We start from the raw sequence: 57671 nt of genomic DNA on the forward strand, positions 1-57671 counted from the left end.
ACCCGGCGCACACGGCGGTGCGTCTCGCGCGGCCGGAGCGGCGGCAGCTGGAGGGGTGGATCGAGCGGACGGAGGAGTCGACGACGCGGCGGGCGCGGATCCGCTCGGGCCGGTGGGCGACACGGACCCGCGGCCGGTGAGCGACGCGGACGTCGGGAGCCCTCGCACGATCACGGCGGGTGGCGCCAGGAGGACGAGGGAGCCGTCGTCGGGGGCGGACGTCGGCGCGAGCACCTCGGCGAGCCGGCCGCCGATCATCGGCGCGGCCCGGGTCAGGCGCGGCGAGGCGAGCTCGGCGCAGTCGGGGCACCAGGAGGAGCGGCGCCGCTCCCGGCCGGGACGGTGGCGCTGCTCCTCAGGGGTGGCGACGAAGACGTGCCCGGCGTCGCAGAGCCAGCACAGGTAGACGTCGGCCGCGGGCGGGATCTGGCTGAGCACGATGCCCTCGTTGTACTCGGGGCGGTACTGCCGAACCAGGACGGGGTAGGACGCCCAGGCCTCCCGGTAGGTGCCGACCGCGTAGGGGACGTCGGCGCCGCGCGAGAACCGCCGCCGCTGCCACCACCGCCCGATCGCCTCCGCCACCCTCCGCACGCTACGCGCGACCACCGACGCGGAAGCGGCGCCCGCGTGCGCAGGCGGGATCTCGAGACGCCCTGCGGGCTGCTCGATCAGCATGCGCGGCGGAAGGGACCCTCCACCCGCGATGCTGTGCTCCCGGCCGACTAGGTGACGGCGGAGCCGTCCCTCACCTAGTGAGCGGAGTCCTGCTCGTCGATGTCCGCGATCTCGGCCTCGTCGGGCTTGAACGTCAGCGAGAACATGGCGATCGCGACGAGCACGACGATGAAGGCGACGCCGAACGAGATGAGCGCGACGACCGGCTCGCGGGTCGAGAGCATGACGACGAGGCCGACGAAGGCCGCCATCACCGCGGAGAAGCCGATGAGCTCGAGCGGGCGCAGGCGGTCCTTGCGGGTCGGCTGGAACGTGCCGGGCGTGAACTCGCCGGGGTCGCGCGCCGGGGCGGAGTCGGCGGCCGAGGCGCGGTCGGCGGGAGAGGCGGGGTCGGGCTGCTGGCCTTCGGCGGTCATCGGTCTCCTCCGGAGGTCGGTGTCGTGGGGGCGACGGGATCGTGTCCGGTGGCTGCGTCGGCGCCGGCGGCCCATTTGAGCGAGAACGCCGCGATGGCGAGGAACACGGCGACCATCACGGCGTAGGCGCCGAGGAGGCCGACGGTGACGACGGGGTGGGGCGGGAGGAGTCCGAAGGCGGCGCCGAGGAGCATCGTGCCGATGCCGACGATCACGGAGTCGCGGGCGGCGAGGCCCTGACCGCGGCGGCCGCTCGAGAACTCGAGGAAGCCGGAGAGCAGCGCCCAGCCGGCGACGAGGGCGACGAAGGAGAGCAGGTTGGCGACCGGGAGCGCGACGAGCGCCGCGACTCCGGCGACCAGGGTGAGCACCGCGGAGCCGAGGGCGAGCGGGCGGGCCCGGCCGCTCCAGCTGCGGAGCCCGAGGGCGAGCGAGACGGCGCCGGTCGCGATCGCGAAGCCGCCGAAGACGGCGAGGCCGAAGGCGGGCCCGTGGTCGGGCGAGAAGGTGACGACGCAGCCGGCGACCGCCGCGATCACGGCGCGCGCGAGGGGCAGGGTCCACAGGCGGCGGTCGGAGTCGGCGGCGATGGCCACGGTCGAGCCTCTCTGGGATGGAGGGAGAAGGCGTCCGGGAGCGGACGGCTGGGCGCGCGACGGCACGGCGACGCGGACTCCAGCGATTTTACGCTCCCGCGGCTCCGCCCAGGCCCGGAGCGGGGCCCGGGGCGCGATCCGGGGCGAAGTCGCAGGCGGCTCAGCCGAGCCAGACCTCCTCGACCCGCGGGAACACGGCGTCGGCGGAGAAGCGCTCGCGGAAGCGCGCCCCGGCCTTCTCGACGACCTCGGCACGGGCGTCCTCGTCGGTGATGAGCTCGGTCAGCGCGGCGGCGAGGCCCTCCACGTCTCCGGGCGCGACCACGCGGCCGCAGCCGTCGCCGAGGACCTCGGGGATGCCGCCGACCGCGGTCGAGACGACGGCGGCGTCGCGGGCGAGGGCCTCGAGAATGAAGATCGGCATCGCCTCGTCGCGCGAGGGCAGGACGGCGATGGACGCCTCGTCGAGCAGGGCGAGCAGGCGGGCGTTCTCGAGCGAGCCGAGGAACTCGATCCCCGGGACGCCGCGATCGACGACCTCCGGCTCGCGGATCGGACCGGCGACCAGCAGGCGCCAGCCCTCCTTGCCCTCGACCTGCGCCCACGCCTTCTGCAGCACGTCGACGCCCTTGCGGTGGCTGACGACGCCGCCGAAGACGACGGTGCGGGTCTTCTCGCGCGGGGTGCCCTGCTCGAGCGCGTTCGGCACGAGGTGCACACGCTCGGCGGGGACGTAGCGGCGGCAGATCGCCGAGGTCTCCTCCGAGAGCGAGATGATCTCGTCCGCGCTGCGCAGCACGTCCTTCACCAGGCGCGGGTGCGCGGCGGTGAAGGCGGCGAACTCGCTGCCGTGCAGGTGGGCGACCGTGCGCAGGCCCAGGCGGTGCGCGAGGCGGAGGAGGGACCCCTCGCGGAGGAACGAGCCGCGCTCCGAGAGGTGGACGACGATCACGGCGCCGGGCTCCCGGCGCGCGATCGCGACGATGCGGGCGGCGGCGCCGGCGGCCAGGCGGGCCGCGGCGACGTGCTCGCCCGGAGCGGTGCGGGAGGAGATCACCCGGACGTCCGAGCGCTCGAACGGCCAGCGCAGGTACCCGTTGACGACCTGCGTCATGCCTCCGGGGACCTCTCCGCTGCGGCCGACGTGGTACACCCGCGTCTTCGGGCCGGCAGGGGCTGCCGCGGCGGCCGGGCGGCTGCGGGGCGGCACGGCGAGCAGCGCCTGGATGTCGTCGCGGACGCCGCGGAGGCGCCCGCGGGCGACGAGCAGCTTCTCGAGCAGCTCGCTCCGGCGGGCGACGACGGCGGAGAAGGTCTCGACGCCGGCGGCCGGGGTCGTCCGGGACATGTCGACCGTGACGTCGTGGATCCCGATGGTCTCGAAGTGGCGCGAGGCCTTCGTCGATCCGTCCATCTGCAGGCTCACCGGGGCCGCGCCCTCGGTGAACGCCATGATGATCACGTGCAGCCGGTCGCTCATCGCGACGCGGGCCGTGCGGTAGAGCTCGCGCAGCAGGATCTCGTGCTCGTCGTGGGTGTGCGCCGGATCCCAGTCGAGGATGTCCGCGTCGAGGTCGGCGGCGAGACGGCGGGAGCGCTCGGCGTCGACGGCGACCTGCGTGACGACGACGATGTCGAGGTCCTCGCGCTCGGCGAAGCCCTTGATCGCGGCCAGCCACTCCTGCTCGGGGTAGGGGCGGGCGTCCACCTCGTGGTCCTCGCGGAGGGAGAGGACCAGAACGCGCCGCTCCTCGTCGGGCTGCGCGGCGAACGCGGTCAGCTCCGCGTCGCTCGAGCCCTCGCCGTAGCCGAGGTCGGGCATGGCGGCGCCGACGCGCATGTAGCCGGCCGTCTTGTCGTCGCGCCAGCGGGTGTAGCTCGAGAGCGCCATCGAGGGCCACATGATCGCGCGGGGCAGCGGGGCGAAGTTGCGGGTGCCCACGCCGGCGCGGATCACGCGGCCGCCGCCGAGGCGCACGAGGGCGATGCCCGGGAGCATCACGAGGTGCTCCTTCATCCCGATCAGGGTCAGCTGGATCTCTCCCGGCTTGAACACCGAGTTCGCCCGGCCGGCGAGGGCCTCGCGGGCGAGCGCCGCGTACCAGCGCAGGAGCGAGCGGTACACCGTGTCGTCCGGGCCCAGGCGCAGGCCGTCGTCGTAGCCCCACGGCGAGTGGCCCACGTAGACGTGGAGCGGACCCGACTCGCGGAGCCAGTCGAGGAGCTGGCGGCGCAGGATGATGTCGCCGATGTTCTCGTACTGGCCGCGGCCGACGGCGAAGATCGATCGGGCAGGTGTCACGGGCGGGCCTTTCGGAGGGGTTCGCGTGGGGGTGACCGGTGCGGAGCGGGGAGCGTCGCGGGTCTCCCCGGTCGATCCTCCTGCCGCGCTGCCGTCGTGGGCCGGGCCGGCCGGGCTCCGCAGGAGCGGGCTCGGGGCCGATGGCGCCCCGGGCAGACTAGCGCAGGCGGGCTCGGCGGCTCGAGGAGGAGTGCTCGCGTCAACAGCCGTTGGTGACCAGGAAGGCCTTGAGGAAGGCGCCGGTCTGGTAGACGTACTGGTTCACCAGGTAGTCCAGGCCCATCGGCTCGCCCGAGGGCACCATCGAGAGCTCGCCGGAGTAGCAGCGCTCGATGATCATCTCGGCGCGCACGAGGTGGGAGGCGTTGGTGATCACGATGACGTGGTCCCAGCCGTACTGCTCGGCCATGTCGCGCAGCTGCCGGGCCTCTCCCTGGGTCGTGAGCGGGTCGGCGGAGTAGCAGAGGACGTCGCCGCCGGGCTCGTTGCACTTCTTGTACTTCTTGGCCTCGTAGGGAGCGTTCATCTCGCCGGGGCCGACCGAGAGCACCATCGTGTCCGTCGCTCCGGAGGTGATGATCCGGCGGGCGAACTCGACGCGCGCCCTCGTGGACGGGCCGAGCACGAAGACCGCGTCCGCCTGCTCGGGGATCGGGTCGATCGGGGGCGTGACGTAGAGCGGGATCCCGGCGCCGAAGAGGGCGAGCACCACGAGGGGGACGAGCAGGAGCCGTCCGATCATGGTGCGAGCGCGGACCCGGGGGCGTCTCGGGCGATCCCGGGACGGCGGGGCGGACGGGCGGTCGCCGGTCGCGGTCGTGGCCGTGTCCATCGCGTCCTCCCTCTCGTCGGGACCGCCGCTCGCCCGCGGCGGGTGATCCGCGACGCGGGTGCGACGGCGATCACCAGTGGACAGCCCATCATCGCAGTGTTTCGGCGCGGGGTCGGCCCGGTGAACGCCCGGTCAATTCTCTCGCCCAGCGGCCCGGCCCGGGGCCGTGTCCAGAGTCGCCGGATAGGGTCGCCGTTCCTCGACCGAGCAGCACTCCCCCTCGTCCATTCCGCGGACGGGCATCCCCGGAGTCTCCTCCCGATCCGACATCCGCCCTCCGATCCGTCGTCGACAGCGCGTGTGACCGTTCCGTGTACACGCATGCGCGGCGGTTCGCCAGTCCTTCAGCGGAATCGCTGATACAGGCCCGACCACCACGCCCGAATGGGGCACTACAACCTGAATCCGTCTCATCCAGCCATCAGTCGCAAGGCCCGTCTATAGCGTCGGGAGGACCAGCACCACCCCCTTGAGCAGCCCCCTCGAACCGCCCCCGACGCCCCCTCGAAGACCCGGAGCCGATCGTGAATCCTCAGACGACGCCAGACCCGACCCGCCCTCGCCGACGACGCGCACGCCTCTCCCTCACCACCGCTCTGATCGCCGCTCTCGGCATCCTGGTCGCCCCCCTCACGGCGCCCGCCGCCTCCGCGGCCACTCTCGACCCGGGCGCCGGGCAGAGCACGCGGATCCAGGAGACGAACTCCTCGCTGACCTACAGCGGCTCGTGGCGCACGATGACGGGCGGCGACAGCGGCGGCGGGATCAAGTTCCTCAACAGCACCGGCTCCGTCTCGTTCAGCTTCCGCGGCACCGGCTTCAGCTGGGTCAGCCGCACCACCGCCTCCGCCGGCATCGCCACCGTCACGGTCGACGGCGCGAGCACCTCGGTCGACCGGTACACGAAGACCACGGCGTACCAGGTCCCGGTGTTCACGAAGAAGGACCTCGCCGACACCGTCCACACGGTCAAGATCGCCTGGAGCGGCACGGCCAACAGCTCCGCGAGCGACAAGAACCTGGTCATCGACGCGTTCGACATCACCCGCGCGACTCCCGCCACCGAGGAGCCGACCGACGAGACCGGCGGCGGCGAGGACGACGGCCCCGTGCTCGACCCCTCCGGAGCGACCAGCCTCCTCGTGCAGGAGACCGACCCCGCGCTGCAGTACACCGGCTCGTGGAGATCGATGGCCGGCGGCGACAGCGGAGGCGGGATGAAGTACCTGACCTCAGCCGGATCGGTGAAGTTCACCTTCGTCGGCACGTCGTGGCGCTGGATCAGCCGGAAGACCTCCTCCTCCGGCATCGCCGCGGTCTCGGTCGACGGCGGACCCGTCACCAAGGTCGACCGCTACAGCTCGACCGCGCAGTACCAGGTGCCGGTCTACGAGACGACCGACCTCGCCGCGGGCACGCACACCGTGACCATCTCCTACACGGGGACGAAGAACTCCAAGTCGACCGACAAGAACCTGATCATCGACGCGTTCGTCCTCGCCGAGGACGGCCTCGCGACCGACGCCGTGGAGCTCTCCCCCCTGACCGACGGCTACACCGTCGCCTGGGACGCGCCCTTCAGCTCGCGGGTCGTCTCGTACGACGTGCACCGCTCGAACGAGGACGGCTCCGGCGACACCGTCGTCGGCACCGTCGCCGACCCGGTGCGCCAGTACCGCGACGAGACCGCCGAGGCGGGACGCGCCTACACGTACACCGTCACGGCGACCGACGACGCCGGCCGCGACTCGCGGCTGAAGGAGTCGGCCACCACCTCGGCCGACATCCTCGCCTCCCGCGCCTCGCTGCTCGCGGCCTTCGACTGCCCCGCCGCCACCAAGACGGTGTCGACCTCGGCGCAGCTCGTCACGGCCCTGACCAACCCCTCCTCCGGCGACGTCATCCGCCTGGCCGACGGCGTCTACACCGGCAAGTTCGCCCTCCGCGGCACCGCCGCCCAGCCCGGGTCGATCTGGATCTGCGGCTCGCCCAACGCGGTCCTCACCTCCGGATCCACCTCGAGCGGTACCGCGCTCATCCTGAACACGGTGAGCGACGTCCACCTCGTGGGCTTCTCGGTCCGCAGCTCCTTCCAGGGCATCCAGGTGCTCGCCAGCAAGGGCGTCCAGATGGCCGGCCTGACGGTGAGCGAGATCGGCTACGAGGCGGTCCACTTCCGCAACCAGACCACCGACTCCCTGATCGTCGGCAGCACCATCCGCCGCACCGGCATCGTCTCCGCCAAGTACGGCGAGGGCGTCTACGTCGGCACCTCCGACCGCAACTGGTGCGAGTACAACAGCTGCAACCCTGACCGCACGGCCCGCATCGCGGTCGTGGACAACGCGATCAGCGACACCGGCGCCGAGCCGATCGAGGCCAAGGAGGGCACCCTCGACGGCGACATCATCGGGAACACGGTCCTCGGCGGATCTCGGCTCGCCTCGGACGTCGTCTCGCTGATCCTGGTCTCGGGCAACAGCTGGCTGGCCGCGGGCAACTCCGCCGCGGGCACCACCACCTACGGCTACCAGGTGATCACCCGCGCCGACGGCTCGGGCAACGACAACACCATCAGCGGCAACCTCGCGCTGAAGACCAGCAACGCGGTGGTCTACCTCCACCAGCCGTCCAACTGGTCCACCAGCGGAAACACGCTGAGCTGCTCCAACTCCGGGAAGGACCTGATCGGGAACGTGGCCTGCACGCCGTGACCTGATCCGCTCCCCGCGCGCAGAACCGCCGCCGTCGTCCCCTCGACGGCGGCGGTTCTGCGTGTGCCCGCCTCCCGCGGACCACGCGGGAGTCGGCGGAGTCGCGCGCCAGTACGGCGACTTCTGCGGACTCGCGGGGTGAGCGGGCTCCCGGGAGCCGGTGAGGCACCTGGTCCGGCCACGGCGGGCGCTGGAGAGGGCTGGACGGGCCGGGCAGGTCCCGGGGAGTCGAGCGGGCCCGGACGGCGACGCCGCCTCCTGTCGAGTCCGCGGAAGTGGGCGGAGTCGCGCGCGAGTACTGCGACTTGTGGGGGGCTCGCGGGGTGAGCGGGCTCCCGGGAGCCGGTGAGGCACGTGATCAGGCCACGGCGGGCGCTGGAGACGCTGAGAAGGGACGGACCGGTCGGCCGGGCCCCGGAGAGCCCGCGGGCTCGGACGGTGACGCCGCCTCCTGCCGAGTCCGCGGAAGTGGGCGGAGTCGCGCGCGAGTACCGCGAGTTCTGCGGGCTCGCGGAGTGAGCGGGCTCGCGGAGGGGTGGAGGGGGCTGGAGTGCCGGCCAGGCGTCGGAGGGGCCGGCTGGGTCCGGACAGAGGGCAAGCCGGGCCCCCGCCGGGCACCGCGCAGTCCCCGGACGCAGAAGAGCGCACCGCGGCCGGGGCCGGGGTGCGCTCTTCCGCAGCGTGCGAGGACGCGATCAGACGATCGCGGGGGCCTTCTGCAGCTTGTGGCGGGCCAGGACGACCGCGCCGACCACGGGGGTGCCGGCGGTCTCGATCCAGTGGACATCGGCGGCGGCCTGGGGCGAGTCGACCTTGCCCTCGATCAGGACGAGGACGGCGCCGTCGGCCACGCCGCGGAAGGTCGGCGACTGCTCGGTCGCGCCGAGAGTGCCGGTGACGATCAGGACGATGTCGTAGACCTTCTCGAGCTCCTCGACCAGCGCGCGGAGGGCGTCGGTCGGCATCGGCGTGCCGGCCTGGGCGCCGCCCGCGGGGAGCAGGTCGACGCGGTCGGTCGAGCGCTTGATGATCGCGTCGTCGAGCGAGGCGGCTCCGGCGAGCACCTCGCGCAGGCCCGGGCGTCCGCCCGAGGCGGAAGCGAGAGCCGAGCCCTCGGCGGTGCCGTCCACGATCACGACGGACGAGCCGAGCACGGCCAGCGCCTTGGCGAGCAGCACCGCGCTGGCGGTGTGCGGGGTCTTCTCGGACGCCGGGGCGATCGCGAAGGAGGAGTACGAGCGGGTGCGCGCGATGGCGGAGAGCTCGAACGCGACGGCCGAGTAGCGGGCCGGGATCTCGGTCGAGTTCAGCATCTCGTCGAGCTTGGTGGCCTTGACCGGGACGATGCCCAGCAGCGGCCGGTCGATCGCGGAGCGGACGTCGTCGCCGCTGCGGAGGCGGCGGTCGAGGGCGGTCATCACGATCGCCACTCCCACGCCGACCACGGCGCCGCCGAGGATGCCGAGCGCGAGCAGGACGAGGATGCCACCGGTGACCGGCAGCTCCGGCGGGAGCGCCTGGCTGAGCACCTGGAGCTGGATCTGCGGGACGGCGACGCCGTTCGTGGTGGTCGTCGGGTCGGCGCCCTTCACGGCCGCGTCGAGCTGGGCGGCGACCGCGTTGGCGATGACCGCGGCCTGCTCGGGCGAGGGGTCGGTGGCCGAGATCGTGATGACCACGGACTCCGGCTCGGCGAGGACGGTCACGCGCTTGGCGAAGTCCTCGATGGGCTCGTCGATGCCGAGGCCGTCGATGACGCCCTGCAGGACGGTGTCCGAGGTGCCGAGGGCGACGGAGGTGACCGTGGCCTGGGAGGCGGCGCTGTTGGCCGCGACCCGGTCCGCGGTCGAGAGGACTCCGGACGAGGAGACCGCGACGTACACGCGTGCGTCCGCCTTGTACTGCGGGAGGAGGACGGCGTTGAGTACCAGGGCCGCCACGGCGCCGAGCAGAGCGAAGGCGACGATGTAGACCCACCTCCGGCCGATGCCGGCGAACAGTCCGTTCAAGGTCATGGTGTGTGGTGTCCCTTTCGTCGACTGCACCGGAGTGCAGGGGGTCTGACTGTAGCGTCGTGATGTGTCGTCCGCGTTGCGCGGAACCGGCCGCGAGGTTTCGCGCGGGAGCGGTGGATCAGAGGTGGGCCTGCAGGAAGGCGAGGATCGCCTTCTTGTTGTTCGGGGTGTTGTTCTGGAGCCCGTGGTGGCCGGAGCCGTCCACGCCGACCTCGGACGCCACTCCGGCGTCCTGCAGGGCGACCTGCATCGCGTCGGCCTGCTCGACCGGGACGAGCTCGTCCTCGGAGGTCAGCCAGATCTGCGGGGCGTCCGTGGAGTCGACCGAGGTGATCGGCGACGCGGGGATGCTCTGCGGGCAGGTCGTCGAGTCGATCTCGTCGCAGTCCAGGTAGGAGAGGATCTGCTCCTTCGCCTCGGGCACCGGCGTGCCCAGCGACATCCCGGTCTCGGTCATGTCGGCGACCGCCGAGAAGGCGACGACCGTCTTGACCCGCGAGCCCTCGGAGAGGGAGCCCTCGCCGAGCGTGCCCATGGTCGCTCCGATGATCGCTCCGGCGGAGCTGCCCATCACGCCGATGCGGGCGGGGTCGAGGCCGAAGCGCGTGACCTGCGCGGGCTCGCGCAGCCACTCCACGGCGGCCTGCGCGTCCTCGATCTGGCCGGGGTACCGGCTGTCCTGGAGGAGGCGGTAGTCGACGGAGACCGAGACGAAGCCGCGCTCGGCGTAGTACTCGCAGAGCTCGGTCATCCCGCCCTCGTCGCGGGCGCCGTCGACGAACCCTCCGCCGTGCAGCATCAGCAGCGCGGGGCGGTCGGTGCCGCCCGCGGTGGGGAGGCAGGCGTCGGCCTTCAGCGAGACGCCGTCGACCGAGCGGTACTCGATCGCCTTCTCCGTCGTGAAGCCGTCGGGCGTGCGGACGGGCTCGGGCTGCGAGGAGCAGCCGGCCAGCCCGAGGGCGACGGCCACGACGGCCGCCAGGACTCCGGCTCTGCGTGCTCGTGTCGTCTTCACTCGTGGGACTCCGCTCTCTTCTTCTCGTGACTGGGGGAGGTGCCGGGCTCATCGGCCGGGACCGCGGCGGGATCGGAGACGACTCCGGGGCCGCGCGCAGGGACGGGCACGGGCTTGCGCCGCTTGCCGGGGCCGCCGAGGGCGGCCGGGGGGACGTAGATCCACTTGACCTTCGAGAGGTAGCGGGTCACGAAGAGCGAGAGGACGACCGCGAGCACCATCACGACCAGCAGCAGCGGCACCTCGAAGCCGCCGATCTCGGAGCGGTCCTCGGGGAGGATCACCCGCAGGATCGTGATGGCGATCACGATGAAGTAGAGGTGCAGCAGGTAGATGTGCAGGCTGCGCTCGCCGCAGATCGTGAAGAAGTTCAGGAATCGCACTCGGGAGAGGGCCCGCGACACGAGGATGCCCATCGCGACGGCGGCCATCTGGCCGGCGAGGGCGAGGAACGGCACCCAGCGGATCGGGAAGAGGAAGAGCACCGCGCTCAGCACGACGAAGACCGGAGTGACGTAGAGGAACGCGCGGCTCCCCTTCTGCTCGACGAAGTCGATGATCCTCTTCGAGTAGAGCGTGCCCACCAGGAAGAAGACGAACAGGGCGCCGATGCGGTTCCAGCCCACGTTGGTCGTGTTGAGGAGACCGGTGGTGAACATCGTCCCCATCACCGCGGCGAGGGCGACCTGCACGCGGTGGTCGACCTTGCGCAGGAGCCACGCGCCGAGCGTGAAGAGGACGAGGCCGTAGATGAACCAGTAGCTGCTGCTGGGCCAGAAGAACAGCAGGAGCAGGTTGAGCGGGTCGGTCGCGGGGAGCTCGCCGAGTCCGCCGTTCGCGAGCGGCACGACCAGGTAGAAGGCCATGCGGATCACGGACCAGACCACGTAGAGCCAGAGCAGTGGGTACAGCCTGCGGCGCCAGAGGTCGCCGAAGCTCCAGGTGCGGATGCGCGAGCCGAAGAGACCGGACACCAGGAAGAAGAGGGGCATCGGGAACAGCTCGAACACGACCTTGATGCGGCCGAGAGTGTTCTCGACCCCGATGTCACCGAGGTACAACGACGTGTGGTAGTACACGACCATCAGGATGGCGGCACCCTTGGCGAAATCCACCCATTCGCGTCGGGCCCCGCCCGCAGGCTTCAGCAGCTTCATTCTCTCCCCCTTGTGCCCGGTCGTACCGCTCGTGAATTCCATCCGAGGTGAACAAGGCTCAGAGAAGGACGCAGGCTCGGTCGCAGAATGCGACCGAGGATCAAGACTAAGGGTGTATCGTCCGCGCCGCACATTCGACGGAATAGTGACGAGGACTCGATTGCCGGAAAGCGCACTCCGGCCTCTCCGCGCACCGGGGAGACGACGGTCACCGGCGTCCGTTCCCGGCGCTCATCGCCTCTCGGTAGAGCGCGGGCGCCGCGGCGGCGAGCGCGAAGAGGACGGAGCGCTTGAGGTCGCGCCGGCGCACGAGCGCGACCAGGTGCCGGAGTCCCGCCTCGTCGTGCGCGGCCCGCCAGAGCCGGTCCGCCTCCTCGGGAGTGTGCGCGCCCGAGGTGGCGTCCTTGAAGCGGGAGAGCAGGGAGAAGCGCGCGCGGTAGTAGGAGTAGTCCTGCGAGTCGAGGAGGCGCGGGTCGAGCCCGCGGGCCGTCCGCTCGATCACGGCGGCGAGCCCGGCGAGCGAGTCGGCGCGCTTCGCGCCCGAGCGGATGATCGAGCCCGAGCGGAGGCGGTACTCGTAGACGGAGTCGGGGACGACGACGACCTCGTCGGCCGCGGCGAGCAGCTGCGCGACCTGCGCCTGGTCCGAGTGCTGGCGGATCCGAGTGAAGTCGATGCCGTCGAAGAGCTCGCGGCGGAACAGCTTGTTCCAGAGGTGCCCGGTCAGCTCCCCGACCAGGAGCGCGGTGAAGGCGCCCCGGCCCGAGAGCGCGAGCGGGCCGCGCAGGGAGCCGACGGGCGTGGATCCGGTGGCGTCGACCGTGACCGCCTGGGCGACCACCACGTCGGCGCGGCCCGCCTCCCCCGCGGTGAGCATGGCCTCGACCGCGGTCTCCGGCCACTCGTCGTCGGCGTCGACCAGCCAGACCCACTCGCCGGCGGCCTCGCCGACAGCGCGCTCGCGAGCGGCCGCGACGCCCTGGTTCTCGTCCTGGCGGAGGTAGCGGATCCGCTCGTGCTCCTCGGCGAACGCGCGGCCGATCGCCTCGGTCCCGTCGGTCGAGGCGTCGTCGACCACGAGGATCTCGAGCTCGGCGTGGGTCTGCCGCAGCAGGCGCTCCAGGGCCGAGGCGAGGTGCGCCTCCTCCTGGTGCGCCGGGACCACCACCGAGACGAGGGTCACTTCTGCCCCACGACCCGGCGGAGCACCGTCTCGAGGTCGCGGCCGCTGGACTCCAGCGAGAAGCGGTCGAGCCAGCGGTCGATGCCGGTGATCTCGAGCTCGCTCGCGCGGATCAGCGCGTCGGCGAGGTCGGAGGCGGAGGGGGTGAGCGCGAGCTCGCCGGTGAGGCCGGGGACGATCGCGTCCGCGACTCCGAGCGCCCCGGACACGGCGACCGAGGGGACGCCGGCGGCGGCCGCCTCGACCAGCACGTTGCCGAAGCCCTCGCGCAGCGACGGGAGCAGCACGACGGCGTTCTCGTCGAAGTGGTGGAACCAGTCCTCGACCCAGCCCATGTCCTGGAAGTCCACGCCGCGCGCGGTCGCCTCCGCCTTCATGCTGCCGAGCAGCGGGCCGCCGCCGAAGGAGACGACCTTCGCGGGGATGCCGCGGCGCTCCAGCTCCTCGGCCGCGAGGATCGCGAGCTCGGGGCGCTTCTGGACGACGAGGCGGCAGGGCAGCACGATCTGCAGGCCCGCTGCAGTGCCGGGGGTGCGCGAGACCTGGCGGGAGCGGTCGACCTTGGCGGTCGCCGGGTTCGGCACGACGGTGCAGCGCTCGCCCGAGACGCCGAAGCCGGCGACGAGCTCGCCCGCGACGGGGTGCGAGATCGCGATGACGTGGTCGGCGCGTCGGTAGAGCGTCTTGGCGAGCCCGAGCTGCACCTTCTGCGTCCTCGAGAAGCCCGGGATGCCGAGCGAGACGAGGTTGCGCTCGCTCACGATGGTCTTCGGGCGGTCCGCTTTCGCGGTCATCTCGGCCGAGGCCAGGAGCACGATGTTCGGGTAGCCCTGCAGGGCGACCGCGACGTCGGGGGTGCGGCGGCGGAACAGCTCCTTGAGCATCCGCGCCTTGCCGACGTGGCCCTTGCCCTCGCCGATGCGGTGCAGCACCGCGCCCTCGGGGAGGTACTCGTCGGTGCCCTTCACCGAGGTGGTGACGACGTCGACGTGGTGGCCCTGCTCGAGGAGCCAGCCCATCCAGGTGCGGGCGACGAACTCGGCCCCGCCGCCGTGCAGCGACGTGACGACGAACATGATCCGCATGCGCGGTCCCTTCTCCTGCGCCGCGCTCATCGCACGACCTCCGCGCCGAGGCCGCGGGTGTTGAGCGCCGAGAGGCGGCGCACCTCGGGCATGGCCGCGTCGATGGTGGCGCGCACGCCGCCGTCGCCCGGCTCCGCGAGGATGCGGTCGATCACCGGGAGGACGCGGTCGGCGAAGCCGGGGACCGGCTCGACGCACAGCTGCGGCAGGCCGATGAGGCGCATGATGCCCTCGACCTTGCCCTGGGTGGCGAGGGTGATCGCGGGGACGCCGAGCGAGAGCGACATGATCGCGAGGTGCATGCGGCCGGTGACGGTCAGCAGGGCGTCCTCGGCGAGGCCGCGGATCTCGGCGGGCATGAGCACGCGGTCGACGACGGTGACGCCCTCGGATCCCACGCGCTCGGCGACCGCGCGGACGGCCACCTTGTCGTCGCCGATGGGGCGGGAGACGTGCGGGAGGAGCACGACGTGCACGCCGGCGGCGCGGAGGCGGTCGACGATGCGCTCGTACTCCGGCACCTGATCGACCATGCCGGCGACGAGGGCGCTCGCGTTCACGAGCGCGAAGGGGACGCCCTCGGGCAGTCCCAGCCCCTCGCGGAAGCTGCGGTCGCGGGTGCGCGCCGAGAAGACGATGTCCGTGACCTCCTCGACGCGCTGCACGCCGATGCTCCGGGCGCGCTCCGCCGAGAGCGGATCGCGGAGCATCGGGACGACGCCGGCGCGGGAGGCGGCGATCAGGGAGCGGCGGGCGGCGAGGCGGGCCGCCGCGTTCCAGGAGAAGCCGAGGATGCGCGTGGGCACCCCTGCCTCAGCGGCCGCCTGCGCGAGCAGGGAGCGGCGGACCGAGCCGCGGAGGCTGTACTTGCCGTCCATCATGTCGGCGCCGACGACCGAGACCGAGCGGGCGCGGCGGATCAGCGCGGCGTAGGCGCGGAGGTCGGCGGCGTGCGCGTCGCCCACTCCGTAGACCAGGTGCGGGAGCTCGACGACCTCGACCCGGTCGGCCTGCTCCTCGGGGATCACGACGTCGCCGGCGTAGCGCTGGACGACCACGACAGGACCGGTGGTGTTCTCGAGGAACGCCTCCAGCATCGCCTGGTCGCCGATGTTGCCGCTGCCGGGAGCGGCGATCACGAGGTGCGACTCGGGCTCGGGTCGGAGGTCCGCGAGGGCGGCGCGGAGCACCGCCGCGTCGCGGCGGGCGGGCAGGCGGGTCGTCGTGACGAAGTCCTTCTTCCAGGACTTGACGACGCCGAGCTTGAGTTTCATCGATCTCTTTCGGTGGGGGGGACGGCGGCGGGAGGCCGCTCGGAGTCGGGGGTGCCGGCCGTGACGGCTCCGTCGACCAGCGCGCTGTCACCGGTGGGGCTGGTGGCGTCGACCGTGGCCGGGGCGGGAGCGGCGGCCGGGCGGCTGCGGCGGAAGTGGCGGCGCAGGTCGGCGAGGCCGAGGATCTGGCGGCGGAACGCGGGGAGGATCAGCATCCAGAGCCCGACCCCGACCAGGACGGCGGCACCGCCCACGAGGAGGCGGAGGACGGGCTGGTCGGCGGCGATCCAGACGGTGGAGAAGAAGGAGCCGACCGTGATCGAGCCGAACGCGATGCCGCTGCGGAGGCCGTTGGTGAACATCTCGCGGGCGGGGGCGTCGGAGGTGCGGCCGATCCAGATCAGCGCGATCGGCCAGGTGAGGGCGAGCGAGCCGGCGTACGCGACCGCGACGCCCGTCACTCCCCAGTTGGAGCCGAGCAGGATCAGGACGACCATCAGCGGGCGGGTCGCCAGGCTGTACCAGACGCTCTGGCGCACGAGGCCCTTGGAGAGGAACACCCACCAGGAGCAGTACGCCGTGGCCTGGAAGAACCCGGCCACGAGCAGGATCTGGAAGATCGGGACCGAGGCGAGCCAGCGCTCCCCCAGCAGGATCCGGATGACCGAGTCGGACTGGGAGCCGAGGACGGCGAGCACGAGGCCCATCACCGTCAGCATCGCCGACTGGCCGAAGAGGATGAACGTGCGGAACCGCTCGCGCTCGTCCTGCAGCTTGGAGAGCACGGGCAGGGCGACGCGCTGCGCCGGGGCGTTCAGCTGCTGCAGCGGCAGCATCATCAGCTGGAACGCGCGGTTGTAGAGGCCCAGGTCGACCGGGCCGAAGCGCGCGCCGATGATGACGGAGTCGACGTTCTTGCTCGCGTAGGTCAGCGCCTGGGTCGCGAAGACGCCGCCTCCGTAGCGGAGGAAGTGGCCCATCGCCTCGCCGCGGCGGTAGCGGCCGGGACGCCAGCCCGTGATGAAGACCAGCATCAGCACGCCGATGAGCGGCTGCACGACCTGGCTCGCGGCCAGCGCCCAGTAGCCGGCGCCGCCGAGCGCCATCAGCACGCCGACCACGAGGCCCAGCACCTGGCCGACGATGTCGACCAGGGTGAGCTTCACGAAGCGGAGGTGCCGGGCGAGGTCGGCGCGGAACTGCGTCGAGATCCCGTTGATCAGGAACGTCGAGGAGAGCACGACGGTCAGCAGCTGGAGCCGGTCGTCGCCGTAGAGGGCGGCGATCGGCCACGAGGCCGCGATGACCAGCAGGGTGAGGGTGAGGCCGATGCCCGCGTTCATCCAGAACAGGTTGCTCTTCTGGCCCGGCGTGATCTCCTTCGCCTGGATGGCGGCGGAGGAGAGGCCGAAGTCGCGGAAGATCTCGCCGATGCCGATGATCGCCGTGACCATCGCGAGCAGGCCGTAGTCGGCCGGCGCGAGCAGGCGCGCGAGGACGACGATGCTGCCCAGCTGGACGGCGATGCGGATCGCCTGCCCGCCGATCGTGACGGCGGCGCCGCGGCTCGCGGAGCGGCCGAGGCTCGGAGACGGCTTCTGCGTGGTCCCGGTCATCGGGTCGAGCCCTTCTTGGTGGCGATCGCGCCCTCGTAGGCCTTCTTGAGCTGGAGTCCGAGCACGTCCCAGTCGCGACCGGAGAGGGCGGGGAGCCCCTCCGGCGGACGGGTGCGCGTGCGCTCGAGGGCGGAGGTGATCAGCTCGGGCGTGAGATCGCCGTCGTACTCGATCACCCAGTCGCTGCCGACCTCCTCGGCCAGGGCCGTGTTGGTGGGCGTGCGCGGCACCAGGATCGGCCGGCCGAGCGAGAGGGCGACCAGGATCGAGCCGGAGTTGTGCATCTCGCGGTAGGGCAGGACGATCAGCTCGGCCCGGCCGATCTCGTCGACCATCTCGGCGTCGTCGACCCGGCGGAGCGTGGTGCGCACCCGGGTGTCGCGGGCGGCCCGCTCCTCGACCAGCTCGCGCTGGCCCGTGCTGGGGCTGCCGACCACGTGCAGGGAGAGGGAGTCGTCCTCCACGCCGCGGAACACGTCCATCAGCTCGACGACGCCCTTGTACGGGCGGATGATGCCGAAGTAGAGGACGCGGCCGTGCTCGCGCTCGGGCAGCGGGTGCTGGGCGAACTGGTCGCGGTAGTGGCCGTGCAGCACGGTGACGGCGGGCGCCCGGCCGGGAGTGACGGTCGTGGGGTTCAGGCGGACGAACAGGTCGGTCGCGCGGTCGATCCGGGCCAGCGAGCGGCGCTCGGCGGCGGGACCGAGCTCGTGCGGGTGCAGGTTGTGCACCGTGCGCACGAGCGGGATGCGCTGGAGCGCGAGGCGCACCAGCAGCACGTCGAGGGCGCGGCGGCGCAGGAAGCGGTGCAGCGGGCTGCGGCCGCGGATCATCAGCTCGGGCCAGTGCACGTGCAGCACGTCGTAGTCGGCGAGCAGGGCGCTGCGCCAGGAGAAGAACAGCAGCTCGACGCCGGGCGCCAGGCCGTCGACGATCGAGTCGACGTACTGCGTGGTCGAGTCCGGCGGCGCGAGCGACTGCTGGACGACGAGCGCGGCCGGCGACGAGTCGTTCCTGCGGGAGCGGCGGCTCACCGGTCGCCCCGCATCCCGACGGCCATCGGCGCGTCGAAGATCCGCGCCCCGAGAGGCTGGCGCATCCGGATGCCCTTCGAGAAGTCGGGGACGTGCACCGGGTTCAGGCAGATGATGACGAGGAAGCCCAGGAGCAGGTGGCTGGGGCGGACCGCGTCGATGGCGTTGTAGCCGGCGAGGCAGACCATGAAGCCGAGCAGGCCGGCCGCGGGGCCGACGTCGCGACGGCTGAGCGTGGCGCCGAACATCGCGGCCACCATGATCACGAAGAACAGCAGGCCGGGGATGCCGACGCTGATCAGCAGCTGCAGGAACGAGTTCTCGATGACCACGTCCGAGAACCGCCTGCCGCTGATGCCGGACGTCGCCGCTCCGGAGCCGAGCCAGTGCGTGAGCTCGGCCGCCTTCAGCGACACGGTCACCGCGAGGTCGCGGGCGCCGGCCGAGATGGACGCATCGAGGTTGTTGTTGCGGGCGGTGACGGGCTCGAAGTTCAGGACTCCGACGCCCGCGATGAGGCCGGCGATCAGGATCGAGCCGGGCCGGAGCAGCGAGCGGTCCGGGTTGAGGAAGCCGACGGCGACGAGCGCGACGACGACCGCGACGGCGATGGCCGCCATCGGTCCGCGCGAGACGGTCGCGACGACACCGCCCGAGGCCAGGATGCCCAGCAGCAGGTCCGACTTGCGGGAGCCCTGGAGCCAGGAGCCGAAGGCGAGCCCGGCGCCCACGGTGAGGAAGGTGCCGGCGAGCAGCGGGTGTCCGAAGGTGATCTCGGCGCGGTAGAGCGACCAGTGCTGGTCCTGCTCGTAGCCGAGGGCGCCGTAGACGGCACCGAGGATCGGGGAGCTCTGCGCGACCAGCTCGAGGGCGGCGTAGAGGGCGAGCAGCCCGGAGAGGATCACCCACGTCTTGCGCAGCAGCACGGCCTCGCGCTGGGCGTCGAAGACGAGCATCGGCACGCCCACGCAGATCGCGAAGCTGAACAGCCACGAGACGCCCTCGCTCGCGAAGGAGCCGCGCACCGTCGCGACGGCCGACCAGAGCATGAGGGCGATGAACGCGAGGATCACCACGGCCCGCCACGGGGAGAGCACGAGCTCGCGGGTCCACGCCTTGACGGGGGCGCGCCACAGCTCGGGAGCGAGCCCGCGCCGGATCGCCCAGATCACGAGGATGACCGCCCAGAGCGTCATGCGGAACGTCAGGGTCGAGGGGGTGAGCGGCGTCGGGACGAGCGCGAAGAACGCGAGCGCCATCGCCGGCAGCCAGTGCGCGGGGACCCGCAGCAGAACGTAGGCGCCGACGATGCCGCCGACTCCGGCGGCGATCACCAGGAGGCCGGTGGCCGGCTCCCGGGTCGAGAAGATGTACCCCATCCCGAGGACGATCACCAGGGCGACCGAGAAGAGCGCGCCGACGAGGAGTCGTCGCGGGAGGATGTCGATCACGTCAGGGAGTCCTTCTGGCGTCGGAGCGGAGTGGTGGAGGAGGGGGCGGGCGGTGCGGCGCTCACGGGAGTGGTCCCGTCGGCCTCGATGAGGATCGCGATGCCCTCGCGAGCCGCCTCTCGGCGGCTGGGACGCCTGCGATGCCGTGCCCTCCTCCTCCACTGCTCGACCCTGGCGCCGACCCCCGGGGAGGAGGGGTCGCGTCGGTCCTGCCGCGGATCAGGCGGGGCCCTCCTGGAGCCAGCGGCGGAAGGTCTCGACCGAGTCCTTGTTGGTGGTGGTCGGGACGATGTGGCCGCCCTGGTAGCCGTCGCTGCTGTGGTACGCGATCGTCGCCTCCTTGGCGACGGGCAGCGCCAGGCGGCGGAGACGTCCGCCGTGGAGCTCGGCGGGAGCGAGCTGGTCGGCCGTGCCGGCGCTGACGCGCAGGCGGATGCCCTTCCACGCGTCCTGCGGCAGCCGGGCGGGGTTGGTCGCGCGCATCAGCGCCCGGTCTCCGCCGTACACCGCGAGGACGCGGTTCGGCTGGGTGTCGTCGCGCGCCGCGAGGTCCTCGACGTCGAAGACGCTGCTGGCGTGGTACGCCCCGTAGATGTTCGGCACCATCTTCTTCGCGTAGGCCCAGCACATCATCGCTCCGCCGCCGGAGTTCGAACGGAGGAAGCTCGCGCGGACGTTCCAGAGGCTCTGCACCCAGGCCGTGGCCGCCGTCTGCACGGCGAGCGCGGTGGGGTTGGTGTAGTTGCTCGGGCCGCCGAAGTCGGGGCTGATGCTGACGAAGCCCAGGTCGACGAGCGGATCCGCCGAGTAGCTGTACGCGTTGTCGAGAGCTTTGTAGCTGCTGCCGCTGGCGTGGTAGAACCAGGCGACCGGCACCGAGGAGCCTGAATTCGGCTTCGCCGAGTGCGGGACGAAGAGACGGGTGAAGTCGTTGCCGATCTTCACGTCGATGATCTCGTACGGCTTCCTGCCGTTCCTCGAGATCGCGGTGTCGAGGCGCGAGACCTCGCCCGGGAGCCTCGGGATCACGCTGTAGTTCGGCGCGGCGAGCGCCGGGGTCGCTACGAGAGCGGAGGCGGTCGCGGCGGCTCCGACAGCGGAGGCGGCGAGCAGGAGGCGGCGCGAGAGGCCGCGCGGGGTGTCAGTCATATCGAGAATCCTTCGGAGCTTTCGCCATCAGTGTCGAGTCGGCCGACCATTCCGAATTCGACGCACATGAAGTGACGTCCGGCCCCCCAACCCATTCGAGAGTGTACGGGCCGCGGATGACGCGTGGATGTCGTTCTCATCACGTCTGGTCGCTCGGGCGGGGATCAGCGGGAGGAGGGGAAGAGACGGCGGGAGAGGCCCGAGGACTTCTCGGGCGTCTCGTGCACCACGAAGGGCACGGCGGAATCGGCGGAGACGACCCGCCTCGCCGCGGCGAGTTCGAGCGTCTCGCGGGAGAGGCCCTCGATGTCGACGGTGACCGCGAGGCCGGAGTCGGCCAGGCGCGTGGCGATCTGCACCTGGTGGTCGTCGACGTGCTCGCCGAACGAGGCGCGGCGCGGGACCAGGATCGGCACCCGGCCCTGCTCGATGGCGCTGAGCGCGGTGCCCACTCCCCCGTGCGCGATGACGACGTCGGCCGCCTTCATCGCGGCGTTGAGCTCGTCGTGCGGCACGGAGTGGCGGCCGTCGATCCCGAGCCCGGAGACGTCGTTCGCTCCGGTCTGCCAGAGCACCTCCACGCCCTCGAGCAGCGGCGCGAGCGCGGCGAAGAAGCGGGGGAACGGGTAGCCGTCCTGCGTGCCGACCGAGACCACGGCGCGGCGGATCGGCTGCGGGACGACGTCCTCGACGCGGTAGGTGTCGAAGATCGAGCCGCCGAAGCTCCAGCGGTCGTCGGCCCAGGAGCGGTACTGGGTGTAGGTCGAGACGGCGGGGACCCGGGCGAGGATCCGACCGGTCATCGACGGGCCGAGCACGCGGGCGGCGCTCTCGATGTAGTGCGCGGGGATGCCGCGCGAGGCCGCGAGCGGCAGGAAGGAGAGGGCGGGGCTGGCGCCGGTGCTGAAGACGGCGTCGAAGGACCCGCGGGCCAGCAGGGAGCGGCCGATCATCGCGTTGCGGAGCACCGGCACCACGGCGCGGGGCGGCGGATCGGCGAGGTGGGTCACGCGCCGGTCGGCGAGGAGGGTGCGGCTGAGGGCGCTGTCGACGGTCGCCCAGTGCTGCTCCTCCGGGTCGACTCCGAGGAGCCCCGAGAGCGCGAACATCTCCTTGAGATGTCCGCCGCCGGAGCAGACGAAGAGATACGAAGCCATACGCGCCTTCACTGGTGATGATCGGGATAACAGGCGTGTGGATGATCGATCGTCCGCCGAGAACGACCCCCCGGTCCCTGGTGCAGAAGTCGCCCGATCATAGCAGGGAGGGTCTCCGAGGGGCACTTCTCTGAGAGAACTGTTCACCTCGCCGGAAAGCGATAGGGGCTCATTCGACAGGCGATATCCGCTCACTTCTCCGGAGGGTGGAAAGCGATATCCGCTCGATTCGGGGATGGCCGGGAACGTCGCTCGGCACCCCGATAGCGGACCGGCCGATTCCCGTCGATCACCTGCACCGCACGGGCCGCGCGCGTAGCGTCGGACCACCGGCGCAGAGGCCGGTCGACCCAGGAGGAGCGCCATGAGCGACAACGAGCAGAACAGCCCCGTGATGGACGGAGCCGAGGACGCCAGCAACGACGAGAAGCTCGGCGGCCTGATCGACCAGGTCGAGCACGACCACGGAGCCGAGGGCGCCGGCGCGATGGCCGACGCGCTCCGCGACCGCGCCGACGAGACCGACACCGAGATCACCGAGGAGTCGGACGCGTCCGGCCCGGTCGAGGACAGCGGCACCGCCCAGGTCTGAGCGACGGGGCCCGGAGGACGACTCCGGGCCCCGCTCCCTGATCGCTGGGGAGAGCGGTGGGCCCTCCGGATCGCTCGTCAGAGCGGCCCGGCGAGCGCCGCCCGATGTGCACCGGAGCGGCCCGGCGAGCGCCGCCCCACCCTCAAAGCCCTGTTTGACGGTGCGGGAGCCGCCGGACACCATGGCCGCATGTCCTCTCTCGACGAGCTGCGCGCCACCGCGCATCCGATCCGCCTCCGCCTGCTGTCCCTGGTCACGGGAGCGGCGATGAGCGCCGCGGAGGCCGCCCGCGAGCTGCAGCTGTCGCAGGCGACGGCGAGCTACCACTTCCGCGTGCTGGAGCGCGCCGGGCTCGTGGCCGTCGTCGAGACCGTGCGCCTGCGGGGCGGCGAGGCGAAGAGGTACCGGCACGAGGCCTCCGGAAGGCCCTTCGACGTGACCGCGTCAGTGGACGCCGGGCCGGAGGAGGAGCGGGACCTGCACCTCGAGGCCCTGATCGAGGAGCTCCGGCGGCGCTCGTCGAGCCGGGCGGACGGTCCTCAGCTCTCGACGGACGCGGAGCTCTGGGTCGACCCCGAGGTCTGGCGGCGGGTGGTGCGGCACGTCGGGGAGGCGTCCGCGCTGCTGCACGCGGCGGCCCGGCCGCCGAGGACGCCCGGTACCGCGCCGGTGTCGATGACGACCGCGATGTTCCCGCTCCGCCGGCCGTGACCCGCGACGGGCGCGGGCCGCTGGCGCACGGTCCTCTCGCGCACGGCCCCTTCCGCTGGCTCCTCGCCGCCCGCACGACCGGGGTCCTCGGCAACGCCGTCGTTCCGATCGCCCTGGCCTTCGCCGTGCTGGACCTGACGGGCTCGCCGACGGACCTCGGACTCGTCGTCGCCGCGCGCTCCCTCGCCAACGTCGCCGTCCTGCTGCTCGGCGGCGTCCTCGCCGACCGGCTCCCCCGCTCCGTGATCCTCGTCGGCACCTCGCTCGCGGCGGCGGCCACTCAGGCCGCGGTCGCCGTGACGGTGATCACGGGGACGGCGACCGTCCTGGCCCTGGTCGTGCTCAGCGTGCTCAACGGCGCCGTCGCGGCGATGAGCCTGCCCGCCGCGGCCGCCCTCGTCCCCGAGACGGTGCCGGTCGGCGAGCTCCGCCCGGCGAACGCCCTGCTCCGCCTGGGCCTGAACGGCGGGAGCATCGTCGGCGCCTCGGCCGGGGCCGCGCTCGTCGCACTGGTGGGTCCCGGGTGGGGGCTGGCGGTCGACGCCGCGGGCTTCGCCCTGGCCGCGGTCCTCTACTCCCGTGTGCGGCTGCCGCGGACGGTCCGCTCGGGACCGGGCGCCTCCGTCCTCGCCGACCTCCGCGAGGGGTGGCGGGAGTTCACGAGCCGGCGCTGGGTGTGGATCGTCGTGGCGCAGTTCACCGCCGTCAACGCCGCGTTCGTCGGCGCGACCACGGTCCTCGGCCCGGTCGTCGCCGACCGGTCCTTCGGCCGAGCGGCATGGGGACTCGTGATCGCCGCGCAGACCGTCGGCCTGGTGATCGGGGCCGTGATCGCGCTGCGCTGGCGGCCCCGCCGTGCGCTGGGGGCGGGCGTCGCCCTCATGGCGGTGACGGCCGTCCCGGTCGCCGCCCTCGGAGCCGTCCCGGCGCTCCCCGCCCTCCTCCTCGCCTTCGCCCTCGGCGGAGTCGCGCTCGAGATCTTCGCCATCGCCTGGGACCAGTCGCTGCAGACCCACGTCCCCCGCGAGGCGCTCGCCCGGGTCTACTCCTACGACATGGTCGGCTCCTTCCTCGCCGTGCCGCTCGGGGAGGCGCTCGTGGGCCCGCTCGCCGACCTCGTCGGGCTCGACCGCACCCTGCTCGGCTGCGCCGCGGTCGTCCTCGTCGCCTCGCTCCTCGCGGCCTCCAGCAGGAGCGTCCGCGGGGTGGGCACGGACCGTCCGCGGCCGGAGACGCTCTAGCGCGTCCCGGGAGGTGCGGGTGAGGGGGCGAGCGGTCGGAGGTGCCGGAGGATCGCGGCCGCGACCGCCCCGGGGGCCTCGCGCTGCACGAAGTGGCCGACGCCGTCGAGCTCGATCAGCTCCCGGCCTGCGGAGAAGTACCGGCCGTTCGCCCGTGCGAGGGCGGGCGTCTCGCAGCCGTCGGCCGTCCCGAGGACGAATGTCGTCGGCGCGTCGATGCGCGGCCAGGCGTCGAGGGCCTCCTGCGCGGCGCGGTACACGGCCCGGCCGGGCGCCTCCCCGGCGCCGTGCCGGTAGTAGTCGACGACCGTGTCGGCGAAGCCGCTGGTCGCCGTCGCCGCGAGGACCTCCTCCAGGGCCTCCGGCGGGAGGGAGCCCGGAGGCGACCACTCCCGCCAGGCCCAGCGGACGAGCTGCGCCGGGTCGCCCCGGAACGCCTCCGCTCCGGCTGCCGTGCAGAGCCAGTAGCGGTACCAGGCCGCGGCGGCGTCGTCGAGGACCTCGCCGCCGCTCAGCTCGCTCGACGGTCCGTACGCGGTGGCGAGGGTGACCAGTGCGCCGACCCGCTCGGGCGCGAGCGCCGCGACGGCGTGAGCGGTCCGCGCTCCCCAGTCGTGGCCGACGAGCACGACAGGCCCGAGGTCGAGCGCCTCGAGGAGATCGAGCAGGTCGGTGGCCAGCGCGGCCACCTGCCCGGACCGCGCCCCGGGGTCGACGACACGGGTCCGCCCGACCCCGCGCAGGAAGGGGCGCACCACCCGGAGCCCGGGGGGAAGCAGCTCCAGGACGCCGTCCCAGGTGGCGGGGACGTCGGGGAAGCCGTGCACGAGCACGAGCGGAGTGCCGTCCGCCGGTCCCTCGTCGAGGTAGTGGATGTCGGTGAAGCGCGTGGACAGGACGCGCGCACCCGTCCCCTCCTGCTCCGGCCCGTCCGAACGGGAGTGCCGCGGCCCGCTCACGGGCGGTAGAGGGAGTCGACGGGGACCTCGCGGCTCGAGCCGTCCCGGGTGGTGATCGTGACCTAGTCCCTTCCCGGAGGTGTGCGGACGGAGTGCGCTCCCGCGTCAGTCGGCGAAGATCGCGCCGACCGGCTCGCGCTTCTCGGCCTGGAAGCGGTCCTCGGCGCGGCCGAGAGCCCAGTAGGCCGAGAGCGAGAGCGCCCGGCGCTCCACGCCCCACTCGTCCTGCAGGAGGGCGCGCAGCTGCTTCATCGCGGTGCGCTCGCCGTGCGCGAAGACCTCGAGCACGCCCTCGGGCCTCGGCTCGGCCCGGACGGCCGCGACCAGCGCCCGGCCGGCCTCGAGACCGCCGCGGTGCAGCCAGCGCACCTCCACTCCGGCCGGAGCGGGAAGATCGAGCTCGTCGGCGGCCGAGTCGACCTCGATCAGGACCAGGCCGCGCGCGTGCGCGGACATCCCCTCGAGGGCGGAGGCGATCGCCGGCAGAGCGGAGTCGTCGCCGAGCAGCAGGTGCACGGCCTCGGGGTCGGCGCTCGGCGACCAGGCGCCGCCGGGCGCGGAGAGGGCGATCCGGTCGCCGGGAGCCGCGGCGAGCGCCCACGGTCCCGCCACTCCCTCGTCCCCGTGCACGACGAAGTCGACGGCGATCGAGCGCCGCTCGAGGTCGACCGAGCGGACGGTGTAGGTGCGGCGCACGGGCAGCTGCTCGGGGGCGACGCTCGCCCGGAGCGCGTCGAGGTCGAAGGGCGGCTGGAGGTCGGAGCCGCGCGGCGGGAGCAGGAGCTTCACGTAGCGGTCGGTCGCGGCGAGGCGCTCGGGGTCGGACTCGGCGAGGAACGCGTCGAGCCCGTCGCCGCCGAGGTGCACGCGGACCAGGTGGCCGGTGAGGCGCTCGGTCCGCAGCACGGTGAGCACGTGCTGGCTGCGGGCGCGGCGCGGGCGGTCGGGGGACGGGGCGGCGTCGGTCATCCGTCCAGCATGCCCGGTCGTGCTCGGTGCGGGCCGAGTGCAGGCCGCTCGCGGACGGGCGCCGAGGGGTCACGAACGGTCGCTTCGGAAGGACGGAAGGAGCCGTTCGCGACGCATCGGAGCAGGCCGCGGCGAGGCCGGGACGTCGCGGCGGCGCCGAGCGCGAGGCGGCGGCGCGGGCGCGCGTGCGGACGAGCGGGCGCCGACGGGTCACGAACGGTCGCTTCGGAAGGACGGAAGGGACCGTTCGTGACGCATCGGAGCAGGCCGCGGCGAGGCCGGGACGTCGCGGCGGCGCCGAGCGCGAGGCGGCGGCGCGGGCGCGCGTGCGGACGAGCGGGCGTCGAGGGGTCACGAACGGTTGCTTCCGACGGGTGGAGGGGACCGTTCTCGACGCATCGGAGCGGGCCGGGGGCACGGCCGGGACATCCGGCGCCCAGCGCGAGGCGGCGGCGCGGGCGCGCGTGCGGACGAGCGGGCGTCGAAGGGTCACGAACGGTCGCTTCGGGAGGACGGAAGGAGCCGTTCGTGACGCATCGGAGCAGGCCGAGGGCACGGACGGGGCATCGCGGCGGGGATCCGCGCGAGGCGGCGGCGCGGGCGGGCGCTGATCCGTCGCTCACGGCCCGCGGAGGAGCGCAGGACGGGCCGTCCGCGACGGATCGGAGCGGGCCGGACGCCGCTGGGCGCCGCATGCGGAGCGAGCGCGGGCCTGCCGGAAGGCGCCGGGCGTCGATCCGTCACGAACGGCCCGTGCGGGAGGACGGAACGGGCCGTCAGCGACGGATCGGAGCGGGCGGCCGGAGGCCCGGGCCGACGGAGCGGAGCGGACAGCAGCGCACGTGGGCGGGGCGGGCGGCGCCGCGCCCGGTCAGCGACGGGTGGGAGCGGGCCGCCGGAGGCCCGGACCGACGGAGCGGAGCGGACAGCAGCGCACGTCGGCGGAGCGGGCGGCGCCGCGGCCGGTCAGCGACGGGTGGGAGCGGGCCGCCGGAGGCCCGGACCGACGGAGCGGAGCGGACAGCAGCGCACGTCGGCGGAGCGGGCGGCGCCGCGGCCGCCCGTGGGCGGGGCGGCCGGCGCCGCGGCCGACGGCCCGGCGGACGGCCGGTGGCACGAGGTGCGCTCGCGCGGGGCGCGGCGGCGGGGGCGCGCCTACTCTCGCGGGATGACTGCGACGGCTCCGCAACTCCGGCACGACCGACTGGTCGCCCCCGACGTGCTGCGCGGAGTGGCGGTGGCGGCCATGCTCGTCGCGCACGCGATGCCGCTCGTGCCGAGCGCGCGCACGGGGGTCGTCGGGTTCCTGGCGTGGAACGTCAACGATCTCGCGTCGCCGCTGTTCGCGCTGGTGATGGGGATGTCGGCGGCCCTGGTGCTCGCGCGGCCCGGTGCCTCGCCCGGGCGGGTGCTGCTGCGGAACGCGATCCGCGGCGCAGTGCTCGTGGCGCTCGGCGTCTGGCTCGAGACCTGGGGCAGCTGGATCGCGATCGTGCTGCAGTACCTCGGCGTCGTGCTCGTACTCGGCACGCCGCTGCTCCTCCTCCGCTCCCGGACGATCGCCGCGCTGGCCGCCGTGCTCGCGCTCGCCGCCGGGCCCGTGAACGCCGCGGTCGCCGCCGCCGCATCCGGCTCTCCGCTCGCCCTCTGGCTCTTCACCGGGCCGAGCTACCGCGCGACCAACCTGCTCCCCTTCTTCCTCCTCGGCGCCCTGCTGCTGCGGCACGGCGCGCAGCGCGACCGGCTGCTGCCGGTGCTCGCGGCGGTCGCGGTCGTCGCGTACCCGGTGCGGCCGCTGGTCGCGCTCCTGCTCGGCGTGGAGTCGCCCTCCGGCAGCCTCCCGGACACCCTGCACGACCTCGGGCTCGTGCTCCTGGCCTACGTCGCGGTGGTGCTGTCGACCACGTCGCGCTCCCCCGCTGTCCAGCGGCTGCTGGTGCCGCTCCGGGCGATCGGCACGCTCGCGCTCTCGGTCTACGTGCTGCAGGTGGCTCTCGTCGCGGCGCTCGCGCGGGCGGGCCTCGGCTACTCCGCCGACACTCCGCTCGCCGCTCTCGCCCTCGTGCTCGGGCTGTGCGCGGCCGCCGTGCTGTGGTGGCGGTTCCTCGGTGCGGGTCCCGTCGAGCGGCTGACGGCGCGGCTCACCGGGCTCGTGCCGCGCTGAGCCGCCCGGCCGCCCGGCTGGGTCCGCGGCGAGGACCTGAGCCCGCTGCGGTCCGCGGCGAGCTCGCCTGAGCTCGCGTCGGACCGCGGCGACCCCGGCTGAGCCCCCGACACCCGACGGCCCGCGCACGGGCCGCCGGGCGTCCCCTCCCTCAGCGCGCGAGCGCCGACGCCTCCTTGACGAGGGCCGGACCGTGCGCCGCGAGCACCAGGTCCCGAACCGCGGTGGCCGGGAGCGACGCGGCTCCGGCCGGCAGCAGGTCCGCGTCCGAGGCCAGCACGAGCGGAGTGTCCGCCGACGAGGACGGCAGCCTCCCGTGCGTGCCGCGCACGAGCGACGCGTCCAGGGGCACCAGGTTCATCGCGTAGCGCAGCCCCAGCGCCTTCTTGGCGAGGTTGCCCGCCGCCTTCGCCTTCACCAGAGGGTCGGCCGGATCGAAGAAGAGCTCGGCCGGGTCGTAGCCGGGCTTGCGGTGGATGTCGACGCCGCGGGCGAAGTCGGGCGCGCGGTCGTCGTCGAGCCAGTAGTAGTAGGTGAACCACGCCCCCGGCCGGGCGACCACGACGAACTCGCCCGAGCGCTCGTGGTCGAGGCCGTAGCGGGCCTGCGCCTCCCGGTCGAGCACCTCGTCGACGCCGTCGAGCCCCTCGAGGATCGAGCGCACCCGCGGCAGGTCCGCCGCGTCCTGCACGTAGACGTGCGCGACCTGGTGGTCGGCGACGGCGAACGCGCGCGACGTCCACGGGTCCAGCTGCTCGCGGCCGTCCTGCACGTAGACCTCGAGCAGGCCCTCGCGGCGGAGCGCCCGGTTCACGTCGACCGGAGTGTCGGCGTCGGCGATCCCGTACTCGGCGACCACGATCACCGACGCGCCCACCGCCTCCGCGTCGTCGAGCAGCGGAGCGAGCACCACGTCGAGCTCCGACGCGGCCCGGCGCGCCTCGGGCGAGTCCGGTCCGAAGCGCTGGAGGTCGTAGTCGAGGTGAGGCAGGTACGCCGTGGTCAGCTCGGGCGGTCCGGAGCCGTCGCCCGCCAGCACGTGCCGGGTCGCGTCGACCATCCACTGGGTCGAGCGGAGCGACGCGGTCGGCCCCCAGTACTGGAACAGCGGGAAGGCGCCGAAGCGCGAGACCAGCTCGTCGTGCAGCGCCGGCGGGCGCACGTACGCGTCCGGCGACTTGCGGCCGTCGGCGTGGTAGATCGGGCGCGGAGTGACGGTGACGTCGGTCGACGCCCCCATCGCGTACCACCAGCCGATGTTGGCCGCGCGGTAAGGCTCCCCGCTCAGCCGGCGTGCGGTCTCCCAGACCTTCTCCCCCGTGACCAGGCGGTTGTGCTGGCGCCACAGGTGCACCTCGCCGAGGTCGCGGAAGTACCAGCCGTTGCCGACGATCCCGTGCTGCGCGGGCATCGAGCCGGTGAGCATGGTCGACTGCACGCTGCAGGTGACCGCGGGCAGGACCGTGTCCAGCGGCAGGCGCCCGCCCCCGCGGGCAAGCCGCGAGAGGCGGGGCATGTCGGCGAGCGCCGTCGAGGTCAGCCCGACCACGTCGAGCAGCAGCACGGGCCTCACAGCGCCGCCGCCTGCGGGAGGAGGGGCGCCAGCAGCGCCTCTCGGGAGGCGGGCGTGAGCAGGTGCGCGGCCGCCCAGGCGAGCTCGGCGCCGATGCCCGTCGAGAGGTCGCTCGGGGCGTCGGCGAGCACCGACCAGGTGTAGGTCTCGACGTCGAGGTGGATCTCGTCGTACGGCCAGGCGGCGTCGACCGCCGAGACCGCCTCCGCCAGGACCGCCGTGGTGGCCGAGAGCGGCGCCTCCGGCCGGTGGTGCAGCGGCACGTGGAAGTGCACGCGCCACGGGCCGGTGCCGGGGAGCGTGTCCAGCGCCTCGGGCAGGTCGTCGACGCGGAGCACCCCGTCGATCCCGTTCTCGCGGGTCTGGTGCAGGTAGCGCTTCTCGACGAACGGGGTGAGCGCGGCGCGGCCCGAGGGGTCCTCCAGGTGGAGCGCGGCCGAGGCCTGCACCTTGACCACGCGCAGGCCCGCGTCGCGGATGCGGCGGACGGCCGAGACCGGGTCGGCGAAGGAGACGGCGAGGTGGCAGGTGTCGAGGCACACGCCCACGTACGCCGGGTCGACCACTCCGATCCGCGGGTGCAGCCAGTCGACGACGTCGTCCACGGTGTCGAGGATGCAGCCGGGCTCGGGCTCGATCGCCAGGCGGATCGCGTGGCCCGTGGAGCGGCGCAGGTCGCGCAGCTCCTCGACGAGCCGGGCGAGGTTCCGGCAGGCGGCCTCGTCCTGCTCCCGCCCCCAGCCCTCGCGCCAGCCCAGCGGCAGCGTCGAGATGCTGCCATCGGCGCCGGCGGGCAGCAGGTCGGCCAGGATCCGCGCGCAGTCGATCGTGTACTGCAGGCGCTCCGGCGTGGTCCAGTCGGGGCGGTAGACGTCGAGCTTCACGACCTCGGCGTGGAACGCGGCGTACGGGAACGCGTTGAGCGTGCGCACCTCCAGGCCGTTGCGCTGCAGGGCCGCGCGGAGGACGGCGCGGTCCTCGGCGCTGGCGACCAGGCGGGCCGCGAGGTCGCGAGGGATCCACAGGCCGACTCCGACCAGGGCGAGCCCGGCGGCCACGCGCGCGGGTCCGGCGTAGACGTCGAGCTGGCGGACGACTCCGGCCAGGTCCTCGGCGGGATGGACGTTGGTGCAGTAGGAGAGGTGCATCACACGACCTCCGCCACGCGCGGGGCGCCCCGGAGCACGGAGTTGCCCTCGAAGGTGCGGCCGGCCGACTCCTGCACGTCGAAGCCCGCGACGGGCGAGAGGTCCAGGCGTCCGCTCTGCCCGTAGAACTCGACCGGGTTCTGCCAGAGCAGCCGGTCGACGTCGCCCGCGCTGAAGCCGGCGACGAGGAGGAGGCGGCCGGTCTTCGCGGTCGTGAGCGGGTCGGAGCGGCCCCAGTCGGCGGCGGAGTTGACCAGCACGTGGTCCAGCCCGATCCGCTCGACCAGCGTCACCAGGCGGGTCTCGTCCATCTTCGTGTCGGGGTAGATGGAGAAGCCCATCCAGCAGCCGGAGTCGCGGACCGCGTCGACGGTGACCTCGTTGAGGTGGTCGACGAGGACCCGCCCGGGCTCGAGCCCCGAGTCGGCGACGACCTCGAGGGTGCGGCGGGTGCCCGACTCCTTGTCGCGGTGCGGAGTGTGCACCATCGCGGGGAGGCCGTGCTCGCCGGCGAGCTCGAGCTGCTGGCGGAAGACCTGGTCCTCCTCGGGGGTGAGCGAGTCGTAGCCGGTCTCGCCGACCGCGACGACGCCGTCCTTGGCGAGGTAGCGGTCGAGCTCGGGCAGGACGGCCCGGCAGCGCGGGTCGTTCGCCTCCTTCGGGTTGAGCCCGATGGTGCAGTGGTGGCGGATGCCGAACTGCGCGGCGCGGAAGCGCTCCCAGCCGATCAGGGCGTCGAAGTAGTCCGTGAACGAGCCGACGTTCGTGCGCGGCTGGCCGAGCCAGAAGGAGGGTTCGACGACCGCGCGGACGCCGGCGTCGAACATCGCCTGGTAGTCGTCGGTGGTGCGGGAGGTCATGTGGATGTGCGGGTCGAAGATGCGCATCGTCGCGCCTTTCTCATCGGTGGTGGTGCCCCGCGGTCGGGGCGGCGTTCGGGGGCGGTCAGCTCGGCAGGAGCACCGCCAGATCGTCCGGGAGCGGGCGCCCGGCCGCGCGGCGCTCGTCGGCGAAGCGGCCGGCCATCGCGCGCAGCTCGGCGTCGCTGCGCTCCTCCAGCCCGGCGACCGCTGCGAGCGGGACGCCGAGGAAGACGAGCTTGAGCACCCCGTGCCGCCAGGCGTGCGCATCGAGGTGGCGGCGGGCGAAGGAGCCCATCGCCGCGGCGACGAGCCGGGTGTCGTTGGCGCGCAGGGCGTCGGCGGTCAGCTCGAGGCCGGCGAGGGTCGTCGCCGGTCCCGGGTCGCCGAGGGCGTTCAGCCCGGCCAGCACTCCGCGGCGCTCGGCGCCGTCCCCGCCCCGGTAGAGGCGGAGGAGGAGAGCGGCCAGGTCGTCGTCGCCGAGCGCCTGCGCGGCGGCCTGCACCAGGGCGGCGCGGGCCGCGTCGTCGTGCGTGCCGTGGACGAGGCCGTGCGGGTCCTCGGCGGGCCGGAGCGGCTCGCGTCCGGCCTCGCGGCCCGCGGCGGGGAAGAAGCGCTCGATCCGCGACGGGCGCTCGAGGACGGCGGAGCGGGCGGCCGCGGTCCACGGGTGCTCGGCGTGCGAGGAGGCGCCGCCGAGCGCCTCCTCCATCGCCGCGAGGCTCGCCACGGCCAGGCGGGGCGCGTCGTGCGAGTGCCGGGGCAGCTCGACGGCGGCGATCCCGCGGTAGCCGATCTCGGCGAGGGTCGCGAAGGCGGCCGCGAGGTCGAGCGATCCGGTGCCGAGCTCGAGGTGCTCGTGCCGCTCCGGGAGCATGTCGTCGACCTGCACGTTCAGCAGCAGGTCCCCGGCGCTGCGGAGGGCTCCGACCACGCCGTCCGGCTCCACCACGACGCAGTGGCCGAGGTCGACCGTCAGCCCGACCGACTCCGGATCGCCGAGCTCGCGGCGCAGCAGCAGCGCGTCGGCCACCGTCTCCACCAGCATCCCCGGCTCGGGCTCGACGGCCAGCCGCACGCCGTGGCGCTCGGCCGTCGCGACGACGCCGCGCATGCGCTCGACGAGCAGCCGCCAGGCAGCGGCCGCATCGGCGCCCGCCGGCACGACCCCCGACCAGAGGGAGACGGCGTCGGCGCCCAGCAGCGCGGCGATCTCGATCGCGCGCTCGAGGAAGCGGACCCGGGGGCCGGCCTCCTCGTCGACCAGCGTGGGGCGGTGCTTCGCGAACGGGTCGAGCAGGTACCGCGCTCCCGTCTCGACGACCACGCGCAGGCCCAGCTCGTCGAGCCGCGACCGGAGCGCCAGCGTCCGCTCGCGCCAGTCGGCCGCGAAGGGATCGAGGTGCGGGTGCCCGAGGGTGAGCGCGACGGCGCGGTACCCCGCGGCGTGGATCACCGTGAGCGCGTCGTCGAGGGTGTGGTCGGCGAAGCCGTTGGTGCCGTAGCCGAGGACGGGTCCGGTGGCGCTCATGTGATGTCCGCCGTCCGCGGGCGGCGGAGCAGGAGGGAGCCGAGCGCGTCGAGCGCGAGCAGCGCCGCCCCCAGCTCGGGACGCTTCAGGCCGGCGAGCGCGGCCTGCAGCGGGATCATCCCGGTGATGCCCGCGCGGGTGGCCGTCCGCGCGGCCGCGGCCGTCGGCGTCCGCACGGACTGCAGCTGCGCGGTGAGCACGAGCAGGAGCCAGCGCCCGAGGCCCGCGGCGACGACCGCGGCGGGGGCGGCCCGGCGCTCGGCCAGAGCGCCGGCCGCGGTGGACAGCGCGATCGCCGCGGTGCCGGCCGAGACCGCTCCCGCCGCGACCGGGGTGGTGCCGTGCACCTCGCCGCGTGAGAGCACGGTGACGCCGAGCGTGTGCGCGGCCACGGCGGCGGAGGCGGGGGCCGCCGCGCGCACGCCGTCGACGCCCGCGCCGAGCAGCACGTCGAGACCGCGGCAGGCCGCCATCACGACCGGGCCCAGCGGAGTCGGCTTCGCGAGCAGGTCGTACGACCAGATCCCGGCCGCGAGCGGCAGCGAGAGCGCGAGCGAGCGCCGCCCGTCCACGACGGCCGCCACGGCGATCCCCGCCGCGGTCAGCGCGGCCGCCGCGCCCAGCGCCGCCGAGCGCCGGATGCGCCCCGAGGGGATCGGCCGCTCGGGCCGCTCCCGGGCGTCGAGCTCGGCGTCCGCGTAGTCGTTGAGCGCCATGCCCGCCGAGTAGAGCAGCGCCGAGGACAGCGGGAGCGCGACCGTGCGCGCTCCCACTCCGCGGCCCGCCCACGCTCCGCCCGCGACGGAGTCGCCGATCACGGTCAGCGCGGCCTTCGCGCGGACGAGCTCGAGGTAGTCGCGCAGCTCAGCCATCGCTCCGCGTCCCGCTCGTCACCGGGGTGCGGCGCTCGGCGACGAGGGCGCCGGTGCGGGCGGACCAGGCCACCAGCTCCGCCGTCTGCTCGGCGAAGCCGTGCACGTCGCTGCCCCACGGGTCCTTGAAGAAGAAGCCGAGCTCGCCGACGGGACCCGAGACGCCGGCCTCGTCCGCGAGCGCCAGCAGGCGGGCGAGGTCGAGGATCAGCGGCGCCGCGAGGGCCGAGTCGTACGCCGACCAGATCGTCTGCACCGTGATCCGCGAGCCGAGGAAGCCCTCGGCGTGCACGTGGTCCCAGGCGGTCTTGACGTCGCCGAGGTCCGGGACGTTGTCGATGTGGAGCGGAGTGACGACGTCGTCGCCGAGGAGGCTGCGGAGTCCGCGGTTCTTCGAGACGAGCTTCGAGCGCACCGCCTCCGGGTCGGCGAGGGTCTGCCCGTCGCCGCCCCCGAGGAGGTTCGCGCCCGCCCACGAGAGCACGCGCATCCCGCGCGCCGTGAACATCGGCGCGAGCACGCTGCGGAGCAGGGTCTCCCCCGTCTTGCCGTCCTGGCCGGCGATCGGGATCCCGGCCTCGGCGGCCCACTCCTCCAGGGCCGGCAGGGCCAGCGCGGTCGAGGGAGTGAAGCAGGCGTAGGCCGCGCCCGCGACGACGGCCGAGAGGGCGGCGATCGAGCTCGGCGGCAGGAGGCGCTCGCCCGGACGCGCCAGGGCGGCGCGCAGAGCGGCGAGGTCGTGGAACTCGGGACGGTCGGCCGGCAGCACCTCGGTCGAGGCGACGTCGATCACGACGATCCGGGCGAGGCCGTGGCGCTCGCGGAAGGCGACGATGTCGGCGGCCCGGCGGTCGATCTCCTCCTGCTGCGACGCGGCGTCGGCGGGGGCGAGGCGGATCTCGGCGTCGGTCGCGTCGATCCGGTCGGCCACCTCGGCGACGACCGAGGTCGGGAACATGCCACCGGCCGCGAGGCCCGTGGCCTTCTCGAGCAGCGGGGTCGGCGAGACGTCGTGGCCGCCGATGACGATGTCGGCGAACCCGGCGAGCGGGACGTCCTCGAAGGCGGGGGTCGCGGTGGCGCAGCCCGAGCTGGGCGCGGCTCCGGCGGCGATGGCGTGCAGGCCCACGGAGGCCGTGGTGGCGACGCTGCCCCGGGCCCCGATCAGCCAGAGGCCGATGCGCCCGCTCGATCGGGGGGCGCCTGTGGTGGTGGTGTCGGACGAGGTCATCGTTCTCTCCTGTCTGGAAGGGCTGGCTGAGCGGCGATCGTCGGGGCGCACCCGGGCGATCGGAGTGGGGAGGGGCCTCGGCCGGGCGCGCGTCGCGCCTCCGGCCGGCCGTGTTGCGCAGGACCCGCACGCAGGGCCCGCCGAGATTGCGCGACCGTGCGTCGACTGGTTTCCTCAGGTGTGCTGTCCCCCGAACCCGTCCTCCGGGCCGAGAGAAGGAGCTGAGCGTGGCCGAGCGCGCGGGTACCGCGACCGGCGACATGCTGAGGCTGTTCGCCGACGGTCGGCCGCGCACCCGCGCCGAGCTGGTCGAGGAGACGGGCCTCGCGCGGACCGCGGTGATGACGCGCCTGGAGCAGTTCTTCGACCTCGGACTGATCGCGCACCTCGACCGCGCTCCGTCGACCGGCGGCCGCCCGTCCGCGCGCCTCGTCTTCGACCCGGCCGTCCGCTCGCTCCTGGCCATCGACCTGGGCGCGGCGCACTCGACCATCGCGCTGACCGACTTCGACGGCCGCATCATCGCCGAGCGCCGCGAGGAGCTCGACATCGCGCAGGGCCCCGTGGCGGTGCTCGGGCACGCGCTCGACGTCTGCGACGGGATCCTCGCCGCGGCCGGGGTCGACCGCACCGCCCTCGCGGGCATCGGGGTCGGCGTGCCCGGCCCGGTGGAGCACGCGAGCGGCCGCCCGGTGCGCCCGCCGATCATGCCCGGCTGGGACGGCTTCGACATCCCCGCCTTCGTGCGCCGGCGCTACGACACCACGGTGCTCGTCGACAACGACGTGAACCTGCTGGCGCTCGGCGAGCGGGCCTCGCGGTTCCCGCACGCCCTCGACCTGATGTTCGTGAAGGTCGGCACCGGCATCGGCGCGGGCATCGTCTCGTCCGGGCTGCTCCAGCGCGGAGCCCTCGGCTCCGCCGGTGATCTCGGCCACGTCCAGGTGCCGCGCACGGCCCCGGCCGCGGCGGGCGGTCAGGAGGGGGACCTCGAGGCGGTCGCGGGCGGCTCCGCTCTGGCCGCCGGGCTCGCCCGGGCGGGCCGCGACGTGCAGTCGGTGCGCGAGCTGATCGACCTGCTGAAGGCGCGCGATCCCGAGGCCGTGGAGGCGGCGCGGATCGCGGGCCTCCAGCTCGGCGAGGTGCTGGCCACCTGCGTGAGCCTGCTGAACCCCTCCGTCATCGTGCTGGGCGGCGCGGTCGCCCTCGCCAGCCCGGAGATCCTGACGGCCGTGCGCTCGGTGATCGACGAGCGCTCCCTCCCCCTCGCGACGCAGCGGCTCGACGTGGTGACCGCCGAGCTGGGCGGCAGCGGGGGCGTGCGCGGTGCCGCGCTGATGCTGCGCGGGCACCTGCTCAGCCCCGCCGTGGTGGACGGCTTCCTCGACCAGCTGCGCGCCGAGGGGCGGGCGGTCCGCTAGAGCGGCGGCCGCGCGCCCGGAGGCGGCGGGCCGCGCCGGCGCGATCCCCCGCGGACCGCGTCGGCCGCACCCGGTCAGGAGCGGACCTCCGCGCGGTCGGCGTCCTCCGGCTGGGCACCGAGAGCGGCGGCGACGGCGGCGTCGATGCGCGCCTGCTCCCCCGCGGCCCGGCGGCGGCGGCGGACGACGGTCAGCACGATGAGCCCGATGAGCAGGGCGAGGAGGAGCACGGCGCTCCACGGCACGGCCGCGGCCGAGGTCTCGGCGGTGGCGACCGGCACGTCGGGGACGACGACGGCGGAGTCGGCCTGCGCGGCCTGGTCGGCGGTGACGACGGTGCCCGAGAGCGCGGCGCGGGCGGTCGCGACGAAGAGCGGCCAGACTCCGGCGACGGTCACGGTGCGCGAGACGGAGGTTCCGGGGAGGAGCTCGGGCAGTGGCTCCGGGTCGGTCGCGGACACCGGCGCGAGGCCGAAGAGGCCGGCGACGCTGATCTCGGCGCCCGGCGCGATACGGGTGTTGCCCGCGTTGGTCACGGTGTAGTCGACGGTCGCGGAGCCGGGGGCGAAGGGGTTCCAGCCGCCCTGGTACGAGACGGCGAGGCCGTCGATCGACAGGCGCGGGGCGAGCTCGCCGCCGACGCGGAGGTACATGCGCGAGCCCAGGCGCCGGTCGACCGAGACTCCGGTCTCGCCCTGCACCAGGATCGAGGAGACGACGCCCGCGGCGTAGTCGCCCGGGGTCACGTCCTCGGGGACGACGACCTCGAACGGGACCTGCACGCTCTCGCCGGCGGGCACGGTGACCTCGGGCTCGGGGAACGCGATCCAGCTGCCGAGCTGCGTCGAGGGCTCCGCGGCGGGGAGCAGGTCGAGCTGGCCGGCCTCGGTGATGAAGCCGTCGGAGCCGTAGACGCGGAACGTCTGCTCCTCGTCGTCGTAGTTGGAGACGATCAGGGCGTCGCTGAGGCGGCCGCCGGGATCGAGGGCGTACGCGTAGTTCGGCCGCTCGCTGCCCTGCTCGGTGTCGGCGGGGCGCACCCCCCAGGTGACCGGCGTGGAGGCGGGATCCGCCTCCTGGGCACCCGCCTGAGCCGAGAGGCCGCCGGCTGCGAGGAGCGTCATCAGCAGCAGGGCGGCGGTGGTGCGGGAGGTGCGTGGCATGAGCGACATCGATCAGGCTTCCGTTGCAAGGGGGGATGCCTCCCCGCGGGACGCCGCTCCGGTACGCGGCACGCCGAGCGGGGCGGACCGGAGTGGCGTCTCGCGGGGAGACGGGGGGAGGGTGGGGCGGCCCGGAGGCCGCCCCACCGGTGCTAGCCGAGCGCGGTGAGCGTCAGCGTCGCGGTGTAGGTGCCGGTTCCGACCGAGAGCGGGAGCTTCAGGTCGAGGTCGGCGCCCAGGACCGAGGATCCGGTCGGGTGCTGCGCCGCGGCGGAGCCGAGGACGCGGGGCGTGGCGAGGCCGTTGCCCGAGTCGAACCCGGAGGGGACGGCTGCGCCGGCGACGGCCCCGCCCGTGTTCTCCAGGACCTCGGGGGTCCAGCCGAGGTGCTTGCCCGAGAACGTCTTCTCGCCGGAGCGGAAGTCGCTCAGCTGGCCGGTGACCGACCAGGCCGGGCCGTTGAGGCGGGTGTCGGTCACGCGGACCGGCACGAGCTCACCGGAGGCGGCGAAGTGGTCGCCCTGCTCCTCGGCGACGCCGAGGTTCACCAGGTTGCTGGTGCCCTCGAGCGTCCAGGTCAGCTCGCCCTTGTTGGCCTCGGGGACGATGACGGCCACGGCCTGGTCGCCGGCCGCCGCAGCGCCCGCCGCCGTTCCCGTGAAGGTGCCGTCGACTCCGGCGGCGGTGTTGCCCGCGCCGAAGTTGACCGCCGGCGCGTTGTCGGCGAGCGCGATGCGCCCGCCGACCGTCGAGCCCGCGAGCTGGACGTTGCCGGAGTTGCCCGAGAGCGTGAGGTTCCCGCCCACCGTGTTGCCGAGGGCCGAGGCCGAGCCGTCCTCGTTCGCGCCCAGGAGGACGCCGCGCGAGGAGCCGGTGACGGCGAGCGAGCCGCCGACGATGGCGCCCTGCACGTTCACGCCGAAGTCGCTGCCGGCGAAGGTGGCGTCGCCGCCGACGCTGGTGCGGTCGACGTCGACGTAGTTCGCCGCGTCGGTGCTGACCGAGCCGTCGACCGAGAGGTCGCTGAACTCGACGTCGATCCCGCCGGCCTCGACCATGCCGCCGACCGTGAGGTCGCGCAGGTAGAGGAAGCCGTTGCGGCTGCCGTCCGAGAACGACACGACGTCTCCGCCGACGCTGGTGCCGTCGATCGAGATGCCGTACGCGTCGGTGCCGATGACGTCGCCGCCGATGGTCGCCGAGGTGGCGTCCAGCCAGGCGTCGTCGCCGACGATGACGTTGCCGGTGACGGTCACGTTGCCGAGCACGCAGGTCTGGCCCGCGCCGACGTTGAGGTCTCCTGTGATCGTCTGGTTCCCGAGCTCGGTGGTGCAGTCCGTCGTCGCCGCGAAGGCGGACGGTGCGGCGACCATCGCGAGGGAGGCGGCCGCGAGGACCGCCGTGGGCGTCTTCCACTTCATGGGGGTTCTCCTCGGTGCGCTCGTGCGCGTCGTGCTGGTGGTGGTGCTGTCGGTGCGGCGCGCGCGGCGCGGGGTGCGCTCAGCCACGGAGCGCAGCGATCGCGGAGTAGCTGCGGGAAGCGGCCTCGAGGGAGTTCCCCGTGCTCGGCGGCGTCGCCAGCGTGGGAGCGGTGTCCTGCTCCCAGACGCCGAAGCGCTGGCCGCGGTCGCGCAGCTCCGAGAGGAACGCCTGGTAGGGCAGGTTGCCCGCGCCGAACTCGACGATGTCGTAGCCGTTGGTGTTGGCGTTGTTCGTCTTGCCGTCCTTGAGGTGCAGGATCGGGTAGCGGCGCGGGTTGCGCTTGATGTAGTCGAGCGGCTCGAAGCCCGGGTAGAGCTTCTTGCCGACGTACGCCCAGTAGACGTCCATCTCGAGGTACACGTGACGCGGGTCGGTGTTGTCGTAGAAGAGGTCGTACAGGCGGGTCTTGGGGTCGTCCGTGGCGAACCCGAACTCACCGGCGTGGTTGTGCTGGTAGAGCTTCATGCCCGCGGCCGAGACCTGCTGGCCCCACTTGTTCCACTCCTCCGCCGCGGCGAGGTAGCCCGCCTTGGTGTTGACGTTGGTGGGCGCGTTGCCGGTGCCGAGGTGCGGCGTGCCGAGGATCTGCGCGATCTCGATCTGCTTGCCCAGCTCCGAGCGGAGGAGGTTGGTGCCGACGTGCGAGCCGACGGCGCGGAGGCCGTTGTCGTCGAGCAGCTGGCGGATCTGCTGCGGCGTGATCGCCCCGACGTTGCCCTGGGTGTACCCGGCGAACTCGATCTCGCTGTAGCCGATGCGGCCGAGCTCCTCGAAGACGGCCCGGAAGCCGAGCGACGAGACCTTGTCGCGGACGCTGTAGAGCTGGATGCCGATGCGGTTGATCGGGACCAGGCGCGTGGATCCGGACGAGGGCGCGGGGGCGGCCGTGGCGGGCGCCGCGAGGGCTCCCGCTCCGACGCCGACCGCGACGGTCGATGCGGCCAGGGCCGTCATCAGCGAGCGCCGGCTCATCGGCTTGGCCGTGATGGATGCGTGGTGGTGGTGCATCATTTCTCCTTCGAAATGGCAGATGGTGCAGGGGGTGGGGGGCCGGCCGGCCCGGTCGAGCCGGCCGGCCCCTGCGCGAGGGCTACTGCTGGACGGTGAGGTTCAGCAGCGCCGACGCGGCGTTGGTGTCCGCCGTGGCGGTGTGGGTGACGGTCAGCTTGTAGCTGCCCGCCGCGAGCTTCGGGAGCGTCACCACGACGTGCCCGTTCTCGTCGAGGGTCCCGGTGAGCATCGCGACGGTGGAGAGGTTCCTCTTCACCATCACGCTCACCTGACCGGTGCCGGCGACACCCGTCGAGGACTTCGCGTCGACCGTGACCTGCGCGCTGGCGCCCGGCTTGACCGGGTTGGGCGAGACGGTCGCGGTGAGCTCCGAGGCGGCCTTCGAGACGATCAGGCGGGCGGTGCCCTCCGAGGCCTTGAAGGTGGCGTCCGAGCCGTACGCCGCACGGAGGGTGTGGGTGCCGGCGCCGAGGGTCTTCGGCAGGGCGAAGGTCGCCTTGCCGTCCTTCAGCGTCGCGCGGCCCAGCTCGGTGGCGCCCTCGTAGAGGACGACCTCTCCGCCGGGGTTCCCACCCTGACCGGTGACCGTGACGGTCGCCTCGCCCGGTGCCCCGAAGGTCACGCGGGGAGCCGAGAGCGCCACGGTGGTGGTCGACGCGGCGGTCGGGGCGTTCGCCGCGGCCAGGTCGATCGTGAACTTCACCGTGCCGACCGCCGAGACGTTGCCGCCGGTGTCGGTGGCGCGGTACTGGATCGTCCGGGCGCCGTTCGTGGTGAACGGGACCGTGTACGCGCCGTTGACGGCGCGGACCGTGGTCCACGTCGTGCCGTTGTCGGCGGAGTACTGGACGGTGGAGAGCGCTCCGTTGTCCGTGGCGGTGAGGCCGAGGGTCACGGGCTTGTTGTAGACGCCGCCGACGCCCGCAGGCGCTGCCGGGTCGAGGGTCGCCGCGACGGTCGGAGCCGTCTTGTCACCGGCGCCGACACCCTGGAAGGTGAGGGAGTCGAGCGACAGGCCGCTGGGCGAGGTCACGTAGAGCGAGCCGGTGCCGCGGGGGACGTTGGTGCCGAAGGGGACGAGGACGTCCTTCCAGCCGGCTCCCGCGGGGATGGTCGCCGTTCCGAAGGGCGCTGCGTCGGCAGCGTTCCAGCGGAGGTCGACGGTGCCCTCACCGGTGGCGCGGACCACGACGCCGGTCAGGTTGGCGAAGTTCACCGGGTCCCAGCGCAGGAAGGATCCCGCACCGAGTCCGCTGACGGCGTTGCCGCCGCTGGCGGTGGTGTCCGCGTAGGGCAGGACGCCCTCACGGGCGGCGTGCTCCGCCTCCTGCGTCTTCGGGTTCAGCCGCAGCGTCGCCTCGGCCGCAGCCGGGGGCAGGCCGTTGAAGCCGCCGTCCGTGTAGGTCACGACGACGGTGCCGTACAGCAGCGCGCCGGGGCCGTGCTCGGGCGAGTCCTTGGACGTCGGGAACGCTCCCTTGGCACCGGTGCCGGTGACCTCGGGGTGGGCGTGCTCGTCGTGGCCGAGGCCGTAGGTCCAGCCCACGCGGCTGCTGACGATCTGGTCGCCGTCCTCAGCGTCCTTGCCGGTCACCTGGTAGGGGATCGCGTCGCCCCAGCTGAAGAACGAGCCGTTGCCGGGCGTCTGGATCTGGATCTGCGGCGCCTGGTTGCCGACCGAGATGACCCGCGAGGTCAGGCTGAACTTGCCCTTGGCGTCGGTGACGCGCAGACGGGCCGTGAACTGTCCGAGCTCGGTGTAGGTCTTCTTGACGGTCACTCCGGTGGCGTCGAAGGTGCCGTCGCCGTCGAAGTCCCAGTCGTAGGTGAGTGCGTCGCCCTCGGGGTCGGTCGATCCCTTGGCGTCGAACGTGACCTCGAGCGGGGTCTGCGAGGCGGACAGGGGGGTCGCGGTGAAGCGGGCCTGCGGCGCCTTGTTGCCCTCGGCGTAGTCGATCCGGTACAGGCCCGCGTCGGGGTTGGCGCGGAAGAATCCGTCGCCGTACTCGATCACGTACATCGACCCGTCGGGGCCGAACTCCATGTCCATCGGGTTGTCGTGGATCGGCTGCGCGGCCTGGCTGAGCGCCGCGTTGGGGAGGAAGTCCTCGATGTGCGTGACCGCGCGGTCCTCATCGAGCGTGAACGCCGCGATGTAGTCCTGCGAGAACTCGCCGAAGAAGGTCTTCTTGTCCCAGTACTCCGGGAACTTCGACGTCGAGGTGTTGTCCGCGTCGAAGTGGTACACCGGTCCGCCCATGGGGCCCTGGCCGGTGCTGGTTCCGAAGTTGACGAGCTCGTCGAACGGCTGGTCGCCGGGGTTGTCGCCGTAGTAGACGGTCGCCGCCTTGGCGTCCGGGATGTCGACGAGGCCGGTGTTCCAGCGCGAGTTGTTCTTCAGGTTCTCCGGGTCGAAGAAGCCGCGGGGCGTCGACGTCTCGAAGTTCCACTCGTTGTACGGCGCGTTGGGTCCGTGGACGTAGGGCCAGCCGGAGTTGTGCGGCTCGTCCAGTCCGGTCGCGTTCCACTCGACGAGGCCCATCGGGCCGCGGACGCCGTCGGCCGCAGCGGCCTTCGTGGCGTCGGGGCCGTAGTCGCCCCAGGAGAGGGTGTTCGTCTCGGCGTCGACGTCGATCTTGAACGGGTTGCGGACGCCCATCACGAAGATCTCGGGGCGGGTCTTCTCGGTTCCCACCGGGAAGAGGTTGCCCTCGGGGATCGTGTACGAGCCGTCCTCCTGCACGGTGATCCGGAGGATCTTGCCGCGGAGGTCGTTCGTGTTGCCGGCGCCGCGACGCGAGTCGAAGCCCGGGTTCATGCGGGGCGCGTCGTTGTTCGGCGCGAAGCCCGCGGCACCCGGAGCGCTCGCCGGCGTGTTGTCGCCGGTGGAGAGGTACAGGTTGCCGTCGGCGTCCCAGTCGAAGTCGGCACCCACGTGGCAGCACTGCCCGCGCTGGGTCTCGATGTCGATGATCTTCTGCTCGCTCGCGAGGTCGAGGCCCGAGCCGGTCCACTTGAACCGGGAGAGGCGGTTGATGCCCTTCCACTGGTCCCAGTAGCTGTCGGTCGCGCCCTCGGGCAGCATGTTCGGGGCCGCACCGGTCGGGGTGTTCCCGGGGGGCGCGTAGACGAGGTAGACCCACTTGTTCTCGGCGAAGTCGGGGTCGATGCCGACGGACTGCAGCCCGTCCTCCGAGTTCTGGTACACGGGGATCGTGTTGACGACACGGGTGGTGCCGGTCTTGGGGTCGGTGTGGCGGATCTCGCCGTTCCGAGCGGTGTGGAGGACCGACTTGTCCGGGAGGACGGCCAGGTCGAGGGGCTCGCCGACGTTCTTCGTCAGCAGGACCTTCTCGTAGTTGCTCCAGTCGAGAGCGGATGCTCCGCCCTCGGAACCGTGGTCCACTCCGTCGTGGGCCGAGGCGGGCAGGCCGAGGGCGGTGAGTCCGGAGACCGTCACCATCCCGGCGATGCCGAGTGCGAGAAGACGCCTGATGCTTCTTCTCGAGGATCGCTTACCATTCATGCGTGATGTGATTCCTTCAATGAGGTGTTCATCGCAGAGGCCGGGTCCGTCGCTGTCCGCACGACTGAGCGGATCCGGTCTCCTCCTGTCCGGCCCTGGGGCCGGTGTCTTGCACTCCTCCTCCTCTCGCGGATGCCGGTGGCGCTGCGCTGCGGGTCGTCAGTGATCCCGGGGCGGCGCCGAGGTGGGGGCCGGCGCGGGATGGTTCCCGCGCCGACCCGGGCTGGTGGGGCCGATCAGGACTCGAAGGCCGAGGGCAGGTACTCGGAGACGTTGTCCTTGGTGACGACCGGCGCGAAGAGCTGGATCTGGCGCGGGACGCCGAGCGAGCTGGTGTCGGCCATCGACTTGTTCTGCTCGACGAGGCGGGCGAGCTTGATGCCGTCCGCGGCCTGGGTCGAGGGGTAGACGACCGTGGCCTTGACGACGGAGTCGTCGGCCTCGATCGCGCGCATCACGTTGGCCGAGCCGGCGCCGCCGACGAAGAGGAACTCGTCGCGTCCGGCGGTGTCGATCGCCGCGAGGACGCCGACGCCCTGGTCGTCGTCGTGGTTCCAGATGGCGTCGAGCTTCGGCGCGGCCTGGAGGAGGTTGGCCGCGGCCTGCTCTCCGCCCTGGACGGTGAAGTCGGCGGCGACGCGGTTGTCCACGTCGAGTCCGCAGCCCTCGAGCGCGTCCGAGAAGCCCTGGCTGCGCTCCTGGGTCAGCGGGAGGGAGTCGATGCCGGCGATCTCGGCGACGACGGCGTCGGGGTTGTCGCCGAGCTCCTCGCAGATGTAGGTGCCGGCGCTGACGCCCATGCCGTAGTTGTCGCCGAGGATGGTCGACCGGGCGGCGAAGGGGCTGGAGAACTCGCGGTCCACGTTGATGACGGTGATGCCCGCCTCCATCGCCTGGGTGGCGACCTGCGTGAGCGCCGCTCCGTCGATCGGCAGGAGCACGATCGCGTCGACGCCGTCGTTGATGAAGGTCTCGACCTGGCTGATCTGGAGGTTGACGTCGTTGGTGCCCTCCGCGGTGCGGAGCTCCACGTCGTCGTACTTCTCGGCCTCGGCGATGGCGGCGCGGCTGACCGCGCCCATCCAGCCGTGGTCGGCGGCGGGAGCGGTGAAGCCGATGACGACGTTGTCGCCGGAGGCGTCGTTGTCCGAGGCGGCCACGGCGGCGGCGGTCCCGCCGGAGGCGGCGTTGCCGGTCTCGACCGGGGCGTTCGAGATGCAGCCGGTGAGCATCAGCGCGACGGCGCCGAAGGCGACGCCGGCCGAGCCGAGTCGGGCGGTGCGGGAGAGGCGGCTGCGGGTGAAGGGGCGTGCGGGCATGGAAGTGATCTCCTTCGATCGATCCGAGGGGTCCGAGGGCACACGTGTCCTGCGGAGAGGTGACCTGGGTGGTCGGGTGGGTTGCTGTGTGTGGAGGAGCGGGGCCGGAGCCCCGGGGTCAGGACTTCCTGCCGCGGGCGGCGAACCGCTGCTGCAGCAGGACGGCGGCGACGATGATCGCGCCCTTCGCGACGGCCTGAGTCGAGGTCGACATGTTGTTCTGCGTGAACACGTTGGTCAGGGTCGTGAAGATGAGGACGCCGAACACGGTGCCGACGATGGTGCCGCGGCCGCCGGCCAGCAGCGTGCCTCCGACGACGACCGCCGCGATGGCGTCGAGCTCGTAGAGGAGGCCGTTGGTCGAGCTTCCGGCGGTGGTGCGGGCGAGCATCATGACGGCGGCGATGCCGGCGGTGAGCCCGGCGAGGCCGTAGACGTACATGGTGTGACGGCGGACCTTGATGCCTGCGAGACGGGCCGCCTCCGGGTTGCCGCCGACCGCGATGGTGCGGCGGCCGAAGGTGGTGCGGTTGAGCAGGATCCAGCCGGCGACGGCGACGACCACGAAGATCAGCACGAGCACCGGGATGCCGAGCACGTCGGCGCGGAAGAAGTCGAGGAACGGCGTGACCGTGACGACCTGCGTCTGGCGGTTCGAGATCAGCTCGGCGAAGCCGCGGGCGGCGACGAGCATCGCCAGGGTCGCCATGAAGGCGACGACCCGGCCGTAGGCGATCAGCGCGCCGTTGATCAGGCCGCAGACGAGGCCGACGACGACCGCGGTGAGCACGATCACCAGCCAGGAGGTGTTGGCCGCGTAGTACTGGGTCGAGACCGTGCTCGCCCAGACCGTCGCGAGCCCCATCACGGAGCCGACCGAGAGGTCGATGCCGCCGGAGGTGATGACGAAGGTCATGCCGATGCTCAGCACGCCGATGACGGCGGCGAGGCGGAGGATCGTGAGCACGTTGTCGACGCTGGCGAAGCGCTCCCCCGCGGTCGCGAATCCGACGATGCAGAGGATCACCAGCGCGAGCAGCAGCCCGACGTTGCGGCCGAGGGAGCCCTGCATGAGGCGGGCGATCCCGGAGCGGGAGTCCTTCGAGGGCACGCCCCCGGAGGAGCCTCCCGTCGCGGCCGACGCGTGACGGGCGGCGTCCTCCTGCGGACCGCCGATCGACGGCGACGCGGTGTCGAGCTGTCCGCTCACGCTGCACTTCCTTCCATGACGAGATCGAGCACGCGGTGCTCGTCGATCGAATCGGCCGGGCCCTCGTGGACCACGGCGCCGTCGGAGATCACGAGCACTCGGTCGGAGAGTCCGAGGACCTCGCCGATCTCGCTGGAGACCACGAGCACGGCGGCGCCGTTGGTCGCGAGGTCCCTGATCAGGGTGTAGATCTCGGCCCGTGCGCCGACGTCGACCCCGCGGGTCGGCTCGTCGAGCAGCAGGACGCGGCAGCCGCGCACGAGCCAGCGGGCGAGGAGCGCCTTCTGCTGGTTGCCTCCGGAGAGGGTGCGGGCGTCGCGGTCGACCCCGGAGGGCCGCAGGTCGAGGGAGACCGCCTGCTCGGCCGCCGCCGCGCGCTCGGAGCGCTCGTCGAGGAAGCCGCGCTTGGCGAAGCGGTCGAAGGTCGAGAGGGTGATGTTGCGGTAGACCGGCTCGTCCAGGAGCAGGCCCTGGCTCTTGCGCTCCTCCGGGCAGAGGCCGATGCCGGCGTCGACCGCCGAGGTGACGGATCCGGCGCGCAGGCGCTTGCCCGCCACGCTGACCGTCCCGGTGCTGGCGCGGCGCGCCCCGTAGATGGTCTCGAGGATCTCGGAGCGGCCGGAGCCGACCAGCCCCGCGAGGCCGACGACCTCGCCGGCGCGGATCTCGAGGGAGACGTCCGAGAAGGAGCCCTGCAGGCCCAGCTTCTCGACCTTCAGCAGCGTCTCGGCCTCGACGTCGAGCTCCTGGCGGTCCGGGAAGACGTACTCGACGGCGCGGCCGGTCATCAGGGTGATGAGCTTCGAGGTGGGGGTGTCGGCGACCGCGAGGTTCTGCGCGACGGTCGCGCCGTCCTTGATCACGGTGATCCGGTCGCCGATGGCGCGGATCTCGTCGAGGCGGTGCGAGATGTAGACGATGGCGACGCCGGAGGCGGTGAGCTGGCGCACCACGTGGAAGAGGTTCTCCACCTCCTCGGAGTCGAGCACCGCGGAGGGCTCGTCCATGATGATGACCCGCGCGTCGTGCGAGAGGGCGCGGGCCATCTGCACGATCTGCTTGCCGGCGGCGGAGAGCGTGCCGACCTCGCGGTTCGGCGAGATCTCGGAGTGGCCGAGGCGCTCCATCAGCTCGCGGGTGATCCTCGTGGCCTTCGCCCGGGCGGTGAAGCCGCCGCGGGAGAGCTCGTGGCCGAGGAAGATGTTCTCGGCGACGGAGAGGCCGTCGACGACGTCGAGCTCCTGGTACATCGTCGCGATGCCCAGGGCGAGGGCCGCCGTCGGGGACGGGATCGTGACGACGTTCCCGTCGACGAGGATCTCGCCCTCGGTGGGCTGGTGGGCCCCGGCGAGGGTCTTGATGAGGGTGGACTTGCCGGCGCCGTTCTGGCCGAGGAGGCAGTGCACCTCACCGGGTCGGACATCGAGGTCGACGCCGTCGAGAGCACGGGCGCCGGGGAAGACCTTCACGATGCCGCGCATCTGCAGAAGCAGCTGCTGAGACTCGTCGGAGGTGCGGGGAAGAGGCTGTGCAGCAGTGCTGCGGGGGTCTGCGGTGACCATGCGGATGAAGCTACTTCCACTTACGTCGCGGGTCAAGCAAAAGTTCTGAACCGATTCGAAGGCGGTTCGAGTGATCGCCCAGTCGCCCGGAGGGCTTCCTGCTACCGCGTCAGGGCAGGGATCCGCGGGATTACGCGACATCTGACGGCGGCTGTTGAGACATTCCGTCCGTGATAGAGCGCTCTCCGAACCCTATGAACGTGCTCATGTCCGTGCAGCCCGGGCGCGTCGCCCCGGAGGCGGTCTCGCCGAGCGCGGTAGCGCCCGCGCCCCGACCCGTGGCAGGGTCGTACGGCCGACGAAAGGACGACGATGTCGAACGACCGAGCCCTGCGCGTCGCGATGGTGGGGACCGCCTTCATGGGCCGCACCCATTCGCACGCCTGGCGCACCGCCTCCCGCTTCTTCCCCCTCCCCCTCCGCCCCGAGCTCGCCGTGCTCGTGGGGAGCAACCCCGACTCGACCGCGGAGCGCGCCGAGCGGCTGGGCTGGAGCGAGGCCTCCACCGACTGGCGGGCCGTCATCGCCCGCGACGACATCGACCTCGTCGACATCTGCACCCCCGGCGACACCCACGCCGAGATCGCCATCGCGGCCCTCGAGGCCGGCAAGCACGTGCTGTGCGAGAAGCCCCTCGCCAACTCCGTCGAGGAGGCGGAGCGGATGGTCGCCGCGGCCGCCGCTTCCGGGAAGGTGGCGATGTGCGGCTTCAGCTACCGCCGCACCCCGGCCCTCGCCCTCGCCAAGCGCTTCATCGAGGAGGGCCGCCTCGGCGACATCCGCCACGTGCGCGCCCAGTACCTGCAGGACTGGCTGTCCGACTCCGAGGCGCCGCTGACCTGGCGCCTGCAGAAGGAGCGCGCCGGCTCGGGCGCCCTCGGCGACATCGGCGCGCACAGCATCGACACCGCCCAGTGGCTGACCGGCCGCGGCATCACCTCGGTCTCGGCGACGCTGCGCACCTTCACCACCGAGCGCCCCGTGCTCAGCGAGCAGGTCGGCCTCGGCGGCCGTGCCGGTGCCGACGCCCCGCGCGGCGCCGTGACCGTCGACGACGCCGCGGCCTTCACCGCCTCCTTCGAGGGCGGCGCCCTGGGCGTCTTCGAGGCGACCCGCGTCGCGACCGGCCGCCGCAACGCCAACCGGATCGAGGTGAACGGCGAGCTCGGCTCGATCGCGTTCGACTTCGAGCGGATGAACGAGCTCGAGTACTACGACGCCCGCGACCCCGAGGAGGCGCAGGGCTTCCGGCGCATCCAGGTCACCGAGCCGGCGCACCCGTACATGTCCGCCTGGTGGCCGACCGGGCACGGCATCGGCTACGAGCACCTCTTCACGCACCAGGTCGTCGACCTCGTCGAGGCGATCGCCGGCGGCACGGCGGTCACGCCCACGTTCGCCGACGCCCTCGACGTGCAGCGAGTCCTCGACGCGGTGGCCACCAGCGCGGGCGCGTCGTCCGTCTCCACGCCGGTCGCCCGCTGACCCGACCCCTCCCCGCGAGATGCCGCCCCGGTACGCCTCCCCTGCGTGTCGCGTACCCGAGTGGCCTCTCGCGGAGGGGGACGGAGGGCTGGTGCGGGAACGCGTTCGGCGCCGTGCGCCGATCCTGCGCCATAATGCGCCTATGAGCAAGAAGATTGACGCTGCGCATCGCGCACTGGTAGAGGCCCTCGACAAGCACGCCCGCCTCGTCTCGGACAAGGAGTCGAAGCCGCGGAAGGTCGAACGGGCGGGAGCCGAGCTCCGCGCCGCGACGAAGGCGTACGCCGCGCTCGTGTCCGCGCGCACCGGCGCCGCGAGCCCCTTCGCCGACCTGGCCGACCCCCGCCTGGACAAGCCGACCATCGCGTCGCTCCGGGCCGAGCGCGACGCGATCGCGAAGCGGATCGCCAAGCACGAGGCGTCGGCGGGCGAGGACGGCGCGCTCGCGAGCTGAGCGCCCGGCGCGGCGCGGTCAGGCGCTGAGCAGCAGCCCCAGCGCTCTCGAGAGCTCGTGCGCGCGGCACGGCGAGATCCCGCACTGAGCGGCCGCCACGGCGCGCTCAGGCGGTGAGCGCGCGCCTCCGCTGCCTCCGAGTCGCCGTGTTACGCGCGGGTTCCGCGCGGGTCCGGCCGCCTTCGTAAGGTGATCCCCGGGATCCGCGCAGTCGCGGCGCCGAGCGACCGGAGGCCGGTCGCAGCGCCGGCGGTGACCAGCACCGCCCGGTCGGCGCCGAGTGCCCGGATCCTCTCCACGGAAGGATCCCCACAGCCATGACCCTGCGCACCCGACTCCTCGCGACCTCCGCGATCGCCGCCTCCGCCGCCCTCCTCCTCGCCGGCTGCTCCGGCGCGGGCGGCGGCGACGACACCGTCCGCATCGGCGTGGTCGGCGCGAGCGACCCCTACTGGGCCACCTACGAGAAGGCCGCCGCCGACGCCGGGATCGACGTCGAGATCGTCGACTTCAGCGACTACAACCAGCCCAACCCGGCGCTCACCGAGGGCGAGATCGACCTCAACCAGTTCCAGCACATCGCCTACCTGGCGCAGTACAACACCTCGGCCGACGCCGACCTCGCGCCGATCGGCGCGACCGCGATCTACCCGCTCGGCCTCTACTCCTCGCAGTACGACGACGTCGCGGACATCCCCGCCGGCTCCACCGTCGCGATCCCCAACGACGAGACCAATCAGGCGCGCGCGCTGCTGGTGCTGCAGTCGGCCGGGCTCGTCGAGCTGAAGGACGGCGGCGGAGTGCTCTCGAACGTCGACGACGTCGAGTCCTCCTCGAAGGTGGAGGTCACCGCGCTGGAGGCCTCCCTCACCCCGACGTCGCTCCCGGACGTGGCCGCCGCGATCATCAACAACGACTTCATCGAGAACGCGGGCCTGAAGGCCTCGGACGCGATCGCCCAGGACGACCCGAGCGACCCCGCCTCCCTGCTCTACACGAACATCTTCGCCGCCCGGGCCGACGACGCCGGGAACGAGACCTACACGAAGCTCGTCTCGATCTACCAGGACAGCCAGGACGTGCTCGACGGCGTCTCGGAGCAGTCCGGCGGCACCGCGGTCTTCCTGAAGACGCCCGCCTCCGAGCTGGAGACCTCGCTCGAGTCCGCCGAGACCGACATCTCCGCCGCCTCCTGACTCCGGCACCCGCGGCACCGCGCCGGTCGGGTCCTCCGCTCGCGGAGCTCCCCACCGGCGCGGTCCCGCGCCTCCCCCGCAACAGAAAGGGCGCCCCGTGCCGCTCATCCGCATGACCGACGTGCGCAAGGTGTACCCCGGCGCAGGGCGCGGCGCCGCCCCGACCGCGGCCGTCGACGGCGTGAGCCTCGAGATCGAGGCGGGCGACGTCTACGGCGTGATCGGCTACTCCGGCGCCGGCAAGAGCACGCTCGCGCGCCTCGTCAACGCCCTCGAGCCCGCGACCAGCGGCAGCATCGAGATCGACGGCCGCGAGACCGTGGGCCTGCCCGAGCGCGAGCTGCGCCGGCTGCGCCTGGGGATCGGGATGATCTTCCAGCAGTTCAACCTGTTCGGCTCGAAGACCGTGGGGCAGAACGTCGCCTACCCGCTGCAGGTCGCGGGCGTCCCGCGCGCGGAGCAGCGCGCCCGCGTCGACGAGATGCTCCGCTTCGTCGGCCTGAGCGACAAGGCGCGCAGCCACCCGGAGCAGCTCTCGGGCGGGCAGAAGCAGCGCGTCGGCATCGCCCGCGCCCTCGCCGCCTCCCCGCGCATCCTGCTGGCCGACGAGGCCACCAGCGCGCTCGACCCGGACACCACCGGCGAGGTGCTCGCCCTCCTCCGCCGCATCAACGAGGAGCTGGGCGTCACCATCGTCGTGATCACCCACGAGATGGACGTGGTCCAGCAGCTCGCGACGAAGGTCGCGGTGATGGAGTCGGGCCGCATCGTGGAGCGCGGGCCCGTCTTCGACGTGTTCTCGGCCCCGCGCGAGCCGGTCACCCGCCGCTTCGTCTCCACGGTCGTCCGCTCGGTGCCCTCGCCCGCGGAGGCGGCTGTGCTGCGTACGCGCCACCGCGGTCGGCTGGTCACGCTCTCGTTCTCGGACGACTCCGCCTCCCAGGGCGACGTCTTCGCCGAGGTCGCGGCCGCCGGTGTGCCGCTCGAGCTCGTCTACGGCGGCATCACCGACGTCCGCGGGCGGGCCTTCGGCCACCTCACGGTCGCTCTCGACGCGCCGGACGGCGTCGTCGACCCCCTCCTCGCCCGCCTCGGCGGACGCGTCGCCCTCACGGAGGTGCCCCGATGAACGAGCTGATCCCGCTCCTGCCCAAGCTCGTCCAGGCGACCGGCGAGACGCTCTACATCGTCGCGCTGAGCCTCCTCTTCGGCGGGCTCGGCGGACTTCTGATCGGACTGGGCCTCGCGCTCACCCGCGGCGGCGCCCTCTACGCGAACCGGGTGGTCCACGGACTGCTCAACGTGATCGTGAACGTGTTCCGGCCGATCCCGTTCATCATCTTCATCGCCGCGGCCCAGCCGCTGGCCCGGCTGGTGGTCGGCTCCGGCATCGGCACGGACGCGATCGTCTTCACCCTCTCGCTCGGCGCCGCCTTCGGCATCGGGCGGATCGTGGAGCAGAACCTGCTGACCGTGCAGCCCGGCGTGATCGAGGCGGCGCGGTCGGTCGGAGCGAGCCGGTTCCGGATCGTCCGCACGGTGCTGCTGCCGGAGGCGCTCGGTCCGCTGATCCTCGGCTACACGTTCGTGTTCGTCGCCGTGATCGACATGTCGGCGGTCGCCGGCTACATCGGCGCCGGCGGGCTCGGCAACTTCGCGATCCAGTACGGCTACCGGCAGTTCGAGCCGGTCGTCACCTGGGCCGCGGTGCTCGTGATCATCGTGATCGTGCAGCTGGTGCAGCTGCTCGGCAACGTGCTGGCCCGGCGCGTCCTGCGCCGCTGAGGCCGCCCCCCGCACGAACGCGAGACGCCACTCCGGTACGCGACACGCAAGAGTCGCTGTACCGGAGTGGCGTCTCGTGGAGGCCCGTCCGCCGGGGCGGGAGGCGTCAGTAGCGCGGCTTGCGCTCCGGGCGCTCGCTCGAGCGGCTCGGGCCGCTGGGGCGTGCGCCGCGGTCGGCGCCGGCGCGGCTCGGACGGCGGTCCGGCTTCAGCTCGATCAGCTGCCCGCTGATGCGGGTGTCGGCGAGGCGGTCGAGCACGTCCTGGGGCAGGTCGGCCGGCAGCTCCACGATCGAGAAGTCCGGGCGGATGTCGATGTGCCCGAAGTCGCCGCGGTTGAGGCCGCCCTCGTTAGCGAGCGCGCCCACGATCTGGCGGGGCTCGACGCGCTGGCGGCGGCCGACCTCGATCCGGTACGAGGCGAGGTTGCTGTTCGCCGGGCGCTGACGGCGCTCGGGACGCTCGCCCCGGTCGCCGCCGCGGTCGAAGCGGTCGCCGCGCTCGGGGCGGTCGCCGCGGTCGGGCCGGGAGTCGCGGTCCTCGCGCTCGCGACGGGCGAAGCGGGGGTCGTCGGGCGAGAGCAGCAGCGGCTCCTCGCCCTGCGCGACGATGGCCAGCGCGGCGGCGACGTCCGACTCGACCACGTCGTGGTGCTCGACGTAGTGGCCGATGATGTCGCGGAAGCGCTGCAGGCGCTCGGTGTCGGCGAGCGCCGCGGTGATCGCGTCGTCGAAGCGCGAGAGGCGGGTGACGTTGACGTCCTCGACGCTCGGCATCCGCATCTCGGTCAGCGGCTGGCGGGTGGCCTTCTCGATGGCGGCGAGGAGGCGGCGCTCGCGCGGCGTGACGAAGCTGATCGCCGCTCCGCTGCGCCCCGCGCGACCGGTGCGGCCGATGCGGTGGACGTACGACTCGGTGTCGATCGGGATGTCGTAGTTGACGACGTGGCTGATGCGCTCGACGTCGAGGCCGCGGGCGGCGACGTCGGTCGCGACGAGGATGTCGAGCTTGCCGGACTTCAGCTGCTCGACGGTGCGCTCGCGCTGGGCCTGGGCCACGTCTCCGCTGATCGCCGCCGCGGTGTAGCCGCGGGCGCGCAGCTTCTCGGCCAGCGTCTCCGTCTCGCTCTTCGTGCGGACGAACACGATCATGCCCTCGAAGTTCTCGACCTCGAGGATGCGGGTGAGGGCGTCGACCTTCTGCGGGTACGACACCATCAGGTAGCGCTGGGTGGTGTTGACGGAGGTCGTGGTCTTGTTCTTGACCGTGATCTCCTCCGGCTCCTTCAGGTACTTGCCGGAGATGCGGCGGATCTGCGCGGGCATCGTCGCCGAGAACAGCGCGATCTGCTTTTCGACGGGGGTGTCGGCGAGGATCGTCTCGACGTCCTCCGCGAAGCCCATCTTGAGCATCTCGTCGGCCTCGTCGAGAACCAGGAACTTCAGCTGCGAGAGGTCGAGGGTGCCCTTCTCGAGGTGGTCCATGATGCGGCCGGGCGTGCCGACGACGACGTGGACGCCGCGGCGGAGCGCGGAGAGCTGGGTGCCGTAGCCCTGGCCGCCGTAGACGGGGAGGACGTGGACGCCGCGGAGGCCGGACGCGTAGCGCTCGAACGCCTCGCACACCTGCAGCGCGAGCTCGCGGGTCGGGGCCAGCACGAGGGCCTGCGGCGTCTTCTGCGAGACGTCGAGGCGCGAGAGGATCGGCAGCGCGAACGCCGCGGTCTTGCCGGTGCCGGTCTGGGCGACGCCGAGGACGTCGCGGCCGGAGAGGAGGGACGGGATCGTCGCGGCCTGGATGGCCGAGGGCGTCTCGTAGCCGACCTCCTTGAGGGCCTTGAGGACCGGGTCGGAGAGACCGAGGTCGGAGAAGGTGAGCGTGGGGGCGCTCTCGGAAGCGGTGTCGGCTTCGGGGGCGGAATCGGGGGTATCGGTGGACGCCATGGTGCAACGGTAGTGCTCCGGCGGCACCGCCGTCCGAGGGAACCCCGAACGCTCGGGCGATCCCGACCCTCCGGAGGCGCCTCGAGCGCCCGTCACGGGGTGAAGTCGAGCAGCACCTTGCTCGAGCGCGAGGCGTCGCGGGCGAGCTCGAAGGCCTCGAGGGCGCGCTCCAGCGGCAGCACCTGCGTGACCACCGGCGCCACCGCGAGGCTCCCGTCGGCGAGCGCCGCCAGCACCTCGTCGATCTCGTCGACGAAGCGGAAGGAGCCGATCAGGCGCAGCTCCCGGGTGATCGCGAGCGAGATCAGGGCCGGCTGCTCGCCCGAGGGGAGGAGTCCCACCATCACGACGGTGCCGCCGCGGGCGGCGCCCCGGACGGCCGAGGCGAGGCCGCGCGGGCTGCCCGAGGACTCGAAGACGACGTCGGCCGCGACCTCGGCGATCGCGTCGGCGTCGGTCGCGCGGATCGTCCGGGTCGCGCCGACCGCGCGGGCGATCGCCAGGGGCTCCTCGGCCAGGTCGACGGCGACGATCTCGGCCGCCCCCGCCCGCTTCAGCACGGCGACGATCAGCGCTCCGATCGGGCCGCTGCCGATCACCAGCGCGCGCCGTCCCGCCACCTCCCCCGCGCGCGAGACCGCGTGCCAGGCGACGCTCGCCGGCTCCGCGAGCGCCGCCTCCCGGAGCCCGAGACCGGCGGGAAGCTCCCGGAGCATGCGCGCCGGCAGCACCGCGTGGCGGGCGAACGCGCCCTGGGTGTGCGGCATCCGCGCGGCGCTGCCCAGGTAGGTGCCCTCGGTCGCGAGGTTCGGCCGCCCGTCGGGCCACTCGCCGCGAGCGGTCGCGGGGTGCACGGCGACGGCCGCGCCGACAGGGGGTCCGGAGCCGTCCGCCGCTGCCTCGACGACCGTGCCGACCACCTCGTGGCCGAGCGTCAGCGGCTCGCGGAGGATCGACTCGCCCGCGGCGCCGTGCGTCCAGTAGTGCAGATCGGAGCCGCAGATCCCGCCGTACGCGACGGCGACGAGGGCCTCGCCGGGGCCGCGCGGCGCGAGCGGCGCCTCCTCGACGCGGAGGTCGCCGGCGGCGTGGACGACGACGCGGGTGGTGGAGTCGGGGACGAGCGCGGTCATGCGGGTTCCGTTCGGTGGGTCGAGGGGTGGCTCAGACGACGACGGTCATGCCGCCGTCGATGAAGACGACCTGCCCGTTGACGTAGTCCGAGCCGTCGGAGGCGAGCCAGACGGCGGGGCCGATCAGGTCCTCGACGCGGCCCCAGCGCGCGGCGGGCGTGCGCCCGAGGATCCAGCTGTTGAACGCCTCGTCGTCGACGAGGCCCTGCGTCATCTCGGTGTGGATGTACCCCGGAGCGATCGCGTTGACCTGGATGCCGTGCTGCGCCCACTCCGCCGTCATCGCGCGGGTGAGGTTGCGGATCCCGCCCTTCGAGGCGGTGTAGGGCGCGATCGTCGGCCGCGCGAGATCGGCCTGCACCGAGGCGACGTTGACGATCTTCCCGGCGCCGCGCGGGATCATCCGCTTCGCCGCCGCCCGGCCGACCACGAAGGCGCTGGTGAGGTTCGTGCGCAGCACCCGCTCCCAATCGGCGACCTCGAGCTCGAGCAGGGGCACGCGGTGCTGGACGCCGGCGTTGTTGACCAGGATGCGCAGCGGGCCCACCGCCTCCTCGATCCAGGCGACGCCCGCCTCGGCGGCCGCGTCGTCGGTGACGTCGAAGGCGCGGGCGTGGATCCGCGGGCGGTCGTCCGTGCCGGGGAACCGCTCCGCGAGCTCGGCGCGGGCGGCCTCGAGGCGCTCGGGGTCGAGGCCGTTCAGGACGACGGTGGCGCCCGCCTCGGCGAGGCCGGTGGCGACGGCGCGGCCGATGCCGCGGCTGGATCCGGTGACGAGCGCCACGCGGTCGGTCAGGTCGAAGAGCACGGTTCCTCCAGAGGGTCGGAGCGGATGTCAGGGCTGCGGAGGCGCCGCGCGCGGAGGGCCCGCGACGGTGCGGCTCGCGAGCGCGCCGATCCCGTCGAGGGCGATCAGGACCTCCTGGCCGGGCCCGACCTCGACGGCCGTGCCGGGCGAGCCGGTGAGGACGACGTCACCCGGGTGGAGCGTGAGGTGGGAGGTGAGGTGCACCAGGATCTCGGCGGCGCGCCAGCCGAGGCGGTCGGTCGAGGAGACGGCCCGCACCTCCCCGTCGACGCTCACCGTGATGCCGACCGCGTCGACGTCGACTCCGGTCTCGATCCACGGTCCGAGCGGCGTCCAGCCGTCGCCGTTCTTGCCCTGGAGGAAGAGGCCGTCGGCGGCGATCATCCCGGGAGCGGTGACGTCGTTCGCGACCGTCGCTCCGAGCACGTGCGCGAGCGCGTCCTCTGGCGTGAGGTGCCGCGCGGTGCGGCCGATGACCAGGGCGAGCTCGCCCTCGACGACCACCGGGCCGATGCCCTCGTCGAGGACGATCGGATCGCCGGGCCCGGCCAGCGTGTGCGCGGTCTTGTGGAAGGCCTGCGGCGGCAGCAGCCGGTCGGCCGCGGAGCCGTTGTGCGCCATGCCGAGGATGACGCGGGGCTCCACCGGG

Annotated in this window: 45 protein-coding genes and 1 pseudogene (1 of these 46 running past the window's edge); 11 read left to right on the forward strand and 35 right to left on the reverse strand. The window is 73.1% G+C overall.

Annotation, left to right across the window (positions count from 1 at the left end; all coding sequences use genetic code 11):
• The 5 genes and pseudogenes from C5C49_RS17320 to C5C49_RS06695 form a co-directional block, all read right to left on the reverse strand.
• A pseudogene (locus C5C49_RS17320) lies at positions 1 to 585 on the reverse strand (hypothetical protein); the annotation flags it as partial.
• A gap of 167 nt (positions 586 to 752) precedes the next feature.
• The gene (locus C5C49_RS17325; protein ID WP_258068404.1) at positions 753 to 1094 is read right to left on the reverse strand and encodes a hypothetical protein; all 342 of its coding nucleotides are present in this window, start codon (positions 1092 to 1094) and stop codon (positions 753 to 755) included.
• A complete protein-coding gene (locus tag C5C49_RS06685; protein ID WP_104255875.1) occupies positions 1091 to 1690 on the reverse strand; it encodes a DUF308 domain-containing protein in 600 nt (199 codons plus the stop codon). The genes C5C49_RS17325 and C5C49_RS06685 overlap by 4 nt, the downstream gene beginning before the upstream one ends.
• Positions 1691 to 1850: 160 nt before the next feature.
• On the reverse strand, positions 1851 to 3992 hold the full coding sequence (locus C5C49_RS06690) for a glycosyltransferase family 4 protein (protein WP_104226626.1): 2142 nt from the start codon (positions 3990 to 3992) through the stop codon (positions 1851 to 1853).
• Between the two features lie 199 nt (positions 3993 to 4191).
• Positions 4192 to 4734 (reverse strand): YdcF family protein, encoded by a 543-nt coding sequence (locus tag C5C49_RS06695; protein WP_146084859.1) that lies wholly within the window; start codon positions 4732 to 4734, stop codon positions 4192 to 4194.
• Between the two features lie 614 nt (positions 4735 to 5348).
• Between C5C49_RS06695 and C5C49_RS06700 the strand changes: the two genes are divergently transcribed.
• A complete protein-coding gene (locus C5C49_RS06700; protein ID WP_104345740.1) occupies positions 5349 to 7538 on the forward strand; it encodes a hypothetical protein in 2190 nt (729 codons plus the stop codon).
• 695 nt (positions 7539 to 8233) lie between these two features.
• Here C5C49_RS06700 and C5C49_RS06705 read toward each other — a convergent pair.
• From C5C49_RS06705 to C5C49_RS06755, 11 genes are all read right to left on the reverse strand, one after another.
• The gene (locus tag C5C49_RS06705) at positions 8234 to 9553 is read right to left on the reverse strand and encodes a Wzz/FepE/Etk N-terminal domain-containing protein (RefSeq protein WP_104255871.1); all 1320 of its coding nucleotides are present in this window, start codon (positions 9551 to 9553) and stop codon (positions 8234 to 8236) included.
• Positions 9554 to 9671: 118 nt separating this feature from the next.
• Positions 9672 to 10568, reverse strand: coding sequence for an alpha/beta hydrolase (locus C5C49_RS06710; RefSeq protein ID WP_104274124.1), 897 nt, complete (start codon positions 10566 to 10568; stop codon positions 9672 to 9674).
• Positions 10565 to 11725, reverse strand: a complete 1161-nt coding sequence (locus C5C49_RS06715) for an acyltransferase family protein (protein ID WP_159940775.1) — start codon at positions 11723 to 11725, stop codon at positions 10565 to 10567. Before C5C49_RS06715 ends, C5C49_RS06710 begins: the two co-directional genes overlap by 4 nt.
• A gap of 208 nt (positions 11726 to 11933) precedes the next feature.
• Positions 11934 to 12908 (reverse strand): glycosyltransferase family 2 protein, encoded by a 975-nt coding sequence (locus C5C49_RS06720; RefSeq protein ID WP_104345741.1) that lies wholly within the window; start codon positions 12906 to 12908, stop codon positions 11934 to 11936.
• The gene (locus C5C49_RS06725; protein WP_181067812.1) at positions 12905 to 13993 is read right to left on the reverse strand and encodes a glycosyltransferase; all 1089 of its coding nucleotides are present in this window, start codon (positions 13991 to 13993) and stop codon (positions 12905 to 12907) included. Before C5C49_RS06725 ends, C5C49_RS06720 begins: the two co-directional genes overlap by 4 nt.
• A 26-nt stretch (positions 13994 to 14019) precedes the next feature.
• Positions 14020 to 15267, reverse strand: coding sequence for a polysaccharide pyruvyl transferase family protein (locus tag C5C49_RS06730; protein WP_104233543.1), 1248 nt, complete (start codon positions 15265 to 15267; stop codon positions 14020 to 14022).
• Positions 15264 to 16883 carry a lipopolysaccharide biosynthesis protein gene (locus C5C49_RS17445; protein ID WP_104345742.1) on the reverse strand — a complete coding sequence of 540 codons (1620 nt, stop codon included), beginning with the start codon at positions 16881 to 16883 and terminating at the stop codon, positions 15264 to 15266. The genes C5C49_RS06730 and C5C49_RS17445 overlap by 4 nt, the downstream gene beginning before the upstream one ends.
• Positions 16880 to 17917 (reverse strand): glycosyltransferase, encoded by a 1038-nt coding sequence (locus C5C49_RS06740; RefSeq protein WP_104249973.1) that lies wholly within the window; start codon positions 17915 to 17917, stop codon positions 16880 to 16882. Before C5C49_RS06740 ends, C5C49_RS17445 begins: the two co-directional genes overlap by 4 nt.
• On the reverse strand, positions 17914 to 19368 hold the full coding sequence (locus tag C5C49_RS06745; RefSeq protein WP_104249974.1) for an O-antigen ligase: 1455 nt from the start codon (positions 19366 to 19368) through the stop codon (positions 17914 to 17916). The genes C5C49_RS06740 and C5C49_RS06745 overlap by 4 nt, the downstream gene beginning before the upstream one ends.
• A 219-nt stretch (positions 19369 to 19587) precedes the next feature.
• On the reverse strand, positions 19588 to 20517 hold the full coding sequence (locus C5C49_RS06750; protein ID WP_104345743.1) for a S9 family peptidase: 930 nt from the start codon (positions 20515 to 20517) through the stop codon (positions 19588 to 19590).
• A 164-nt stretch (positions 20518 to 20681) separates the two neighbouring features.
• A complete protein-coding gene (locus tag C5C49_RS06755; RefSeq protein ID WP_181135723.1) occupies positions 20682 to 21674 on the reverse strand; it encodes a glycosyltransferase in 993 nt (330 codons plus the stop codon).
• A 364-nt stretch (positions 21675 to 22038) separates the two neighbouring features.
• On the opposite strand from C5C49_RS06755, the gene C5C49_RS06760 reads away from it, so the two are divergent.
• The 3 genes from C5C49_RS06760 (at position 22039) to C5C49_RS06770 (ending at position 24218) form a co-directional block, all read left to right on the forward strand.
• Positions 22039 to 22266: a hypothetical protein gene (locus C5C49_RS06760; RefSeq protein WP_104222474.1), complete on the forward strand. Its 228-nt coding sequence runs from the start codon at positions 22039 to 22041 to the stop codon at positions 22264 to 22266.
• Positions 22267 to 22455: 189 nt separating this feature from the next.
• Positions 22456 to 22977 (forward strand): helix-turn-helix domain-containing protein, encoded by a 522-nt coding sequence (locus C5C49_RS06765; protein WP_104222473.1) that lies wholly within the window; start codon positions 22456 to 22458, stop codon positions 22975 to 22977.
• Positions 22974 to 24218: an MFS transporter gene (locus C5C49_RS06770; RefSeq protein WP_258068405.1), complete on the forward strand. Its 1245-nt coding sequence runs from the start codon at positions 22974 to 22976 to the stop codon at positions 24216 to 24218. Before C5C49_RS06765 ends, C5C49_RS06770 begins: the two co-directional genes overlap by 4 nt.
• On the opposite strand, the gene C5C49_RS06775 is transcribed toward C5C49_RS06770, so the two are convergent.
• Both C5C49_RS06775 and C5C49_RS06780 read right to left on the reverse strand, forming a co-directional pair.
• On the reverse strand, positions 24215 to 25177 hold the full coding sequence (locus tag C5C49_RS06775) for an alpha/beta fold hydrolase (protein ID WP_104345745.1): 963 nt from the start codon (positions 25175 to 25177) through the stop codon (positions 24215 to 24217). The two genes, C5C49_RS06770 and C5C49_RS06775, sit on opposite strands and share 4 nt — an antisense overlap.
• A gap of 105 nt (positions 25178 to 25282) precedes the next feature.
• A complete protein-coding gene (locus C5C49_RS06780; protein ID WP_104273270.1) occupies positions 25283 to 26146 on the reverse strand; it encodes a siderophore-interacting protein in 864 nt (287 codons plus the stop codon).
• A gap of 1168 nt (positions 26147 to 27314) precedes the next feature.
• Here C5C49_RS06780 and C5C49_RS06785 point away from each other — a divergent pair.
• Complete coding sequence (locus tag C5C49_RS06785) at positions 27315 to 28310, forward strand: DUF418 domain-containing protein (RefSeq protein ID WP_146084860.1); 996 nt, start codon at positions 27315 to 27317, stop codon at positions 28308 to 28310.
• A gap of 151 nt (positions 28311 to 28461) precedes the next feature.
• Here C5C49_RS06785 and C5C49_RS06790 read toward each other — a convergent pair whose 3' ends face one another.
• Genes C5C49_RS06790 through C5C49_RS06815 form a run of 6 tightly spaced genes read right to left on the reverse strand, consistent with a single transcriptional unit; the run spans position 28462 to position 35525 of the window.
• Complete coding sequence (locus tag C5C49_RS06790) at positions 28462 to 29883, reverse strand: alkaline phosphatase family protein (RefSeq protein ID WP_104345747.1); 1422 nt, start codon at positions 29881 to 29883, stop codon at positions 28462 to 28464.
• Positions 29880 to 31031 (reverse strand): metabolite traffic protein EboE, encoded by a 1152-nt coding sequence (gene eboE / locus C5C49_RS06795; protein WP_104222467.1) that lies wholly within the window; start codon positions 31029 to 31031, stop codon positions 29880 to 29882. Before eboE ends, C5C49_RS06790 begins: the two co-directional genes overlap by 4 nt.
• Complete coding sequence (locus tag C5C49_RS06800; protein WP_104237950.1) at positions 31031 to 31918, reverse strand: TatD family hydrolase; 888 nt, start codon at positions 31916 to 31918, stop codon at positions 31031 to 31033. The genes eboE and C5C49_RS06800 overlap by 1 nt, the downstream gene beginning before the upstream one ends.
• 58 nt (positions 31919 to 31976) lie before the next feature.
• Positions 31977 to 33422 (reverse strand): EboA domain-containing protein, encoded by a 1446-nt coding sequence (locus C5C49_RS17335; RefSeq protein ID WP_104222465.1) that lies wholly within the window; start codon positions 33420 to 33422, stop codon positions 31977 to 31979.
• Positions 33419 to 34294 carry an SCO3242 family prenyltransferase gene (locus C5C49_RS06810; protein ID WP_219814576.1) on the reverse strand — a complete coding sequence of 292 codons (876 nt, stop codon included), beginning with the start codon at positions 34292 to 34294 and terminating at the stop codon, positions 33419 to 33421. The genes C5C49_RS17335 and C5C49_RS06810 overlap by 4 nt, the downstream gene beginning before the upstream one ends.
• Complete coding sequence (locus tag C5C49_RS06815; protein WP_104345748.1) at positions 34287 to 35525, reverse strand: inositol-3-phosphate synthase; 1239 nt, start codon at positions 35523 to 35525, stop codon at positions 34287 to 34289. Before C5C49_RS06815 ends, C5C49_RS06810 begins: the two co-directional genes overlap by 8 nt.
• A 227-nt stretch (positions 35526 to 35752) precedes the next feature.
• Here C5C49_RS06815 and C5C49_RS06820 point away from each other — a divergent pair, with 227 nt between their 5' ends.
• Positions 35753 to 36946 carry an ROK family protein gene (locus tag C5C49_RS06820; RefSeq protein ID WP_258068407.1) on the forward strand — a complete coding sequence of 398 codons (1194 nt, stop codon included), beginning with the start codon at positions 35753 to 35755 and terminating at the stop codon, positions 36944 to 36946.
• 74 nt (positions 36947 to 37020) lie between these two features.
• On the opposite strand, the gene C5C49_RS06825 is transcribed toward C5C49_RS06820, so the two are convergent.
• The 7 genes from C5C49_RS06825 to C5C49_RS06855 all read right to left on the reverse strand — a co-directional run bounded on the left by C5C49_RS06825 (position 37021) and on the right by C5C49_RS06855 (position 48138).
• On the reverse strand, positions 37021 to 38109 hold the full coding sequence (locus C5C49_RS06825; protein ID WP_146081490.1) for a hypothetical protein: 1089 nt from the start codon (positions 38107 to 38109) through the stop codon (positions 37021 to 37023).
• 152 nt (positions 38110 to 38261) lie between these two features.
• Positions 38262 to 39530, reverse strand: coding sequence for a hypothetical protein (locus C5C49_RS06830; RefSeq protein WP_104226600.1), 1269 nt, complete (start codon positions 39528 to 39530; stop codon positions 38262 to 38264).
• 79 nt (positions 39531 to 39609) lie between these two features.
• Positions 39610 to 40599: a sugar phosphate isomerase/epimerase gene (locus C5C49_RS06835; RefSeq protein WP_219813126.1), complete on the reverse strand. Its 990-nt coding sequence runs from the start codon at positions 40597 to 40599 to the stop codon at positions 39610 to 39612.
• 82 nt (positions 40600 to 40681) lie between these two features.
• Positions 40682 to 44128: a PQQ-dependent sugar dehydrogenase gene (locus C5C49_RS06840; RefSeq protein ID WP_146083623.1), complete on the reverse strand. Its 3447-nt coding sequence runs from the start codon at positions 44126 to 44128 to the stop codon at positions 40682 to 40684.
• A gap of 236 nt (positions 44129 to 44364) precedes the next feature.
• Positions 44365 to 45447, reverse strand: a complete 1083-nt coding sequence (locus C5C49_RS06845; RefSeq protein ID WP_104345749.1) for a substrate-binding domain-containing protein — start codon at positions 45445 to 45447, stop codon at positions 44365 to 44367.
• A gap of 118 nt (positions 45448 to 45565) precedes the next feature.
• The gene (locus C5C49_RS06850; protein ID WP_068256795.1) at positions 45566 to 46519 is read right to left on the reverse strand and encodes an ABC transporter permease; all 954 of its coding nucleotides are present in this window, start codon (positions 46517 to 46519) and stop codon (positions 45566 to 45568) included.
• 134 nt (positions 46520 to 46653) lie between these two features.
• Positions 46654 to 48138 carry a sugar ABC transporter ATP-binding protein gene (locus C5C49_RS06855; RefSeq protein WP_208543410.1) on the reverse strand — a complete coding sequence of 495 codons (1485 nt, stop codon included), beginning with the start codon at positions 48136 to 48138 and terminating at the stop codon, positions 46654 to 46656.
• Positions 48139 to 48531: 393 nt separating this feature from the next.
• Between C5C49_RS06855 and C5C49_RS06860 the strand changes: the two genes are divergently transcribed.
• The 5 genes from C5C49_RS06860 to C5C49_RS06880 all read left to right on the forward strand — a co-directional run bounded on the left by C5C49_RS06860 (position 48532) and on the right by C5C49_RS06880 (position 53139).
• On the forward strand, positions 48532 to 49704 hold the full coding sequence (locus C5C49_RS06860) for a Gfo/Idh/MocA family protein (protein ID WP_104233530.1): 1173 nt from the start codon (positions 48532 to 48534) through the stop codon (positions 49702 to 49704).
• Between the two features lie 142 nt (positions 49705 to 49846).
• A complete protein-coding gene (locus tag C5C49_RS06865; protein ID WP_104222458.1) occupies positions 49847 to 50158 on the forward strand; it encodes a hypothetical protein in 312 nt (103 codons plus the stop codon).
• 317 nt (positions 50159 to 50475) lie between these two features.
• Positions 50476 to 51354 carry a MetQ/NlpA family ABC transporter substrate-binding protein gene (locus C5C49_RS06870; RefSeq protein WP_104345750.1) on the forward strand — a complete coding sequence of 293 codons (879 nt, stop codon included), beginning with the start codon at positions 50476 to 50478 and terminating at the stop codon, positions 51352 to 51354.
• A gap of 97 nt (positions 51355 to 51451) precedes the next feature.
• The gene (locus C5C49_RS06875; RefSeq protein ID WP_244230573.1) at positions 51452 to 52483 is read left to right on the forward strand and encodes a methionine ABC transporter ATP-binding protein; all 1032 of its coding nucleotides are present in this window, start codon (positions 51452 to 51454) and stop codon (positions 52481 to 52483) included.
• Positions 52480 to 53139 carry a methionine ABC transporter permease gene (locus C5C49_RS06880; protein ID WP_104233527.1) on the forward strand — a complete coding sequence of 220 codons (660 nt, stop codon included), beginning with the start codon at positions 52480 to 52482 and terminating at the stop codon, positions 53137 to 53139. Before C5C49_RS06875 ends, C5C49_RS06880 begins: the two co-directional genes overlap by 4 nt.
• Before the next feature lie 106 nt (positions 53140 to 53245).
• On the opposite strand, the gene C5C49_RS06885 is transcribed toward C5C49_RS06880, so the two are convergent.
• From C5C49_RS06885 to C5C49_RS06900, 4 genes are all read right to left on the reverse strand, one after another.
• A complete protein-coding gene (locus tag C5C49_RS06885) occupies positions 53246 to 55081 on the reverse strand; it encodes a DEAD/DEAH box helicase (RefSeq protein ID WP_104237941.1) in 1836 nt (611 codons plus the stop codon).
• Between the two features lie 92 nt (positions 55082 to 55173).
• Positions 55174 to 56214 (reverse strand): L-idonate 5-dehydrogenase, encoded by a 1041-nt coding sequence (locus C5C49_RS06890; protein ID WP_104345751.1) that lies wholly within the window; start codon positions 56212 to 56214, stop codon positions 55174 to 55176.
• A 31-nt stretch (positions 56215 to 56245) separates the two neighbouring features.
• Positions 56246 to 57022: an SDR family oxidoreductase gene (locus C5C49_RS06895; RefSeq protein ID WP_104345752.1), complete on the reverse strand. Its 777-nt coding sequence runs from the start codon at positions 57020 to 57022 to the stop codon at positions 56246 to 56248.
• Positions 57023 to 57049: 27 nt separating this feature from the next.
• Positions 57050 to 57671, reverse strand: partial view of a fumarylacetoacetate hydrolase family protein gene (locus C5C49_RS06900; protein WP_104326135.1) — the 3' portion only. Its footprint extends 146 nt past the window's final position; 622 of the gene's 768 nt are visible here — the last part of the coding sequence; its start codon lies beyond the right edge, outside the window; the stop codon is at positions 57050 to 57052.

Origin of the sequence: Rathayibacter sp. AY1E2 (assembly GCF_002932325.1) — a bacterium.
Lineage (GTDB): Bacteria > Actinomycetota > Actinomycetes > Actinomycetales > Microbacteriaceae > Rathayibacter.

Bases quoted from the DNA above. Each gene is read 5' to 3' on its own strand.
- C5C49_RS17325 (WP_258068404.1), bottom strand. From the start codon at position 1,094: ATGACCGCCGAAGGCCAGCAGCCCGACCCCGCCTCTCCCGCCGACCGC.
- C5C49_RS06695 (WP_146084859.1), bottom strand. From the start codon at position 4,734: ATGATCGGACGGCTCCTGCTCGTCCCCCTCGTGGTGCTCGCCCTCTTC.
- C5C49_RS06705 (WP_104255871.1), bottom strand. From the start codon at position 9,553: ATGACCTTGAACGGACTGTTCGCCGGCATCGGCCGGAGGTGGGTCTAC.
- C5C49_RS06715 (WP_159940775.1), bottom strand. From the start codon at position 11,725: ATGAAGCTGCTGAAGCCTGCGGGCGGGGCCCGACGCGAATGGGTGGAT.
- C5C49_RS06725 (WP_181067812.1), bottom strand. From the start codon at position 13,993: ATGCGGATCATGTTCGTCGTCACGTCGCTGCACGGCGGCGGGGCCGAG.
- C5C49_RS06730 (WP_104233543.1), bottom strand. From the start codon at position 15,267: ATGAAACTCAAGCTCGGCGTCGTCAAGTCCTGGAAGAAGGACTTCGTC.
- C5C49_RS17445 (WP_104345742.1), bottom strand. From the start codon at position 16,883: ATGACCGGGACCACGCAGAAGCCGTCTCCGAGCCTCGGCCGCTCCGCG.
- C5C49_RS06750 (WP_104345743.1), bottom strand. From the start codon at position 20,517: ATGACTGACACCCCGCGCGGCCTCTCGCGCCGCCTCCTGCTCGCCGCC.
- C5C49_RS06755 (WP_181135723.1), bottom strand. From the start codon at position 21,674: ATGGCTTCGTATCTCTTCGTCTGCTCCGGCGGCGGACATCTCAAGGAG.
- C5C49_RS06760 (WP_104222474.1), top strand. From the start codon at position 22,039: ATGAGCGACAACGAGCAGAACAGCCCCGTGATGGACGGAGCCGAGGAC.
- C5C49_RS06765 (WP_104222473.1), top strand. From the start codon at position 22,456: ATGTCCTCTCTCGACGAGCTGCGCGCCACCGCGCATCCGATCCGCCTC.
- C5C49_RS06780 (WP_104273270.1), bottom strand. From the start codon at position 26,146: ATGACCGACGCCGCCCCGTCCCCCGACCGCCCGCGCCGCGCCCGCAGC.
- C5C49_RS06785 (WP_146084860.1), top strand. From the start codon at position 27,315: ATGACTGCGACGGCTCCGCAACTCCGGCACGACCGACTGGTCGCCCCC.
- eboE (WP_104222467.1), bottom strand. From the start codon at position 31,031: ATGCACCTCTCCTACTGCACCAACGTCCATCCCGCCGAGGACCTGGCC.
- C5C49_RS06800 (WP_104237950.1), bottom strand. From the start codon at position 31,918: ATGCGCATCTTCGACCCGCACATCCACATGACCTCCCGCACCACCGAC.
- C5C49_RS17335 (WP_104222465.1), bottom strand. From the start codon at position 33,422: ATGAGCGCCACCGGACCCGTCCTCGGCTACGGCACCAACGGCTTCGCC.
- C5C49_RS06810 (WP_219814576.1), bottom strand. From the start codon at position 34,294: ATGGCTGAGCTGCGCGACTACCTCGAGCTCGTCCGCGCGAAGGCCGCG.
- C5C49_RS06815 (WP_104345748.1), bottom strand. From the start codon at position 35,525: ATGACCTCGTCCGACACCACCACCACAGGCGCCCCCCGATCGAGCGGG.
- C5C49_RS06825 (WP_146081490.1), bottom strand. From the start codon at position 38,109: ATGCCACGCACCTCCCGCACCACCGCCGCCCTGCTGCTGATGACGCTC.
- C5C49_RS06830 (WP_104226600.1), bottom strand. From the start codon at position 39,530: ATGAAGTGGAAGACGCCCACGGCGGTCCTCGCGGCCGCCTCCCTCGCG.
- C5C49_RS06835 (WP_219813126.1), bottom strand. From the start codon at position 40,599: ATGCACCACCACCACGCATCCATCACGGCCAAGCCGATGAGCCGGCGC.
- C5C49_RS06840 (WP_146083623.1), bottom strand. From the start codon at position 44,128: ATGAATGGTAAGCGATCCTCGAGAAGAAGCATCAGGCGTCTTCTCGCA.
- C5C49_RS06845 (WP_104345749.1), bottom strand. From the start codon at position 45,447: ATGCCCGCACGCCCCTTCACCCGCAGCCGCCTCTCCCGCACCGCCCGA.
- C5C49_RS06850 (WP_068256795.1), bottom strand. From the start codon at position 46,519: ATGCAGGGCTCCCTCGGCCGCAACGTCGGGCTGCTGCTCGCGCTGGTG.
- C5C49_RS06855 (WP_208543410.1), bottom strand. From the start codon at position 48,138: ATGCGCGGCATCGTGAAGGTCTTCCCCGGCGCCCGTGCTCTCGACGGC.
- C5C49_RS06860 (WP_104233530.1), top strand. From the start codon at position 48,532: ATGTCGAACGACCGAGCCCTGCGCGTCGCGATGGTGGGGACCGCCTTC.
- C5C49_RS06865 (WP_104222458.1), top strand. From the start codon at position 49,847: ATGAGCAAGAAGATTGACGCTGCGCATCGCGCACTGGTAGAGGCCCTC.
- C5C49_RS06870 (WP_104345750.1), top strand. From the start codon at position 50,476: ATGACCCTGCGCACCCGACTCCTCGCGACCTCCGCGATCGCCGCCTCC.
- C5C49_RS06880 (WP_104233527.1), top strand. From the start codon at position 52,480: ATGAACGAGCTGATCCCGCTCCTGCCCAAGCTCGTCCAGGCGACCGGC.
- C5C49_RS06885 (WP_104237941.1), bottom strand. From the start codon at position 55,081: ATGGCGTCCACCGATACCCCCGATTCCGCCCCCGAAGCCGACACCGCT.
- C5C49_RS06890 (WP_104345751.1), bottom strand. From the start codon at position 56,214: ATGACCGCGCTCGTCCCCGACTCCACCACCCGCGTCGTCGTCCACGCC.